The following is a 57,671-nucleotide window of genomic DNA, read 5'->3' on the forward strand; positions in this document are numbered from 1 at the left end:
TTCCTGCTTGAATTCAAGTAATAAGTGCAATGATTGGATAGATAACAATTAATTTAGCAAAATATAAAACATTAATTTATTCACAACCCTATAAAGCAAGTTAAGAAATAGAAGTAACTAACTGAAAATATTTAATTTTAACAGTGAGTGTCATTGTTATTTTCTTTCAAGTAATAAGTGCAATGATTGGATAGATAACAATTAATTTAGCAAAATATAAAATATTAATTTATTCACAACCCTATAAAGCAAGTTAAGAAATAGAAGTAACTAGCTGAAAATATTTAATTTTAACAGTGAGTGTCATTGTTATTCGTCAAGTAATTTGTTAGGTTTTGAATTCACCGTTGTGTATTTTTCGGTCAATTATATTCCGAACCTTACTATTTAACATAGACGAATGAGATATTCTATTTTCAAAATTACCTTGTTGTTGCCACTGCCACTTGCAATCATCATTAATACAATGCACAAGTTGTCCTGAATAATCGTTAAGTTCTAGGCTAGATTTACAATCAGGGCAACGAGGATGAAGATCCCTGATTGAATATTTGTCATTATGATAATTAGGCTTTGACCAGTTCCACGACCAATCAATTCCTAAAATTTGATCTGATTTATAGTTAATAAAAGCAGGCTCACGATCAGGTATTCTTGAGTGAATAAAAGGAATAAGTAATACAAGAAAAGGTACGATTAGGCATAAAGCCCAGACAGGGATTACAACTTCGTATACGAACAAAGATAAAATATAAAACAATATGCTTTTTACTTCAGGCCAAAGAGCAGATATCCACGTAAAACAAGCTGCAAAAATAAATATTAACCCAGCTGAAATTACTTTACTCCATACTGGATCTTTCCATGCTTTCAGTAGAAGACTCTTCATATATCCTCGGTCATCGAAAAAAAACTAACGCCCCGCGCATGCGCGCGAACTTGTGAGCGTCGCAGGGGCCGCAGGCCCCGAATGACGCGGATTGTTAGGCAAACCGTACATCAAAACTGGAATACACTTAACCACTAAAGATCAAAAAAATCACGCATGTTCTGCATAGGCTTTTCACACATATCGTCCCAGAAAAATTTGTAATCAATGTTTTGAGGCTTACTTGCCCACCAACGCTGAGCGTCTTTTCTAATCTTTGCCGAGTGTTCTGGCGATATTTTTGAAGCTATTCTGAATTTTTCAAGAAGCGCCTCTCCATCTTCAGCGTAATTATTTTTCTTTGAAAGCTCTACGCAAATGTAAACCATACCAGAATAGTTTTGCTCTTGTGCTCTCTGAAACTCATGTGTCTCATAATTAGGTATATTATCAACAGCACTATTAGCTCTTGACTCATCGTTAAATAATAAAAAAATTAAGATAATAATGATTTTATGCATAGACATGCCTAACAGCTTATTATCATGAATTCTCGCTTTCCACATACGTGCTGAATAAAGAATCCATAAATAAAAATAATTAATTTCAAAAACTTAGCCTATTTAAATTTAAAGTCAATCATATTTTTTAGTGTAGAAACCAATAAATGTGTGAAACAGAGAATCAATCAGCCTATTATGCAAACCAGTAAATAATTTTAAATCAATAACTTAACATTATAAATGTAGAAAGCGAGCCATTAATATTCTGGAGAAAGCGAGACTGTACTGGCAAAAAATCAATCTTAAAATTAAACCTGTATATAACCATTTTTAGAATCTATCCAAGCTGAATTGCGAATTCGATATTACAGTTATCAAACAGAGAAAGCTTATTTGCATTGGATAAACTATTTCATTCGTTTTAATGGTTACAAGCGCCCGAAAACATGGGAAATTTTGAAATTGAACGATTCTTAACTCATTTAGCCGTTAATAAATAGGTTAGCGCAGCAACTTAAAATCAAGCTCTTTGCGCAATAATATTCGTCTATAAAAATATTCTGAATAAAGAAACCAACAATTTAAATTTTAGATTTACAAAAAAGCAAGCTTCTATGCCTGCTGTATTGTTTGATGCTGGTCTCAGGATTAATAAAGCACTAAGGTTACGTATTAAAGATATTGATTTTAATGGCTGAGATAATATTGTTTGAGAGTATTATTAGACAATTAACAAAATTAATCTATACATAATTGTATCCACCAGCGCCCTGCGTGCGAACAAAGTTAAGCTCAATCTCGTTATCTGGTCAATACACAGAGTTTGATATTAATAACATTATTCACACTCCCAATAGCCAATGGCTGCTTTTAATTGACCATTTACCCATAAATATGGGATATGCGGTCTAAGCCAAACTGGTACTGCTAACTCTTGTAAACATTGCTTAATCGTTTTTGTACAGTTTCGGTATTTTGGTCTGCAAGTTAATTTTACGCTTGGGTTAAATGTCAGTTTAATGGTATCGCCCGCTTTAATTTGAATACCTAATTGTTGCCAGTTAATTGTACAGTTTTGTCCGTTTGATAAATTAATCTGAGTTTGGTTATTTTGTATTAAATCTGCTGGGCTTAGCGTTATATCTTGGGCGATTGTCGCAAAGCCATTAACTTGCGCCTGAGTAAAATAAAACAGTTTATTTTTATATTGCCAAAGCTCACCAAGCTGCAAGCTAACTTTAGGCTGCTGCTCTACGTGAGTTCCAATATTTGTTAAAATTTGCTGAATAACGGCTTGTGATGGCATCGGCTCAGAAAAGCTCTGCAACCAGTATCGCAGCAAATTAGTTTGCCTGGCTATGCTCAACTTAGCTAAAACCGTTAAATCGAGCTGATTTAACGCTTTTAATTTATGAGCATGGTTTTCGGGATTGCTAGACTGGGCTAAGGCTAGATCCTGTATTGCGACTTCTTTTAAAATATCCTGCTCTTGCTGGCAAAGTTCAGCGCTTCTGGCAATACACTTTTGAAATTCAGGCCAACGAGTCTCAATTAAGGGTAATACTTGATTGCGTAAAAAGTTACGCTCAAAATCATCATTTAAATTACTTTCATCTTCAACCCAGCTTAAATGATGCTGTTTCGCGTAAGCCAAAATTGCGGCTTTATTTTGTTTTAACAAAGGCCGCCATAATAATTTGTTGGTATCGGTGTAAGTGTTAAGTTGAGCTTCATCCTTATCTAAAGTAGAGCCGAAAACCGGTAATTCACTTAACTTTCTTAACCTTGCCATTGCGCCTAAACCGGCAGGACCGCTACCTCGTTTTAACCGGAGTAACACCGTTTCAGCCTGATCATTTAAATGCTGTGCGGTAATTAATACGCTGTCATCTAAAGTTAACTGTTCAAATGCTTGATACCGCTCTGCTCTTGCTAGCGCTTCAAGGCTCTGCCGGTTTTGTTTATTTAAATTGACCTTTTTAAACTGAAAAGCAATGTTGCGTTGTTGGCAAAAATCACGGCAAAATGCCAGCCAGTGATCTGCATTTTTACTTAATCCATGATGAATATGAATCGCGGACAAATTAATTTGCAGCGCAAGCTGTTGAGCATTTTTAATTAAACAATCCAGCAATACAATTGAGTCTACTCCGCCGCTTAACCCAACCACTAAAGGTCGCTGCTCGCTGGCAAATTGTTTCAACTGATCCAACTCTGTTTTATTTAATAACATATTCATTTTCATTTACCGTTTAGCTCTAAAACAACAAAACCCGCACAGGCGGGTTTTGTTAGCTGATATTGCCATTAATTTTTTAATTTAAAAATAATTAGCAATAACCAAACGACATTAATTTTTGATAACGGTTAGCTAATAATGCTTCGTCATCTTGCCCTTGTAGCTCGGTTAATTGTGCTTTAATAGTTTGTTTCATATTATGTGCCATTAAAGCAAAATCACGGTGAGCGCCACCTAATGGCTCGTTGATAATATTATCAACTAAACCTAATTCTTTTAAGCGTGGAGCTGTAATACCCATAGCCTCGGCTGCTAATTCAGCTTTGTCTGCGCTTTTCCATAAAATAGAAGCACAGCCTTCCGGTGAAATAACAGAATAAGTGCTATATTGCAGCATATTCACTTTATCACCTACCCCAATCGCTAGTGCGCCACCAGAACCACCTTCACCAATCACAGTACAAATAACGGGTACTGTTAAACGCGCCATAACCTGTAAATTTTTTGCAATGGCTTCACTTTGGCCACGCTCTTCAGCACCAACACCCGGATAGGCACCCGGAGTATCAATAAAAGTAATAATTGGCATTTTAAAACGTTCAGCCATTTGCATTAAACGTAATGCTTTACGATAACCTTCTGGGCGTGGCATACCAAAGTTACGTTTAATTTTTTCTGCGGTATCACGGCCTTTTTGATGGCCAATCACAACAACCGGAATATCATCTAAACGAGCTGTCCCACAAACAATGGCTGGGTCATCAGCAAATGCGCGATCCCCTGCTTGTTCATCAAACTCAGTAAATACACGGTCAATATAATCCTGAGTATAAGGGCGTTGAGGATGACGGGCTAACTGGGCAATTTGCCATGCACCTAAATTTGAGAAGATTTTTTCAGACAGATCTTTGCTCTTTTGTTTGAGTTTATTGATCTCTTCTTCAATATCAATATTTAATTCGCCACCATTTTTGGTAACGTTTTTTAATTCTTCTATTTTTGCTTCTAAGTCAGCAATCGGCTGTTCAAATTCAAGAAAACTTAAGCTCATGGATGTATTTCTACCCTTTTAAAGTCCAATTTATCCCTAACAGCGTTTATTTTAGGGACTGAACGCTAATCAATAATCTGTCGTTTATGAGTCAAATTAAGCCTAATAAACGAGTGAAACCTGTTCTTCTCCAACAATTTGCCGTAGATCATACAGCAAACTATCACTTGGTGTCACATACCATTGCACACCAACTTTAATTTGTGCCTGCGCATTGTCTCTAGTGTAGTTAAAAACTAAAGGGGTCACACCTTCTTTATACGCATAATTATTTTCAGCATCTTTTTTGCTTAATATTGTATTTAGCTGATTAATTGTACTGTCTGTTAAATTTTGTTGATTCAAATTAACAGCCACTGATTTTACGTGTTTTTCCCGCAATTGCACAATATCTTGTAAGCGTTTAGCTGTCATTCCGAGTCCGCCGGAAAAATCATCAAACTCTACTGGACCAGCAACAACCACCACTTTATCTTTAACTAATAAAGCTTCGTATTCATCAAACATATCCGGGAAAATTCTAACATCAATTCGTGCACTTTTATCATCCAAGGTTAAAATTGCCCAGCGTCTGCCTTTTTTGTTAACCATGACTTTAACGCCAATAATTAAACCTGCGGTAGCAACTTCTTCGTCACGACGGGTCGGTGCAAGCTCGTTAATTCGTGCGCTAACATAATTTTTTAGCTCTTTGCGATAACGATTAATCGGGTGACCCGTTAAATATAAACCTAGGGTTTCTCTTTCCCCTTCCAGCCAAACTTCTTCCGGCCATTTAGCAACATTGGCAAATGCTTGTTCAACTTCTTCCGGCTCTGTGGTTAATAAACCAAATAAATCGCCTTGGCCAGACATTTGATCTTTAGCGTGTTGATCGGCAGCGCGCATGGCATCTTCAAGCGTTGCCATTAATGCAGCTCGGTGTGGGCCTTTTACATCTTTTGGTCCAAGCGCATCCATAGCGCCAGCTTGAATTAATTTTTCAAGTACACGGCGATTAACTCGCTTTAAGTCAACTCTGGCACAAAAGTCGAATAAATCTTTAAAAGTACCGCCCTGATTACGCGCTTCAATAATCGCTTCAATCGGGCCTTCACCAACCCCTTTTACCGCGCCAATACCATAAACGACATCCCCTTGTTCGTTTACGGTAAATTTATATTGCCCCTGATTCACATCCGGCGGAATAATTTTAAGTTTCATCCGCTCAATTTCATCAACCAAGGTCACCACTTTATCGGTATTATCCATATCGGCCGATAAAACAGCGGCCATAAATTCAGATGGATAGTGGGTTTTCATCCATAAAGTTTGGTATGAAACTAATGCGTAAGCAGCGGAGTGAGATTTATTAAAACCATAACCTGCAAATTTTTCTACCAAGTCGAAAATTTTCATTGCAAGTTCGGGATCTATCCCATTATTTTTAGCGCCGTCTTCAAAGGTGCTACGCTGCTTAGCCATTTCTTCGGGTTTTTTCTTACCCATAGCACGGCGTAATAAGTCAGCTCCACCCAGTGAATAGCCCGCCATCACCTGTGCAATCTGCATAACCTGTTCTTGATACAGAATAATCCCGTAGGTAGGATCAAGAATTTCTTTTAAACATTCATGCTGATATTGAGCATCTGGATACGAAATTTCTTCACGGCCACGTTTACGGTCGATAAAGTTATCTACCATGCCTGATTGCAACGGCCCGGGACGAAACAGCGCCACTAGAGCTATCATATCTTCAAAACAATCCGGTTGCAGACGTTTTATCAGGTCTTTCATCCCGCGCGATTCAAGCTGAAACACGGCGGTTGTTTCATAACGCTTTAAGGTTTCAAAACTTTTTTTATCATCGGTTGCAATAGCGGCAATATCAATTTCAGGTTTACCCTCTTTTTGCAAACGAACATTAGCCATATCAATTGCCCACTGCATGATGGTTAATGTGCGTAAACCTAAAAAGTCGAACTTAACTAAACCTGCGGTTTCAACATCATTTTTATCAAATTGAGTAACCGGCTGCTTGCCTTCTGAATCACAATATAAAGGCGCAAAATCAGTAATTGTCGTTGGCGAAATAACAACACCACCGGCATGTTTACCGGCATTACGGGTTGTACCTTCTAAAATTCGCGCCATATCGATCAGTGAGCGAACTTCTTCATCGGCATCGTATAATTCGGGTAACCTTGGCTCAACATCAAATGCTTTGGCTAGCGTCATCCCCGGATCGCCCGGTATTAATTTTGAAATCCGGTCAACAAATCCAAAGGGATGGCCTAATACCCGACCTACATCACGTACCACGGCTTTTGCAGCCATAGTACCAAAGGTAATAATCTGAGATACGGCATCCCGACCATACATTTGTGCAACGTGATCAATGACCTCATCTCGTCTGTCCATACAAAAATCGACGTCAAAATCTGGCATTGAAACCCGCTCAGGGTTTAAGAAACGTTCAAATAGTAGGTCAAATTCTAGCGGGTCTAAGTCGGTAATTTTAAGCGCATAAGCGACTAAAGAACCAGCACCCGAACCCCGTCCTGGTCCAACCGGAATGTTATTATCTTTACTCCACTGAATAAATTCCATTACGATTAAAAAGTAGCCAGGGAAACCCATTTGGTTAATACAATCCAGCTCTATTTTTAAACGTTCATCATATTCAGCGCGCTTTTCGGCACGTTCACTCGGATCAGGAAATAAAAAGACTAAACGCTCTTCTAAACCTTCTTGTGACACTTTCACCAAATAATCTTCGGTCGACATGCCGCCGGTTGGAAAGTTTGGTAAAAAATATTCGCCTAAACGTATAGTGACATTACAACGTTTGGCAATTTCCACTGAGTTGGTTAATGCTTCAGGAACATCTTTAAAAAGCTCGCACATTTCATCTTCTGTGCGTAAATACTGTTGATTGGAATAACGTTTAGGTCTGCGTTTATCTTCGAGTGTATACCCGTCGTGAATCGCAACCCTGATTTCATGCGCCGCAAAATCATCAGCTTTTAAAAAGCAAACCTCATTGGTCGCAACCACAGGTAAATCATGTTCAGCCGCCCAATCTATCGCCATGTGAAGATATTCTTCTTCGTTTTCACGGCCGGTACGTAATAGCTCAAGGTAAAAATGGTCAGCGAAATGAGTTTGATAGAACTCAGTAATGGAGCGAGCCATCCGCTGGTTGCCTTTAATTAGGGCTAAACCTAAGTCCCCTTCGCGGCCACCGGATAATAAAATTAATCCGGCTTTATGCTCAACTAACCAGTTTTTATCAATAACCGGTTTATCCTGTACTGAACCTCGTAAATAAGCTTTTGAAATCAATAATGTCAGGTTTTTATAACCTTCATTATTTTTTGCCAGTATAACCAAACGAAACAGCTCATCGCCAAGTTCATCACTTTTAACCCAAAAATCAGCACCCACAATCGGTTTAATGCCGGTGCCATTAGCAGCGCCATAAAATCGCACTAGGCCACATAAGTTCCCCTGATCGGTAATCGCAACCGCCGGCATTTGTAATTCTTCAATTTTGCCAACAATAGGTTTAATTTTGGCTAAACCATCCACCATTGAAAAATCGGAATGAACTCTTAAATGAATAAACTTAGGATCGGTCATTAGTCCTGACTCTCTAATAATTTTTTCACAGGTTTAAAGCTTTTACGGTATGCAGAAATTACACCATGCTCGGCTAATAATGCAAGATGCGCCGCCGTAGGATAACCCTTGTGTTTTTCAAATCCGTATTGCGGAAATTGCTCGGCTAATGCAAACATTTCACGGTCACGATATTCTTTAGCCAAAATAGAAGCTGCACTGATAGCCGGAATTAAATCATCGCCTTTAATAATGGCCTGACACGGAATACTAACTTGTGGCACTTTATTACCATCAATTAACGCAAGTTGTGGCGTTATTTTAAGCCCTTCAATTGCCCGTTTCATCGCTAAAAAGCTTGCTTGCAAAATATTAATTTGATCAATCTCAAGCGGCGTTGCCGTACCAATTGCCCAAGCTAAAGCTTTTTGTTTAATTTCAATTTCAAACGCGGCACGTTTTTTTTCACTTAACTTTTTTGAGTCGCGTAAACCAATAATCGGATTATTTGGATCTAAAATGACCGCTGCTGCAACTACACAACCAACTAAAGGTCCGCGACCTACTTCATCTACACCCGCAATAATGCGGGTTTTCTGCTCGGCTTCAAAGTCAAAATCAATTTGCATTTAAGAGTTCTTCTATTGCTTGTGCAGCCTGTTCACCTGCATTTTGTTTTAATGTTTGATGAATTTCAGTGAATGACTGCTGCATTTGTTCGCTGTGCTTAAGCACGCTTTCGATTGCGGCTAATAAACTTTGAGGTGTAAGTTGATCCTGTAATAATTCTGGGATCACAGCTTGATCGGCTACCAAGTTAGGTAAAGAAAAGAATTTAACTTTCACCATGCGTTTAAAAATAAAATAAGACAAAGCTTTAAATTTATAACAAGCAACCATTGGCCGTTTTATTAAAGCAGCCTCTAATGTTGCAGTGCCGGATGCAATCATAATTGCTTTGCTGGCCGCCATCACATCACGCGACTGATTATCCACATAAATCAGTTCAACATCTGGCGCAAACTCGGCCATTGCGGCTTGTAATTCTGCTTTTCGCTTGTCATTGACACAAGCAGTAATAAATTTAAAGTGAGGATATTTTTGGTTAAGCAAAGCACAGGTTTGAGCAAATACAGGAGATAACAGCTCAACTTCGCTGCGCCTGCTGCCCGGTAATACCGCGATATATTCTTGTTCTGGATTTAAGCCAAGTGCTTGTTTAGCTGCCAGTTCATCATTTTGCAGTGGAATTTGATCTGCTAGAGTATGACCAACAAATCGGCACGGTACATCAAACTTATCATAAAAAGCTTTTTCAAATGGCAATAAGGCTAATACTAAATCTGCCGCCGCTTTTACTTTAAAAACACGTTTTTGTCGCCATGCCCAAATGGACGGACTAACATAATGAACAGTTTTAATACCGGCTTGTTTTAAATGCTTTTCAAGGGTTAGGTTAAAATCTGGTGCATCTACACCAATCATTAAATCTGGCGGATTTTGAATCCAGTGGTTTTTAAGTTGTTTACGAATAGATAATAAACGAGGTAAGCGGCCTAAAACTTCAACTAAGCCCATCACTGCCAGCTCTTCCATATCAAACAATGTTTGACAGCCTTGAGCTTGCATTAACGGCCCAGCAACACCTTCAAAAGCAACAGAGATCCCAGCTTGATTCAGTCTTGCAGTCAGCGTTTGTATCAAATTAGCCGCTAAAATGTCACCGGATTTTTCACCGGCAACAATGGCAATTTTCAACTGTTTTTGAGTCATGATTAACGAATAATGCCGCGTTCTGAGGCTTCGATAAATTCAACTAATAATTGGATGGCCGGTTCTTTATCTGCAACGGTTTTAAGTTCAGCAGTTGCATCTGCTAACGTTAAGCCATTACGGTAAATGGTTTTATAGGCACGGCGTAGCTCTAAAATCGCCTCTTTGCTGAACCCACGGCGTTTTAACCCTTCAAAGTTCATCCCGTGTGGTACCGCATTTTGGCCAGCTACCATTAAATAAGGCAGTACATCTTTAACAACCACTGACCCTACCCCACAAAACGAATAGCTACCGATTTTACAAAACTGATGCACACCTGTAAAACCGCCTAAAATAGCATAATCACCCACGTGGACATGCCCAGCCAGTGTTGCGTTGTTGGCTAAAATATTATCATTACCAACTATACAGTCGTGAGCAACATGCACATAAGCCATCAACAAATTATTATTGCCAATTTGAGTTAAGCTATTATCTTGAATTGTGCCGCGATGAATAGTAACAGATTCACGAATAACGTTATTGTCACCAATCACTAAACGAGTTGGCTCACCAGCATATTTTTTATCCTGACATTCTTCACCAATAGAAGCAAATTGGAAAATACGGTTGTTTTTTCCAATTTGAGTCGGGCCTTTAATAACCGCATGCGAGCCAATAACAGTTCCATCTCCAATCTCAACATCGGCACCAATCCATGTCCATGGACCAACTTGTACATTGTTACCTAATTTGGCACTCGGGTCGATTATCGCGCTTGGATGGATCATCTGTGTCACCTTTACATTACTCGTCTTGCACAGGTAATTTCAGCAGAACAAACAATTTTGTTATCAACTTCGGCATGGCAATCAAATTTCCAAATGCCTTTACGCTCTTTTAAAAATTTAGCGTGTAAATGCAACTGGTCACCCGGTGTAACAGGCGTTTTAAAACGAACATTGTCGATACCAGCTAATAAATATAACTCTTCTTTGTCTGAAGATTGAGTTTCAGCAGCCTGCATTGATTTAAACCCTAAAACACCGGTAGCTTGTGCCATCGCTTCAACAATTAACACACCTGGAAAAATAGGTTTACCAGGAAAATGACCGGTAAAAATAGGCTCATTTACTGTGATATTTTTATAACCATGTAAATAATCAAGCGGCTTATAATCAATCACTCTATCAATTAACAAAAATGGATATCTGTGAGGTAATAAAGTGAAAATTTCCTGAATATCGATCGGATTGATTTCGTTGCTCAAAGTGATGCTTCCTGTTTAATCATTGTTCTTTTACGCGCATTATACATAGCTATGCACCATGATGCGACGTTTAAAATTAATCTTGTTGTAATGCTTTTAATTCAGCTTCAAGCTGCTTTACTTTATCGTACAAGGTATCTATTCGGCGAAGTTTAGCTGTGTTTTTTCGCCATTCTTTATTTTCAACCGCCGGAATACCCGAAGAATAAACCCCAGCTTGTTTAAAAGAAGATGTGACCATACTGGTACCAGTAAAGTGAACATCATTACCAATTTCGATATGACCATTAACAGAGACATTGCCAGCAAATGTACAACGTTGACCCACTTTTGTACTGCCCGCTATTTTTGTGCCTGCCGCTAAAGCTGTGTTTTCACCTAATTCAACATTGTGTGCAATGTGAACCAAGTTATCAATTTTAACGCCGGATTTAATCACGGTATTGTGTATTGCGCCTCTGTCGATGGTAACATTCGCACCAATTTCAACATCATCGCCTAAAATAACTGTGCCTACTTGTGGTATTTTAATCCATTGTCCTTGATCAGGTGCAAAACCAAAACCGTCAGAACCAATTACAGCACCGGCATGAATAATACACTGTTTACCTAGCACAACATTGTGATACAAAACGGTATTAGGATAAAGCTTACAGCCGTCGCCTAAAACAACATTTTCCCCGATAAAACAATTTGCGCCAATTTGGCAATTTTCGCCAATTACAGCACCTTGAGAAACCACTGCAAAAGCGGCAATTTTTGCTGAACTTGCCACTTTTGCACTAGTGTCAATATGCGCTTTTTCGCTCAGTTTATCGGCTGTAGCTGGGGTTGGATCTAACAATTGTGCAATTCGTGCATAAGTTAAATACGGATTTTTTGACAAAATATGATTGCCGCTAAACCCTTGTGCATCTTCTGCACGTAAAATAACTGCACCAGCTTTAGTTTGCTCTAAAGCATCGCGATAACGACTATTAGTTAAAAAGGTAATTTGCTGTTCGGTAGCATCATCAATACTACCAACAGCTTTAATTATCTGGTCGCCATCTCCAACAAAGTCAGCCTCAACCTGCTGAGCTAACTCAGAGAGTTTAAACGCAGCCATTGTTATTTCATCTTACTAACTGTTTCAATGACTTTTTGTGAAAGGTTGTCAGCTTCGTTATTTAAATAAACCACAGCTGTACTTTGCAAAATAATGTCATATTTTTCAGCTTTACCAATTTTATCAACTGAGTCTTTGATCATACCTAATAAACGGTTTTGCTCTTCTGCTTTACGGCGACGCAATTCAGTTTCTAATGGCTTAGCTTTTTCTTGATACTCAGCACTTAATGCACGTAACTTGCCTTCAAGTTCTTTTTTCTCTTTGTCACCCATAGTGGTGCTTTCGCGCTGCTGTTTATCAATATAGTATTTAATATCTGTTTGTAAGCGTTGTACTTCTTCTATTCTGTCTTTAAATTCAGCATTAATACTACTTTCAATTGCTGCAGCTTGAGGTAATTGCTGAAATACAGCCTGTACATCAATTACCCCAATTTTTTCTGCTTGTGCTTGTAGTGAAAATGCCCCGGTTGCCAGTGCTAATAATAGTGCAGCGGCCTTTTTATAAGTTCTCATTTATTACTCCTAAAATATTAAAAGGTTTGGCCTATGTTAAAACTGAAGAATTTTGTATCGTCGTCGTCAAACCGTTTTAATGGTCTTGAAAAACTAAATACAATCGGCCCCATAGGTGATATCCATTGTACAGACATACCGGCAGAAGCGCGATAGCGAGTTGGATCTGAATAATCATCCAGCTTATTTAACTCTGTTAGAGAAAGATTGCCGTATCTTTCATAATCAAACTCTGTATCCCACACGTTACCAATATCCATAAAGACACTAGGTCGGATTGAAGTTGATTCTTCTTCGGTGAACGGGATTGGGAAAATCAATTCAAGGGTTGCCAGTGCTTGTGCATTACCACCGTTTGAAATCGCAGCACTGCCACCACGGGTGTATTTGGTGATGGTATCGAACTCTGGCCCTAACAAGACTTCACCGGTTTCACCAGATGCATCCGGTACACCAATTCCTGTTGTTGATTGGCGATAAAATAGTTTTGGACCAACGACGTTGTTTTCAAAACCACGCATAGTTGACGAACCACCAGCACGGAATAATTCCCAGATTGGTAAAATATAATCATTACCGTCAAACGAGCCATAACCGTTTGCATAACCAAACGATGCTTTGGTCATAAATACCCAGCGGTGGTCACGAGATAACGGGAAATAATGTCTGTCTTCTGCAGTGAATTTATAAAATTGTGCATCAGAGCCAGGAATGGCTACTTTCATACCAACATTTTGGCTAGAGCCCGCGGTTGGAAATAAACCACGGTTTAAAGTTGAACGCATCCAGTTAACGCTCAGCTCATAGTTATCAAAAATTAACTGATTTTGTTTATCTTCCGGATCAGAGTAGACAGTATAAAAGTCGCGCATTTGCTCAGAAGGCTGAGAAAAGTTTGACATTTCGTTATGTAAATAACCCACGCCATAACTAATTCGGCTAGTTTCATTAAGCGGGTAACCTAAAGTTAAACGGGTTGAGATTCGGCTTAACTCATAATCTTCTGAGTTAGAGTAGCTGTTACCATAGTTAATTTCGCTATAGCCAATTGAGCCACCTAAACTTACGCCATCTACAGTAAAATACGGATCAGTAAAACTTAAACTAACTTGTTTTGAATAACTATAAGTATTAACACTAATACCCACGCTATTACCTGTCCCTAAAAAGTTTTCCTGTTGAACACCAAGCTGTAAACTTAAACCAGTTAAGTCACCATAACCGACACCGGCGGTAAATGAACCGGATGGTCTTTCTGTGACATTAAAGACAACATCAACCTGATCCGGCTCATTTGCAAGCTGGATAGTTTCAAATTCGACTTTTTCGACATAAGGTAAACGGGCGATACGTGCTTTTGACGCTTCTAACATCCGGTTAGATAACCAACTCCCTTCAAACTGACGAAGCTCACGGCGTAATACTTCATCGTCAGTCACCGAGTTACCAACAAAGTTAATTCTGCGCACATTAATGCGTTTACCTGGCGTAACCGACATAGTTAATGAAACTTCTTTAGTTTCATCATTAATATCCGGAATCGTTTTTACCTCAGGGTAAGCATAACCAAACGCACCTAAATAATTGGTGATGGTTTCTTCACTGTAAGTAACGGCTGCCGCACTATAAAAATCACCACTTTTAAGCGGAACAATGGCTTCAATGGCTTTATCTAAACCAACTAAATCACCAATAAAGCTCACATCTTTAAGTTTATATTTTTCACCTTCTTTTACATTCAGCGTGACATAAACCTGTTCTTTATTTGGTGTTAGAGCAACCTGACTCGAATCGACACTAAAGCGAATATAACCTTGGTCTTTATAAAAACTTTCTAACTTTTCAATATCACCAGAAAAGGTTTGTTTTTGGTATCTGTCGTTAGATAAAAACTGCCACCAAGGTAAATCGTATTTAGATTCAAACAAACTTAATAATTTTTCATCGGTGTAAAGTTCATTACCAACAATATTAATTTGTTTAACTTTAGCGGCTTTACCTTCAACAAATTCAAAAGTTAATTTAATTCGGTTACGCGGTAAATGACTAATTTTTGCAGTAACTGACGCGTTATATTTACCAATACTCTGGTAAAAATCTTCCAAGCCTTTTTCTAACTGAGTTAATGTCGTTTTATCTAATGGCTCACCAACCCGAATATTTTGATCATCCAAGTTAGTTTGTAATTGTTCTTCTTTTACGTCTTTGTTGCCATCAAACTCAATTTCAGCAATGGTTGGGCGCTCAGATACTTTGATAATTAAAGCATTACCATCACGATAAGCTTCAATATTGTCAAAATGGCCTGAAGAATACAGCGACTTAATGGTTTGGGTTAAACGAAAGTCATTTAAATTATCTCCCACCTGTACCGGGATATAAGTTAATGATGCCCCCAAAGCAACACGTTGTAAGCCATTAACCTGAATGTCTTCAATGATAAAATCTTCAATTGCAGATGCTTGACCTGAAAACCCTAAGGCAATTGCCGATGCTAATACTGATCTTTTTATTGTCATTCGAAACTCAAACTTCTTTATCTTACCAACGAGATAAATCGTTAACTATGGCAATGCTCATCAAACTAAAAATGATGATTACCCCAATTCTAAATCCAACTTCTTGTACCTTTTCCGGTACAGCTCGGCCTGTTACAAACTCTATAAGGTAATAAACTAAATGCCCGCCATCAAGTACCGGGAGTGGTAAAAGGTTAATAATTCCCAAATTAACACTAATTAGCGCCAAAAAGCTTAAAAAGTATGCAATTCCAAGTCCGGCTGATTGCCCGGCACCCTGCGCAATCGAAATTGGACCACTCAGTGATTTGTACGAAACATCACCTGTAATTAGTTTTCCTACCATGGAAAAGCTTAATTCGATCAAACGCCAGGTTTGAATACTCGCCTGAGTTAATCCTTCAACTAACCCATACCTTAACTCAAATCTGTGTGACTGAGGCCAGCTTTCCAATTTAGGCGCAACACCTAAATAACCATAGGTTTGCGAGCCTTGTTCTCTGACGCCTAACTTAACTGAAAGTTCCAGTTGCTGATTATCTCTTTCAATCAACAAAGCTAACTCTTGATTCGCATGCTGGCGAATCCACTGCGACATGGTAATCCAGTCATAATCTTGTCCGGCAAACTGCAAAATAATATCACCTTGTTGCAGATTTGCTAAACTTGCCGGTGAATTTTCTTCAACTTTTGCTATTTCAGCTAAAATTTTGGGGCGATATATCATAATCCCCAAAGCTTCAATTAAATCCCCCTCACTTGGATCAACTTGCCAGCTTGCTAAATTAACTTGTTTTTCAAGCTGATAGCTTTGTGATTTAGGTTGAATAGTTAAAGTGAGATGATCATCACCTAAAGCATCCATTAATTCAATATTAACAGCTTGCCAAGTTTGAGTTCGCTGCTGATTAACAGCGATAATCTCATCACCTGCCTCAATATTTGCTGTTGCGACTGGTGAATCTGTAATAACAGAGCCAACCACAGGTTTAACCTCTGGCGTGCCAATTAATAACATTGCCCATAAAGCGAATACAGCAAACAATAAATTAAATAAAGGTCCGGCGGCAACCACTGCGATTCGCTGGCTAACAGGCTTGTGATCAAAAGCAACGGATTTATCTGACTCTGAAACCTCATCCATGCGGCTGTCTAACATCCGAACATAACCGCCTAAAGGAATCGCGGCAATGCTGAACTCGGTATTATGTTTATTGCGCCAGCTATATAAACTTTTACCAAAACCAATTGAAAATTTAAGCACTTTCACTTTACACCAGCGCGCAACAATATAATGACCATATTCATGTATTGTCACTAAAATGCCAATGGCAACAATAAAAGCGATTAAATTCCAGATTGCACTCATCGAGCAACTCCGGCGGTTGCAACGGCGCGAGCTTCTTGATCAATGGCAAAAATACTGGCTAAATCAGTTGCTTTGTTCGGCTGGAGCTTTTCCATCACAGTCTGGTTCAGCTCTGCAATTTGAGTAAATTTAATTTGGTTATTTAAAAATGCTTCAACATGAATCTCATTAGCTGCATTTAATACTGTAGTCATTTCTTGCCCTGCTTTAAACGCAATTTGAGCTAATTTTAAATTGGGGAAACGATTAAAGTCCGGCGCTTGAAATTCAAACTGCCCTGCTTTAACAAAATCAAAATGTTCACTGCCAGAATAAATACGCTCAGGGAAACCTAAACAATGTGCAATTGGCGTTTTCATATCCGGCGCGCCAAGCTGTGCCATAATTGAGCCGTCGATATAACGTACCATTGAATGAATAACGGATTGTGGGTGAATTAATACCTCAATAAAATCAGGCTCAACACCAAATAACCAGCAAGCCTCAATTAATTCCAAGCCTTTATTCATCATGGTTGCAGAATCAACCGATATTTTCTGTCCCATTGACCAGTTTGGATGCTTACATGCTTGCGCAGGTGTTTTGGTTGCTAACTCGGTCAGTGGAGTATTTAAAAACGGGCCGCCAGAGCCAGTTAAAATAATGGAGTGAACCCCAAAATCGGTGATTTGCTGCTGAAGATAATCGGTTTGATAATCAAGCGGTAAACTTTGAAAAATAGCGTTGTGTTCACTGTCTACCGGTAATAACTTGGCATTATTTTGTTTAACCTGATCAATAAATATCTGGCCAGACATAACCAAAGCTTCTTTATTGGCTAATAAAATAGTTTTACCGGCACGCGCTGCTGCCAAAGTAGACGATAGTCCTGCGCCTCCCACAATAGCTGCCACAACGACATCAATCTCAGCCACAGCAACCAGTTGATCTAATTCACTTGCGCCAACTAAAACCTGAGTCACTGAATTTGCCAAAGTTAACATTTGAGTCAGTTCGCTCGCGGCTTGAGGCTCGATTAATACAACATAAGTTGGTTTAAATTCTAAACATTGCTGAAAAATAATCTCAACTTTAGAGTAAGCTGCTAGCGCAAAAACAGAAAAGTTGTCAGGGTTTTGTCTGACAACTTCTAATGTACTTTGACCAATTGAACCGGTTGAACCTAAAACTGCTAATTTTTTCATTTAAACCAAATAAAAATAAAGGCAAGCAAATACAGGTAATGCTGCGGTTAAACTATCAATACGATCTAAAACACCACCATGTCCCGGTAAAATCGTACCACTATCCTTAATCCCTGCCTGACGTTTTAGCATGCTTTCTAATAAATCACCTAACACAGAGCTAAATACAACAGCCAAAGAAATTAAAACCACTTCTAACCCGTTATGACCAACAAACAAGGGGGTTTGTAATGCTAAAAAAATCAAAGTGGTACTGGCAACTACTCCGCCAGCAAAACCTTCGAGCGTTTTACCCGGGCTGACATTTGGCATAAGTTTACGTTTCCCAAATGCTTTACCAGCAAAATAAGCCCCAATATCAGCCGCCCATACTAAAGCAAATACATACAATAATAACCAAGCGCCGTTTTGCACATCCAGTTCATATTGATTGGCTCGAATGATATTAATGGCAAGCCAAGCCGGTAATAAGGTAAATAAGCCGAATAAACCTTTAATCCAACGCAATCCACGCCAGTAACGAGACGATTTTGGATAGGTAACCACTAACAATAATGCCAGCGCCCACCATGCCAGTGAAATCCACAAAGCGGTTTCCACCTGCGGCTGGTATAAATTAATCTGGCCATAATCAATCAACCCAGACAATTTGGCAAAACCAAACATAGAGCCAACTAAAGCCCCCATTAATACAACTCGGCGGCGCTTATTGCAAAAGCCAATAAAAGGCCCCCATTCCCAAGCACCAATGCTCATCACAATCGCAGTAAAAATAGCAAAAGGAATTAATGGCAACTCAAAAATCGCAATTAACGCCAGAGGTAATAAAATCAAAGCGGTTAATATGCGTTTTTTTAACGTGCTTGATTTTGATATTTGATTAGTTTTTAGCGTTTTCAACCTGATCCCCTGTCAGTCCAAATCGACGCTGCCGATTTACAAAACACAAAAGTGCTTTGGCAAAATTTTCTTCTCTGAAGTTAGGCCATAAATCATCAGTAAAATAAAACTCAGCGTAAGCTGCTTGCCACAGTAAAAAGTTACTGATCCGCTGCTCACCGCCAGTTCGGATGATTAAGTCCAATGATGCAAACTCAGACAAAGATAAATGTTCTTCAATCTGAGCTTCTGTGATTTGATTATTTTGATGGTTCGCCAACGATTGATTAACCGCCTGCACTATATCCCATTTGCCGCCATAATTGGCTGCTACCGCTAAAACTAAACCATCGTTTTGTTCAGTTAATAACTCTGCATCCTGTATTTTTTTTTGTAATCTGGCACTAAACCGGCTTAAATCCCCAATCACTTTTAAACGGACATTATTTTTATTTAAGCGTTTAACTTCTTTACTTAATACCAGCATAAAAAGTTCCATTAAAACAGAGACTTCCTGCTCTGGTCTTTTCCAGTTTTCACTGCTAAATGCAAATAAAGTTAACACTTGCAGACCATGCTGCTGAGCAAATCGAACGGCTGCACGTACCGATTCAACTCCGGCTTTATGACCAAATGTGCGGGGTTTATTTTGTTGTTTTGCCCAACGACCATTACCGTCCATGATAATACCAACATGGCGCGGAAACGTTTCCGGGCTAATTTTTTGTAGTTGTTCTAAAGCTGTTGTCATGAAGATGAGTATTAAGCGCCTGCTTTCACAGGCGCTTTATTTATTATATTTCTAATAATTCTTTTTCTTTATCAGCTAATACTGCATCTACTTGCTTGATAAATTCGTTGGTAATTTTTTGGATTTCGTCTTCTGATTTTTTAGCTTCATCTTCAGAAATTTCTTTATCTTTTAATAAAGACTTCACATCAGAGTTTGCATCACGACGAATATTACGAATAGCAACCCGGCCACCTTCGGCTTCAGCACGTACCACTTTAATTAAGTCTTTACGGCGCTCTTCTGTCAATGGTGGTAATGGAATACGGATCATAGTACCTGCAGAAGAAGGGTTTAAACCTAAATCAGAAGTTAAAATCGCTTTTTCAACCGCCTGAATTAAACTCTTATCAAATACACTCACAGCTAATGTACGTGAGTCATCAACCGTTACGTTACCAACCTGATTTAATGGTGTATCCACACCATAATAAGGAACCATAATCGTATCTAATAAACTAGGGTGTGCACGACCGGTGCGAATTTTAGCCAGTTGATTTTTTAATGCATCAACGCTTTTACCCATGCGCTCTTTGGCGTCTTTTTGAATGTCATTTAACATGGCAATGCTTCCTAATAATAATTAATTAATGGCTTCTAAATTTTCTGAGTGATCAATTAATGTGCCTTCAGTTTCACCCATAATAACACGACGAAGCGCGCCAGGCTTATTCATGTTAAATACACGAATAGGCAAGCTATGGTCTCTAGCTAAAGTAAATGCAGCTAAATCCATTACTTTTAATTCTTTTTCTAACACTTCCTGATAGCTTAACTGATTATATAAAGTTGCTTCTGGATTTTTTTCAGGATCGTCAGAATACACACCATCTACTTTAGTGGCTTTTAATACTGCATCGGCTTCGATTTCGATGCCACGTAAACATGCAGCCGAATCAGTTGTGAAAAACGGATTACCTGTACCTGCTGCAAAAATAACGACTTTACCTGCTTTTAATAAACTAATCGCTTCTGCCCAGTTATATGTATCACAGACACCGGTTAATTCAATTGCAGACATAAGACGAGCATTCACATAGGCACGATGCAAAGCATCTCTCATTGCTAAACCATTCATTGTGGTTGCTAACATACCCATGTGATCGCCGACTACTCTGTTCATTCCGGCTTTAGCAAGACCAGCACCACGGAATAAATTACCACCACCAATTACGATCCCAACTTGAACGCCATATTCGACAAGCTCTTTAATTTCCTGAGCCATGCGATCTAAAATTTTAGGGTCTATTCCAAAGCCCTCGTCACCCATTAAGGCTTCACCACTTAACTTTAATAATACTCGACGATATTCAGTTTTAGGATTCATATTCATTTCCATTAGTTGGCAAAAATTGGTTGGCAAAAAGAAGCCGCGACCAGCGCGGCTTATCAGGTAAAACTTATTGGCCTCTAGCAGCAGCCATTTGAGCTTCTACTTCAGCAGCAAAGTCTTCTGCTTTTTTCTCAATACCTTCGCCTACTTCTAAGCGAACAAAAGAAGAAACGCTTGCGCCTTTCTCTTTAAGCATTTGACCTACAGTTTGCTTAGGCTCCATGATGAAAGCTTGACCCGTTAAAGAAACTTCACCAGTGAATTTCTTCATACGACCAGCTACCATTTTTTCAGCGATTTCTTGAGGTTTACCTTCATTCATCGCGATTTCAATTTGGATTGCCTGTTCTTTTTCTACTACTTCAGCAGGTACATCTTCAGGGTTTACGAACTCTGGCTTACTTGCAGCAACGTGCATTGCAACGTGTTTTAAAGTCTCAGCTTCGCCAGAACCTGAAACAACAACACCAATACGCTCACCGTGTGTATAGCTAGCTAAAGCAGAACCTTCAACGTATGCTACACGACGGATATTGATGTTTTCACCAATTTTTGCAATTAAAGCAACACGTGTTTCGTCAAATTTAGCTTGTAACGCTTCAACACTTAATTGCTCAGCAATCGCAGCATCTGCAACTTGGTTAGCAAATGCTAAGAAGTTACCATCTTTTGCTACGAAGTCAGTTTGACAGTTTACTTCAACTAATGCAGCAACACCGTCTTTTTGTTTGATAATAATTGTACCTTCAGCCGCGATGTTACCTGCTTTTTTAGCAGCTTTCGCTTGGCCGTTTTTACGCATGTTTTCGATTGCTAATTCAATATCGCCATCAGTTTCAACTAATGCTTTTTTACAATCCATCATGCCAGCGCCAGTGCGCTCTCTAAGTTCTTTTACTAGAGCAGCAGTAATTGCCATTTTGATTAATCCTCGTTAAATATTCGCCGTTTACTTATCTGGTTACGTATCTTAATAAACAGGGGCTAAAGCCCCTGTTTTAAATATGACATTCCAGTGTTACAACAGAATTATTCAGTTTCTACGAAACCGTCTTTTTCTGCTTGAGCTTCCAAGTTGTTCTCTTTACCTTCGTTAACTGCGTCTGCAGCTGCGTTTAAGTAAAGTTGGATAGCACGGATAGCGTCATCGTTACCTGGAATTACAAAATCAACACCGTCTGGGTTAGAGTTTGTATCAACTACAGAAATCACTGGGATACCTAAGTTGTTAGCTTCTTTAATTGCAATGTGCTCGTGATCAGCATCAATAACAAAAATAGCGTCTGGTAAGCCGCCCATGTTTTTGATACCGCCAAGGCTTAACTCTAATTTTTCCATTTCACGAGTTAACATTAAAGCTTCTTTTTTAGTTAACTTGTCAAATGTACCGTCTTGGCTTTGAGTTTCAAGATCTTTAAGACGCTTGATTGATTGACGAACTGTTTTCCAGTTAGTCAACATACCACCTAACCAACGATGGTTAACGTAATACTGGTCACATTTTAAAGCAGCTTCTTTAACTGACTCACCAGCAGCACGTTTAGTACCAACGAATAAGATTTTACCTTTACGTGAAGCAACTTTAGATAACTCAGTTAAAGCTTGGTTAAATAAAGGTACTGTTTTTTCAAGGTTGATGATATGAATTTTGTTTCGCGCACCAAAAATGTAAGGTTTCATTTTTGGTTCCCAGTAACGGGTTTGGTGACCAAAGTGAACACCGGCTTTAAGCATGTCGCGCATTGAAACGTTTGGCATAATATTCCTCATTTAAATTGGGGTTGAGCCTCCACATACCCGCTGTATCCGACCGGCTAAAAAGCAGGCACCCCGGACAACGTTGCAGCATGTGTGTGTGGTTAATTAAAAATTGTTTTGACAATTCATTTGCGTATTGTCGGCGCGCTTTATACCATAAGCAGCCTAAAACAACAATTTTTAAATAGACTGTTGTCGTAAAAAAACGATTGAGGCGCAAAATTGACTGCAATTATTAAAACCCCAGAAGAAATTGAAAAAATGCGTGTAGCCGGCAAAATGGCTGCCGAAGTGCTTGAAATGATTGGTCCTTTTGTAAAAAAAGGGGTAACTACTGAAACTTTAGATCGCATTTGTCACGAATATATTACTGAAAAACTAAAAGCGTACCCTGCTCCGCTGAATTATCACGGTTTTCCTAAATCGATTTGTACGTCAGTTAACCATGTTGTTTGTCATGGGATTCCTGCTGAAAAAACATTAAAAGATGGCGACATTATTAATATTGATGTGACCGTTCGCTACGATGAAAATTCACCAGATGATAAACATATAAATGGTTATCACGGCGATACCAGCAAAATGTTTTTAGTTGGGCCTTCAAGCTTAAAAACCCGTTTAGCTGAGCGTTTAATGCAAAATACTCAGGAATGCCTGTATTTAGCCATTGATATGGTAAAACCCGGTGTTTATTTAGGGGATATTGGTCATGCTATTCAAAAACATGCCGAAGCCGAAGGCTTTTCGATTGTACGTGAATACTGCGGACATGGCATAGGGCAAGATTTTCATGAAGATCCACAAGTACTGCATTATGGAAAACCCGGAACAGGTCCTGTGTTGGAAGCAGGTATGTGTTTAACCATTGAACCTATGGTTAATGCCGGTAAGCGCCAGACAAAATTGTTAAAAGATGACTGGACTGTGATTACAAAAGATCGTAGCCTGAGTGCCCAATGGGAACATACTCTGCTTGTGACTGAAACAGGGTGTGAAATTTTGACCCTCAGAGAAGAAGAAACCATTCCACGGATTAGATAATTCTAACAACAGCAAAGTGAGCATAGTGAGCAGTCATCAATTTTATATAGAAAAAATTAAAAACATTGATTCGTTAGATAATATTAGCGCATTAAGGGAACTGGTAGACGAATACCATGAATGGTTAATCAGCAGCTTTACCCAACAACCGATTTCTAAACTGGTACTTGGCAGAGCATTTTATGTTGACAAACTGATTCAGCGAATGTGGCAAATATTAAAATTGGATCAAGCTTGTCAGCTATGCTTATGTGCTGTTGGCGGTTATGGCCGTGGTCATTTAAATCTGCATTCAGATATAGATTTATTAATTTTATCCGCTAACCCGATTGATACCGAGTGCCAGCAACAAGTTAGTCAATTTGTCACCGCATTGTGGGATCTAGGGTTAGATATAGGACAAAGTGTTAGAACCGTCAAAGAGACTATTCAACTGGCTCAGGAAGACATCACGATTGCCACTAACTTGCTCGAATCGCGTTTATTAATTGGCGATAAAGAGGTTTTTAACCAGTTAAACGAAAAAATCAGCAGCAAACGTTTCTGGCCCAGTGTTAAATTTTACAAAGCTAAAGTAGAAGAACAGCAAGCCCGTCATAAAAAATTCCACGATACCAGCTACAACTTAGAACCCAACTTAAAAGAAAACCCCGGCTGTTTACGTGATATTCAAAACATTGGCTGGATAGCCAAAAAACACTACAAAGTATTTGATGGCGATCAGTTAGTTAAAAAAGATTTTATGACTGCAGAGGAACTACGCGAATTACAAGACTGCCGCGAGTTTTTATGGCACATGCGATTTGCCCTACACATGGCCGCTGGACGTAGTGAAAACCGCTTGTTATTTGAATACCAGCCAGAAGTTGCCAATTTATTAGGTTATGGCGATAACAAAGCCGCCGTTGAAACCATGATGAAACGTTTTTTTGTGATGGTTCGCCGAGTCGCTGAGCTTAATCAGGTATTATTACAATATTTTGCGGATGAATTTGTGATTCGTTTTCGCCCGTGGAAACGAAAAAAACTATCCGAAGATTTTGAAATTACCAATGGCTTATTATTAGCCCGTCATGAAGAAGTTTTTGAAATGCCTGCCGGTGTGTTAAATATGTTTTTAACCATAGCTAACGCCAAAGGTATTACAGGGATTCACTCAAGTACATTACGTTTGCTCAGAAATGCCAGACGTAAATACGAAACGCTTGAACTTTGCCAGCTTGAAAGCTGCCGTAAAATATTTATGGAGCTATTAAAGCACCCTAACTTTTTTGGATTAAGCTGGCAGCTTATGCACAAACATGGCGTTATGGCCGTTTATTCACACGACTGGGCGCATATTGTTGGTTTAATGCAGTTTGATTTATTTCACAGCTATACGGTAGATGAACATACTTATCGGGTTGTCCGCAATGTATTTAGGTATACCCAAGCTGAATACAAAGACGATTTCCCACGCTGCACCTCAATCTGTAATAACTTTCCTAAGCTGGAACTGTTATATATTGCCGCTATTTATCATGATATTTGTAAAGGTAAAGGCGGCGACCATTCAGAGCTTGGCAGCGAGGCTGTGCGCGATTTTTGTAGACTGCACGAAGTATCTGAAAGTAATACAGATTTAGTCGCTTGGCTGGTTGAAAACCATCTGTTAATGTCGGTTGTTGCTCAGCGTAAAGATATAAACGATCCAGAAGTTATTGCTGATTTTTGTGACCGAATTTACGATGAAACCCATTTGAATTTATTATACGCCCTAACCTTAGCAGATATTCGAGCAACTAACTCAACACTGTTAAACGAATGGAAAGCATCTTTATTAAAACAGCTCTATATCGGCACATTAAATGCGCTACGCAGTGGTTTAGAAAAACCGGAAAGTAACGAAGTTCAAGAGCAAGAAAGACGTCAAGATGCATTTGAGCTGTTAACTAACTCTAAATTTACTTCAGCAGAAATCAATCAGCTTTGGCAGACATTTCCGCCGGAATATTTTCTGCGTTATAACTCAGAACAAATTGCATGGCATACCCAGTCCATTTTAAAAACAGCTACAGATAAGTTAGTCGTTGGGATCAGTAACGAGATCCATCCGGGCGGCACTGCGGTATTTGTATTTCATAAAGACCAAGATTATTTATTTGCCAGTATCTGTTCATCCCTTGACCGTAAAAATTTCAATATTCACGATGCAATCATCATGAATACCAAAGACGGTTATGCAATGGATACTTTTATTGTATTAGAAGATGACGGTAATCAAGCAGCCAAAAAACGCTTTAAAGATATTCAGGATGCGGTTAAAGAAGCAACCAAGTCACAGTCCGAGCCAAGTGTACCAAATCGTATCCCTCGTTTGATCAAACCGTTCCAAATACCCACAACAATTACTTGGGTTGAACATAAAAACGACAAACGGAGCCGAATGGAGCTAGAAGCACTTGATACCCCAGGTTTACTGGTTAAAATTGGCAGAGTGTTTTTTAATAACAATATTACGATCCATGCTGCTAAAGTTGCAACGATTGGCGAAAGAGCTGAAGACTTTTTCGTATTAACCAATAAAAGCGGTGAGCCATTAACTGATGATGAAAAGTCAACAGTTGCTGATGAACTCAGAGCAGCATTACAAATTAATCCTTCAAACAAGAGATAAGTTATGTCTGATATTAAAACTATCATTGAAAGCGCATTTGAAAACCGCGCTGAAATTACCCCAGCAACAGTTACAGCAGAAGTTAAAAGTGCTGTAGAAGAAGCAGTTGCATTATTAGATAGCGGTAAAGCCCGCGTTGCAGAAAAAATTTCGGGTGAATGGGTTGTTCATCAATGGCTTAAAAAAGCAGTTTTATTGTCTTTCCGTATTCGTGACAATGCACCAATTGCTGGCGGCGAAACTCAATACTACGACAAAGTAGATATGAAATACGCAAGCTACACAGCTGAGCAATTTAAAGCTGACGGCGTACGGGTTGTACCACCTGCGGCAGTTCGTAAAGGTTCATTTATTGCTAAAAACACAGTATTAATGCCATCTTACGTAAACATTGGCGCGTATGTTGACGAAGGCTCAATGGTTGATACCTGGGCAACTGTGGGTTCATGTGCACAAATCGGTAAAAACGTTCACTTATCTGGTGGTGTTGGTATTGGTGGTGTTTTAGAGCCATTACAAGCAAACCCAACTATTATCGAAGATAACTGTTTTATCGGTGCTCGCTCTGAAATCGTAGAAGGTGTTGTGGTTGAAGAAGGCTCAGTCATCTCAATGGGTGTTTACATTGGCCAAAGCACTAAAATCTTTGACCGTGAAACAGGTGAAGTAACTTATGGCCGCGTACCAGCTGGCTCTGTTGTTGTATCTGGTTCATTACCATCAAAATGTGGTACTTACAGCTTATATGCAGCGGTAATCGTTAAAAAAGTTGACGAAAAAACACGCTCTAAAGTAGGTATTAACGAATTATTACGTAGCATCGATTAATTATTTACTCGAGAAATGAAATCTAAAAAGCCCGCCACAAAAATGGCGGGCTTTTTGTTTTCACCTACATACGGCGGGGTAAAGTATTAATTTAATAGTTGTAATCAGCATCATTAAAACAACCTGAGGTTCACACTTTGCTAAGTAACTCCCCTGTTATTCACAGTCGATATTACTCTATTTCATTCAGCGGCCAGACAACAATATAGTCTTCAAAAAAATCTAAATCGACTTCGTTATCTTTAATTACTTTTCCGCGAATAGACATGCCTGCTTGATGCATTTTAGCTTTTTTACCTTTATTAAGCAGTGGGTGCCAGCTTGGTAACCCTTTGCCTTCTTCTAATCTACGGTAGCTGCAACTGGGTGGCATGTAAAAAATGTCGTCTAAATTTTTAGGGGTAAGTTCTACACAATCTGGTACTAATTTACGACGCTTGTCGTAAACCGTGCAGCCGCAGGTTTTATCATTTACGTACTGGCATACTATGTTAGTGTATTCGAGCGTTTCGCCGTCGTGGATCTGGTGGGTGGTTTCTAAATCTTCTACTTGATCATCAGCAATAAATTTATGCAGGCAACACTTGCCGCAACCGTCACAAATTTGTTCCCATTCGCTGCGAGTCATTTGTTCCAGTGTTTTGGTTTGCCAAAATGGTGCTTGCTGTGTCATAAGTAGGTCTTAAAATAAAAATGGTCTGTTAAAACGCTATTTTAACAGACCATTTATGCTCAAGCTACTTAGCTGAGGTTTAATTAGGCGTTATTTAATGGCTGGGTAACCAATGCGATCGGCTAATACACCAACTGACGATACAAAATAATAAGAACGGTTCCAGTGCATTAAGACTTTGTAGTTATCGTAAGCTAAATAAATGCGTCCTTTTGGTCCGTCTGGCTGTACCATTGCTGCTTCAATATCAACAACAGGTAAATCGCTGCCATCCATTCGGCGCACACCACGTTTTTGCCATTCACTTAAACTCGCTTGGGTTTCTTGCCAGCTTTTTAACCATGCGCTACGACCGTTTGTTTTGGTTGGAATAGCATAATCAAAATTAAAGTTTTCCGGCACTTTTACTTGGCGTCCCCAAGTGAGGTCATTATTCCAGCCTTCTGAGCTTAAATAATTAGCTGCACTGGCAAATACATCGGCTTTGTTTTTCCAAACGTCTTTAATGCCGTCACCATCAAAATCGACCGCATAGGCTTTAAATGAGCTTGGGATAAATTGTACCTGGCCAATCGCGCCTGCCCATGAGCCTTTTAGTTGTTCAAGGCTGGCATCGCCATTTTTAACTATGTCTAATGCATCCCATAATTGCGCTTTAAAAAAAGCGCTGCGGCGTTTGTCGTAACTTAATGTTACTAATGATGAAATCACTGGCATGGTACCCTGATATTTACCAAAGCCACTTTCAAGTGCCCACAAAGCAACAATAAAGCGTGGTTGCACGCCGTATTTTTCACCAATTTTGTCTAATAAATCTTTATGATTTTTATATTCTTCGCGCGCTTTTTTAACTGTCCAGTCGGTCACTCGTTTAGCTAGATAAGTTTCTAATGTTTCTACAAATTCTGGCTGGCCTCGGTCGGCTGCAATCACTTTTGGTTTAAATTTAATATCTGCGAAAGCTTGCTCAACCATATTTGTGTCGTAGCCTTTTTCAATGGCTTCTGCTTTTAAGTCAGCAACAAACTGGTTAAAGTGGGCTTCATCGGCAGTAAAGTCAGTTTGGGCATACGCCGGACCAAAACTTAACCCTGCGGCAACTAAAGCGGCTTTAATGAGTTTATTCATTCACTTGTTTTCCTTGTTTTTTTAAGATGGCTTTGTGCTCGTCTAACAGGTTTTCTTTTGGCGGCGGCATTTGCAAAAAGAAACCTTTTGCCAGCAGTTCAGCTTTTACCTTATCAATGTCTGCAATAGCGAGCGAGGTGCGTTTGGCTAAGTTGAGAACTAATACAAATTCCGGCGCACCAAATTTTTCTAATAAAGGCTCCGGCACATCACCAAATTTATCCCGCTCACGAACATATAAATAGCTATCTTCTAATCGTCTACTTTTATAAACAGCACAAAGCACAGTTTTCACCTTCTAAAATTTGATCTTAAATTTGCTTTTTATCAGCAAGTTTTTATAACCGCTCATCTTGCCTTAAAATAACCTATCTATAAAGAGATAAATACTTGCGTTCGCATAAAGCGCGCTATAACATGCCGTTATTACACTTATACCAAATTGTTTTATCCGCAAAAAATAAATCAATTTGAGTTGCAAAGCTGATTATTAAAAATTCTTATAAAAATTTATGTCTGAATCAAAAATTGAATTAAAAGGCAGCAGTTTTACTTTATCTGTACTGCATATTCAAAATGGCGACGTCGCCGAAATTATCCAAGCCCTTTCTGCTAAAATACAGCAAGCTCCTTCGTTTTTTAAAATGGCACCTATTGTAATTAATATTGCTCAATTAGGTGATGATCTTGAGCTTGATTTTAGCGCTTTAAAACAACAAATTGAGGCGTTGGAATTAGTTGCAGTGGGTGTGTCTGGTGCAACTGAGCAACAAAAAATAGCCGCTAAAGCAGCCGGTTTAGCTTGTTTAACTGAGTCTAAATCATCTGCTCCGCAAACTAAAACCAGTGCCGATGGCAAAACTCAAGTAAGATACGAAAGAGTTGAAGTACCGGTTGAAGTAAAAGTGCCATCTTATATGCCAGCTAAAATTGTGCGTCAAAATTTGCGCTCTGGTCAGCAAATTTATGCTCGCGATACAGATTTAGTGATTATAGGTGCGGTTAGCCATGGCGCAGAAGTTATTGCAGATGGTAACATACACGTTTATGGATCGCTCAGAGGCCGCGCGATTGCAGGTGCACAAGGCGACTCATCGGCACGAATTTTTGCCAATAAATTAGAAGCAGAATTAGTGAGTATTAATGGTCATTATTGGACCAGCGAACAGCTTCAGCAACAAAGCTGTGATGGCGCTGGTTTTGTATTTTTAGACGGCGAGCAATTGGCCGTTTCCGATTTAGAAATTTAGTTAGGGAGTGAGCAATGGCTCGAATTATTGTTGTTACCTCAGGTAAAGGCGGCGTAGGTAAAACTACATCGAGTGCGGCAATTGGTACAGGACTGGCATTAAAAGGCCACAAAACTGTGATTATCGACTTTGATATTGGTTTACGTAACCTTGACTTAATTATGGGCGTAGAGCGCCGCGTAGTATACGATTTTGTTAATGTGATTAATGGCGAATCAAACCTCAACCAAACACTAATAAAAGACAAACGTGTTGATGGTTTATATATTTTACCGGCCTCACAAACTCGTGATAAAGATGCTTTAACCCGCGAAGGCGTTGAAAAAGTATTAAATGAATTATCAAAAACATTTGATTATATTATTTGTGACTCACCCGCAGGGATTGAAGCCGGTGCATTAATGGCACTTTATTTTGCTGATGAAGCCATTGTGGTGACCAACCCAGAAGTTTCGTCTGTACGTGACTCTGACCGAATTTTAGGTATTTTAGCCTCTAAATCGCGCCGCGCAGAAGACGGTAAAGATCCGGTAAAAGAGCATTTATTATTAACCCGTTATAACCCAGGTCGGGTTGAACGAGGTGATATGTTAAGTGTGGAAGATGTAAAAGAGATTTTAGCGATTAAACTCATTGGGGTAATTCCTGAATCTCAAGCTGTATTACGTGCTTCTAACTTGGGCGAACCCGTTATTTTGGACGAACAAAGTGATGCCGGACAAGCTTACCTTGATACGATAGAACGTTTATTAGGAAATAAAATTGATTTCCGTTTTATTGAGGAAGAGAAAAAGGGTATTTTCAAACGTTTATTCGGAGGTTAAAGGATTATGTCGCTACTGAGTTATTTTAAACCAAAGAAACAAACCGCAGCCTCGCAAGCCAAAGAGCGCCTGCAAATAATTGTTGCCCAGCGCCGCCGGGCAGACAGTTCAAGCAATATGCTAAGCGAAATGGAAAAAGATATTTTGGAAGTTATTCGTAAGTATTACGACAATATCGATCCTGACGCGATTTCTGTTCAGCTTGAACAAAATGAAGATGATTTATCTGTGTTGGAACTTAACGTTACCCTACCGGATGATAAAAAATAATCGCCTACCCTGTTTAAGCTAAATTAAGCTAAACAGGGTATTTTCCTGCCTGCTTTTATTCTGCTGCTTGATAAGCTTTCAACTCATTTATGAATTTTTTTAGATCCAATCTGCCCGACTTGTTGTATATTACGTAATTGAATATTTTTATAAGTAACCTGAATTTTTAAGCCCTATTCAGGCTAAATAACCTGTAAAAGCAAGTTAGCATTACCTAAGATTGAACGGAGTACATTATGCTAAGTAATGAGGCTAAACTCGTACAAAAAGCATTAATTGAACACAAATTAGAAACCCCAAGTGTTGAGCCTAAACTAAGCAGCACTCAAAAGATTGAAACCATTGAGCAGCTAATGACTCAGGTTTTGCAAACGCTTGAGCTGGATTTAACAGACGATAGTTTAGCCGATACACCAAAACGTATTGCCAAAATGTACGTTGAAGAAATTTTTAGTGGTTTGGATTACACACAGTTTCCAAAAATCACCACCATTGAAAATAAAATGCAAGTGGATGAAATGATTAAGGTGGACGAAATCGCCGTTAACAGCACCTGTGAACACCATTTTATTACCATAGATGGACTTGCTAAAGTAGCTTATATTCCCGCAGGAAAAGTCATTGGATTGTCGAAAATAAACCGGATTGTTAAGTTTTTTGCCCGCCGTCCACAAGTTCAAGAAAGATTAACTCAACAAATTTTAGTTGCGCTACAAACCTTGCTTGAAACCGATAATGTAGCCGTCAGTATTAAAGCAACTCATTATTGTGTTAAAGCACGCGGTATTATGGATATGAGTTCAAAAACCCAAACGACAGCTTTAGGTGGCTTGTTTAAAACCAACCCAAGTACACGTAGCGAGTTTTTAGCAAAATAACAACAGTTAAATTTGCTATTCTGGCAGCTAAACCGGCCTACCGTTATACCCAATAATTGTAGGCCGCGCCGCGTAAAGTGTTAGCTTCCCAAATTAAATTTAAAGCACACCATGTTCGGTTAACAGTGCGGTTAAATCATCTTCGGTTAATATCTCAATCCCTAAATCCTGAGCTTTGGTTAACTTTGAACCTGCGCTTTCACCTGCCACTAAATAATCTGTTTTAGCCGATACACTGCCGGTTACTTTTGCCCCTAAACCTTGCAAATAAGCTTTAGCATCGTTACGTCCCATCGTGCTTAAGGTACCAGTTAAAACAAAGATTTTGTCTTTTAATGGTTGTTCGTCGGCTGAAACCACTTCGATTTGTGGCCAGTTAATACCAGCAGCTAATAAATCTTCAATCACAGTTTGGTTATGCGCTTCAGCAAAAAACGAAACTATATGCTCAGCAACCACTTGGCCGACATCGTTTACTTCAATTAATTGCTCAAAATTTGCAGTTTGCACCGCATCCAAGGTCTTAAAATGTAATGCTAAATTATTAGCTGTTGCTTCGCCTACTTCACGAATACCGAGTGAATATAAAAATTTAGCCAGTGTCGTTTGTTTCGCTTTTTCTAAAGCATTGACTAAATTTTCTGCCGATTTTTGTCCCATTCGCTCCATTTGAGCAATTTGTTCTGCGGTGAGCTTAAATAAATCGGCTGGCGTTTTTATCATCTCTAAATCAACAAAAGCTTCCACCAATTTATTGCCTAAGCCATCAACATCCAGCGCTTTGCGCGAAGCAAAATGTTTAATCGATTCTTTTAGTTGAGCACCACAAATTAAACCACCGCTACAACGAGTAACCGCTTCATTTTCAATTCGCTCAACATGCGAGCCACAAACCGGACACTCTGTTGGAAAAACAATATCCGTTAACTCTGCATCGTCCCGTTTTTCTTCTACAACCGAAACAATTTGAGGAATTACATCACCAGCTCGGCGAATAATGACAGTATCACCAATTTTAATTTGTAAGCGTTCAATTTCATCCGCGTTATGTAAAGTCGCATTTGAAACGGTTACGCCACCAACGGATACAGGCTGTAAACGTGCAACCGGCGTAATTGCCCCGGTGCGGCCAACCTGAAATTCAACATCTAATAATTGGGTGATTTCTTCCTGCGCCGGAAATTTATGAGCAGTTGCCCAGCGCGGCGCTCTGGCGACAAAACCTAATGTTTGTTGTAGTTCAATTGAGTCAACTTTATAAACAACACCATCAATTTCATAAGCGAGTGAGTTTCTTTGTTCGCCAATCCATTGATAATATTCAGCAAGTTGCTGGCAGCCTGTTACTTTTTTGATTACAGGACAAACCGGTAAACCCCAGTCTTTTAGCTGCATCATGCGCGCAAAATGTGAACTGGCAATATTATCTTCTGGCTCAAAATACCCTACAGAATAAGCATAAAAAGCCAAAGGTCTGGCTGCGGTTATTTTTGAGTCGAGCTGACGTAAACTACCTGCGGCAGCGTTTCTTGGGTTGGCAAAAACTTTACCGCCGTTTTCTTTTTGTTGTTGATTGAGTTTTTCAAAGCCCGCTTTAGGCATAAATACTTCACCACGGACTTCAAGCTCTGCCGGAAAATTATCGCCGCGTAATTTAAGCGGAATTGAACGAATCGTTTTAATATTATCCGTGACATTTTCGCCTACTCGCCCATCGCCGCGCGTGGCAGCCTGCACCAATTTACCGTTGCGGTACAAAATAGAAATGGCTAAACCATCTAATTTGGGTTCGCAGCTAAATTCAAGTGCTTGATTATTTTTGAGCCGGTCAAAAATACGCTGTTCAAACGCTTTTAATTCATCATCACTAAATACATTATCAAGCGATAACATAGGTACTCTGTGCTCAACTTGCTCAAATACACTCAGCGCCTGTCCGCCTACTTTTTGTGAAGGTGAATCCGGGCTTTGAAACTCAGGGTGCGCCTGCTCAAGGGCAATTAATTCGCGCATGACTCTGTCGTATTCAGCATCTGGTACACTTGGATTATCCTGCACATAATACTGATAGTTATAATCTTCTAATAAACGTCTGAGTTCGGCTATTTGTTGTTTGGTTTGATTTAAGCTGTCGTTCACTTAGGTTTCCTACGAGTTATTTTGCACGGGCGATAATAAATTGCCATTGTGGTTGCGTGACTGGCTGAACCGATAAACGGCCTTGTTTACAAAGCACCATATCTTCAAGTTCTGGCTGCTGTTTAATCCAGCTTAGCGGAATAATCCGGTTAAATTTTTGCTTAAATTTAAGCTGAAAACTATACCATTTGGGTTTTTCTTGGGTGGCTTTAGGATCAAATTTAGCGTGTTCGGGATTAAATTGAGCTTGCTCAATTTCACCATCACTGATGATTTCAACAATGCCTGCAATTCCGACTTGTTTACAAGAGCTATGATAAATAAAAGCAAAATCGCCGGTTTTGATTTGATCACGAATTAAATTGCGCGCCTGATAGTTGCGGATTTCGTCCCAGCAAAATGAGTCAACTTTAGCAAGATCATCAATTGAATATTCGTCCGGTTCGGTTTTTAAAAGCCAGTATGCCATAGCTGATTTGGTTCTTGGTGGAATTTGGCAAAGATTTTACCTTAAAAAAAAAGCTTGTTCAGCAGACATTTTAAGCAACTGAGCAAGCTTTCTACAATCCTACCAAAATAAAGGAATTAATCGTCTCTTAATTCTCTGCGTAGGATTTTACCCACGTTGGTTTTTGGCAATTCGTCTCTAAATTCTACTGCTTTAGGACGTTTATAAGCGGTTAGATTTTCTTTGCAATGGGCGATTAGCTCTGCTTCGGTTAAACTTTGATCTTTTTTAACCACAAAAATTTTAACGACTTCGCCGGATGCTTCATCTTTTTTGCCAACCGCAGCAACTTCCAGCACTTTTTCGTGCATCGCTACCACTTCTTCAATTTCATTCGGGTAAACATTAAAACCAGATACTAAAATCATATCTTTTTTACGATCAACAATACGGAAAAACCCTTTTTCGTCATATTCCGCCATATCACCGGTGCAAAACCAGCCATCTTTAATTGCTTCTGCGGTGGCTTCTGGTCGGTTAAAATAACCTTTCATCACCTGCGGCCCCTGCACTTGTAATTCACCTGGCTGATTAGGTCCAAGCTCATTGCCTTCATCATCCACAACCCGACAAACAGTTGACGGGATAGGCAAACCAATTGAGCCGTTATATTCTTTAATATTCAATGGGTTAATGGTCACAGCAGGAGAACATTCGGTTAAACCATAAGCCTCTAATAATCTTGTACCTGTTACTTTTTGCCAGCGCTCTGCCACTGGACGCTGCACTGCCATACCACCACCGAGTGCCAATTTAAAGTGCGAAAAATCCACCTCGGCAAACCCTTTCGCATTGAGTAAGCCATTAAATAAGGTATTAACCCCAGTTAATGCGGTAAATGGATGTTTATTCAGCTCTTTTACAAAAGCAGGCATATCCCGCGGGTTAGTAATTAACACATTGGTTGCGCCGTATTTCATAAAATTAAGGCAGTTAGCAAGCAAGGCGAAAATATGATAAAGCGGTAATGCGGTAATCACGGTTTCTTTGCCGTATTCAAGTGTGCTATCCAGCCAAGCGGCGGCCTGTAATAAGTTAGACAACATATTGCGATGCGTTAACATAGCGCCTTTAGCGACACCGGTTGTCCCACCTGTGTATTGTAAAAAAGCAATATCGTCAGATTCAATTGCAACCGGTTTAAACTGCCCTGCTTTACCTTGTTCAATCACTTGATTAAATGCAATAGCATTTGGCAGACTAAACGCTGGCACCATTTTTTTAATGTGTTTAACAACTTTATTAACGATAAAACCTTTTACACAGCCAAGTTGGTCACCGAGTTCCGTTAAAATTACATTTTTAACTTGAGTATCAGCAATCACTTTTTCAAGGGTATTGGCAAAGTTGGCAACAATCACAATGGTGGTGACACCGGCATCGGTTAACTGATGCTTTAGCTCTCTGGCGGTATATAACGGATTGACGTTGGCAATGGTGCAACCTGCTTTTAATGCACCAAATAATGCAATTGGATATTGCAATAAATTAGGCATCATTAAAGCTACTACATCGCCTTTACCTAAATTAAGTTGGTTTTGTAAATAACTGGCAAAAGCATCTGATGCCTGATCAAGCTGCTGATAACTGAGCGACTTGCCCATGTTTATAAAAGCGGTTCTATCTGCAAAACGTTTGCAGGCTTCATCCATAACGTCAATCAGATTGGTATATTGATCCGGATTTATCTCTGCCGGCACACCTTCGGTGTATTGCTCTAACCAAATTTTTTCCATTGGATGGCTCCACAATTTAATAATCTAACAGGCAGCGACAGTGAAAAAATTGTATTCGCCTAATCGCTAACAAAGTGTAATTAAGATGTTATTTATTGCTAAAGTATTACAGCATAACACTGAATAATCAAACACTTATTATTGTAATTTTTGCTGTTTAATAACTCGGTAAGCCCAGTTGATTTGCTGTAGATCGGCCACTTTTCCACCTTTATCCGGATGGTGTAAATGACATAATCTTTTATAAGCTGATTTGATGGTTTGTTGATCATTTTGCGGTGAGGTTTGCAAAATATGATGGGCCTGATTTACTTCGGTTGGAGTGAACTGAGGTTGGGTAACTTGCGCCCAAAAATCATCCAGCATTTGATTCACCGTTTCAGTTTCGGTATTAATCAAATGATTTAAATCAAGATAATATGTTTGTAATTCATCTTGGCGGGTAACTTGACTCAGACTTTGTTGCTCTGCACGCGGTACAATTTTTATTTTTGCTAAACCGATTTCTAAATCAATTCCATGCACTGCACAGTTTTGTTTTAACTGGTACAAACTATGATACAAAATAAAATGTACCTGAAATAAAGCCAAAGTATCGTCTAATTTATAGCAAGGTAATAATTGATAAGGCGGATTTTGCAGTTGGCGAATCAGCTCGATTTCACTGAAGGAATGTTGCGCAGGTGCGAGATTATTCACAAATAGAATATCACCTAAAGCAAGCTGAATTTTGGCAGATAAGTTTTTAATTTGCTGAATAGATAACTGCATAACACGTTAAATTAGCCATTAAAAAAGGCCCGCAATTGCGAGCCTTTTTCAGCCAATTATTTCTTAGCAAGCTTCTCTTTAATACGAGCTGCTTTACCAGTTAAGCCACGTAAGTAGTATAATTTCGCTTGACGAACATCACCACGACGCTTAACTTCAACTTTCTCAACTAATGGGCTGTAAGATTGGAACACACGCTCCACACCTTCGCCACTAGACATTTTACGAACTGTGAAAGAAGAGTTTAAGCCACGATTTCTTTTAGCAATTACAACACCTTCATAAGCCTGTAAACGCTCGCGGTCACCTTCTTTTACTTTAACACTTACTACAACTGTATCACCAGGAGCGAAAGCTGGAAGCTCCTTAGTCATTTGCTCTTGTTCGAGCTGTTGAATGATTTTACTCATAATAAACCTCTTTACCTAGAATGCACTGCCGTTCTTGCCGTTTTGAGTTTGAAAAGCTTTCAATAACTCAAGCTGCTCATCAGTCAGAGCTAGGGTTTCAATTAAGTCTGGGCGTCTTAACCAAGTCCGGCCTAATGCTTGTTGCAATCGCCACTCATCAATCTTTTTATGATTTCCACTGAGCAATACTTCAGGTACTGCTTTACCGTCTAGTGTCTCCGGTCTGGTGTAATGTGGGCAGTCCAATAATCCATTTTGAAATGAATCTTGCTCTGCTGACAACTCGTGTCCCAATACACCCGGTACTAAACGGGTCACTGCATCAATTAATGTCATGGCAGGCAATTCGCCGCCACTTAATACATAATCCCCAACCGACCATTCTTCATCAACTTCAGCTTCAATCAGCCTTTCGTCAACGCCTTCATAGCGACCAGCAATTAACAGCAATTTAGGTTGTTTAGCCAACTCAGCAACTGCATTTTGATCCAGCTTTTTGCCTTGTGGCGAAAGGTAAATCGTTTTGACACCCTCGCCCGCTTTAGCTTTAGCGGCTCTAATTGCATCTTGCAGTGGCTGTACCATCATGAGCATCCCCGGTCCGCCACCATAAGGTCTGTCATCAACAGTCTTATGTTTATCGTAGGCAAAATCTCTTGGATTCCAACGATGAAACTCAAACAAGCCTTTTTTTACAGCCCGACCTGTTACCCCGTATTCGGTAATTGCGTCAAACATTTGTGGAAAAAGGCTTATCACCCCAATCCAATTTAATGCTGGCATCAATTAAAAATCCGCGTCCCAGTCAACTGTAATTTGCTTTGCATCTAAATCAATTGATTTGATGACTTGGTCTTCAACCAATGGAATTAAACGCTCATTAATTGAAAACGCATCATTCGCATTAGCTTTAACCACCAACACGTCATTTGAGCCAGTTTCTAATAAAGACTGTACAGTCCCCATATTGTAACCTGTTGTATTAACAACAGATAAACCAACTAAATCACGCCAGTAGAATTCATCTTCCGATAATTCTGGAAATTGCTCAGGGGATACACAAATATCCATACCTGTTAGCAATTGGGCTTTTTCTCGAACATCAACGTCTTCTAATTTGACGATGAGTCCTTTGTTATGTCGACGCCACTCGACAATATTTACTGTTTGCCACAACTTACCTTTTCCGATAGTCCAAGGGTTGTAGCTAAAAATGTTTTCGGGTTCATCGGTAAAAGATGACACTTTTAACCAGCCTTTAATGCCGTATACCGCACCAAGACGACCTACAACAATTTTATCTTCTGGTTGGGCCATATCTTACTCAAATCACCAAATTAAGCCGCTTTACGAGCGTCTTTAATTAAACTTTTTACACGATCAGTGGTTTGCGCACCTTGCGAGATCCAATGATCAACGCGTTCCAAGTCAAGACGTAAAGTTTCTTCTTGACCACGAGCAATCGGGTTAAAAAATCCAATACGCTCAATGAAACGACCATCGCGAGGGCTACGGCTGTCCGCTACTACTACTTGGTAGAAAGGACGCTTTTTAGAACCACCACGAGATAAACGAATAGTTACCATATCGTACCCATAGTTGATTAGTTAAAAAATAAATAATAATTGGCTGCTTTTCGACCTTGGAATGACCCTAGTTCGAAAAGCCCGTGAATTTTACACATATTCGGGGGTAATGCAACTTAAAAGCCATGTAATGACTGAGGTTTTGCCCAAAAAATACGCTTTTTGTGCAATCTAATAAACAGGATAAAAACTTTGTGAGGATAATAAACAAAATGCAGCGTTTAAGCTGCATTTTAAATAAAACTAAAATCTAGCAATTAACGGCCACCAAACATGCCACCCATTCCACCCGGTGGCATCATGCCTTTCATACCGCGCATCATTTTCATCATGCCACCTTTACCCGACATTTTTTTCATCATTTTCTGCATTTGGGTAAATTGCTTTAATAAACGGTTTACGTCTTGAATTTGTGTACCTGAACCGGCAGCAATACGCTTTTTACGCGAGCCTTTAATTAAATCAGGGTGACTTCTCTCTTTTGGCGTCATTGAGTTAATAATCGCTTCCATTTGCACAAATTGTTTGTCGTTCACTTTATCTTTAACATTATCCGGCAAATTACTCATGCCAGGTAATTTGTTCATCATCGACATCATCCCGCCCATATCACGCATTTGGGCAAGTTGGTCGCGAAAATCTTCTAAGTCAAAGCCCTTTCCTTTTTGAACTTTGCTCGCCAGTTTCATGGCTTTGTCTTTATCTACTGTACGCTCAACTTCTTCAATCAGCGACAGCATGTCACCCATGCCTAAAATGCGTGACGCAATTCGGTCTGGATGGAAAGGCTCAAGCGCATCAGTTTTTTCACCAGTACCAATAAACTTAATCGGTTTGCCTGTAATATGACGAATAGATAAAGCTGCACCACCACGCGCATCACCATCGGCTTTGGTTAAAATCACCCCACTTAATGGTAAAGCTTCGTGGAATGCTTTGGCAGTATTAGCCGCATCCTGACCTGTCATTGCGTCAACAACAAACAAGGTTTCAATTGGATTAACCGCTTGATTAAGTGCTTTAATTTCATCCATCATGTCGCTGTCTACGTGCAAGCGACCTGCGGTATCTAAAATAACAACATCAAAAAACTGAAGTTTGGCGTGTTTGATTGCGCCATTGGCAATATCAACCGGTTTTTGTTCAACTGAACTTGGGAAAAAATCAACGCCGATATCAGAAGCAAGTGTTTCTAACTGTTTTATCGCTGCTGGACGGTAAACGTCGGCACTGACAACTAATACTTTTTTCTTTTCACGTTCTTTTAAAAACTTAGCCAGTTTACCAACAGAGGTCGTTTTACCTGCACCTTGCAAACCCGCCATCATAATCACGGCTGGTTTTTGAGTTGCTAAATTAAGTGCCTCGTTAGCTTCACCCATAGCGGCGACTAATTCAGCATTTACAATTTTTAAAAATGCCTGACCCGGATTTAAGCTTTTATTAACTTCTAAGCCTAATGCTTTGGTTTTTACGTTTTCAATAAATTGTTTAATAACGGGTAAAGCAACGTCGGCTTCTAATAAAGCCATACGAACTTCACGCAGGGTTTCTTTTATATTTTCTTCGGTGAGGCGACCTTTACCTGTGATATTTTTTAGTGTTTGACTGAGGCGGTCTGATAAATTTTCAAACATATTAATTGATTTCCTACCGGCCGATTTTCACTATTTGTGTCGGCCTATTTTTGACAAATTGGAATTAACTCTAAAAAATTGTTGGCATTATATACTTAAACAAAGCCCAGATGCGAGTTAAACAACGATTTAGCACTTGTACAAGTTCAATCAAAACCGTTAAAGTACGCTTTTAAATACCCATACTTAGATTAGATGAATATCAGGCAATTTTTGGTTAAAATAAGCCAGTTTTAATTTTGCCAATAATAAAGTAATAAATAACAAAGGATTCAAGATGAGTTTTGCGCCTGTGGCGATTGGCTGCTATTTAGTCAGTTCAATTGGTCTGCTCTTAGCATTATTTAATAAAAGAACCATCAATCTGTTAAGTTTAACAACCATTGGCGTTTTCGGTTTGTTTTTTCACAGCATTTTTGTTGGTCAGCATTATCAGTTAAATGATGAGCACGCGTATTCTATTATTTTGGCAACCAATGTAGTCAGTGCGACTGTCACATTAATTGCATGTATGTTTGCTATTTATAGTCGTAACTACTTTGCTTTACCGGTTTGTTTATTATTTACCGCTGCTATTTTATTGCTCAGTTTATTTATTCCAATTGAACAAACCAGTGTAACCACTTGGACGGTTGAAATGCTGGCTCATATTAGTATGGCGATTATTAGTTATGGCATTTTATTAATAGCAACCTTATTAGCTATGCAATACAGCATTATTTCAGGGCGTTTAAAGCACCATGATTTATCGGTCCTCTCACTCCCGATGCCATCGCTAGATGCAATTGAAAAACAAATTTTTACTTTGCTTAAATTTGGCTTAATTACTTTAACCATATCAATTGCAACAGGTTTTGTATTTTTAGAGCACTTTATTGGCTCAGGACAAGCACATAAAGTGGTACTAACTTTACTTGCTTGGTTATGTTTTATGTGCATTTTAATCGGCCACTTAAAACTAGGTTGGCGTGGTAAACGCATACTGGTTTTAAGTGTAACTGGCAGCGCGTTATTAACTTTAGGTTATTTTGGTTCTCGTTTAATTAAAGAAATAATTTTACGATAACGCTTGACTCTAAGCTGTAGAGTTCATATTTATATGGCTGAATTTATTTCAAACTAACAAAATAGGATTAACTGTTGGACGATATATCCACGAGTACCTTATTTATAATACTAGCGGTACTCATTATTATTTCTGCATTTTTCTCAAGCTCTGAAACCGGCATGATGTCTTTAAATAAATATAAATTAAGACATCTTACACAAAGTGGTGATAAATCAGCTAAACGTGTACAAAGCCTGTTAGAAAAACCGGATCGCCTGATCGGTCTTATCTTAATCGGTAATAACTTAGTTAATATTTTTGCCGCCTCAATTGCCACCTTTATTGGTATTCGATTATTAGGCCAATATGGTGAAGCGTTAGCAACCACAATTTCGGGTATTGTATTAACGGTTGTCATTTTAATTTTTGCGGAAGTAACGCCAAAAACACTGGCGGCTTATTTTCCAGAAAAAGTAGCTTACCCTGCCTCTATTATTTTAGGGGCTTTACTGATCCCGTTTTATCCTTTTGTTTGGGGTTTAAATCAAATCACTAATGGGGTTTTAAGACTATTCAGAATTAATCTGGATAATCGTCAGGATTCATTAACCCATGAAGAATTACGCAGTGTAGTAAACGAATCCGGCGCATTAATTCCTCGCCGTCACCGCGATATGTTATTAAGTGTATTAGATTTAGAGAATGTCACGGTTGAAGACATTATGGTGCCGCGTAACGAAATTGCTGGCATTGATATAAACGATGACTGGAAAGATATTGTAAAACAACTCACTCACGGCACGCATACCCGCATTTTATTATACCGGGATACGATAGACGATGCAGTTGGTTTTGTGCATTCGCGCGATGTTTTACGTTTATTAAGTAAAACCAAATTTTCTAAAGAAACTTTATTACGTGCGGTCAGAGAAATTTATTTTGTACCGGAAGGCACGCCACTAAACGTTCAGTTACTTAAATTTCAGCGCAATAAAATCAGAATTGGTTTAGTCGTTGATGAATATGGTGATATTCAAGGTTTAATCACACTAGAAGATATTTTAGAAGAAATTGTGGGCGACTTTACAACCACAATGGATCTGCCAACTACGAATAATGTTAAACAGTCCGATGGCAGTTATTTAATTGAAGGCAGCAGCAATATCCGTGATTTAAACAAACAGTTTAAGTGGAAACTACCTGAAGATGGCCCAAGAACGCTTAATGGCCTGATTTTAGAGCACTTAGAAGAGATCCCAACTGAAGCCTTATGTTTACGCCTGTATGGTTATCCGGTAGAAGTATTAGAAATTAAAGATAACATGGTTAAGCAAGTTAAAGTGATGCCTCATTTATATAAGCGCAGACGTAGTTAAGCTATACCTGCTAGCTCAAATAACACCCACAAAAAAACCGGCGATTGCCGGTTTTTTATGCTGAAAAGAATTTTAATTAATAATCTGAATTGCCAGATGATTGATTCTTCTCTGCTTGTATTCTCATATAAATTTCTTCACGGTGAACCGAGATCTCTTTAGGTGCATTTACACCAATTCGAACTTGATTACCTTTAACACCTAACACAGTTACAGTGACTTCGTCACCAATCATCAGTGTTTCACCAACACGTCTGGTTAAAATTAGCATATTGTGCAGCTCCTATTCCTATTCCTAAACCGTCAACAGCGGTTGCACCTAGTGCTAAAGTTAGCTCAAATTATCTGAAAAACCAGTGTTTTTTTGAAAATCCCACAAATAAATCAGACAAAAAAGGTACAACCAAAGATTAGCTATATTACTGGTTTACAGTTTTGTTGCAAGCCAAGATTCAACACTAGCTAATGCTTTTTCTAAATTTTCTGGCTGACTACCACCAGCTTGCGCCATATCCGGGCGACCACCGCCTTTACCACCAACCTGCTGTGCCAGATTTGCAATTAGCTCTCCGGCTTTAACCTGTTTAGTTAAGTCGTTTGTCACACCTGCAATTAAGTTGACTTTATCTGCATTTTTTAAGCCCAGTACAATCACACCAGAACCAATTTTTTGTTTTAATTGGTCTAACGTGCCACGTAAAGCTTTTGCATCTATACCTTCAACTTCTGCTGATAATAGCTTAACACCTTGCACTTCAACAGTATTATTTAATAAATCTGCACCGGCTTGGCTGGCTAATTTATCCTGTAACTGTTGTAACTGCTTCTCTAGCTGTTTATTTTTATCTAATGCCTGACGAACTTTATCCAGTACGCTACCCGCATCAGATTTTAATAAACCGGCGATATCAACTAATTTTTGTTGCGTTTGCGCCACAAATTCACATGCGCTGTCACCCGTCACGGCTTCAATACGGCGAATACCGGCAGCAATACCCGCTTCTGAGGTAATTTTAAATAAGCCAATATCACCCGTGCGCTCAACGTGCGTACCGCCACATAACTCAGTAGAAAACTCACCCATGCTAACTACTCGAACTTCGTCATCATATTTTTCACCAAACAATGCCATAGCGCCCGCTTGTTTAGCGGCTTCTAAATCCATTAATCGGGTGGTTAATTCATGGTTTTGACGAATTTGCTGGTTAACAATCGCTTCAACTTCTGCAATTTCAGCGGCTGTCATGGCTTCAAAATGAGCAAAGTCGAAACGCAATTTATCGGCCATCACTAATGAACCTTTTTGCGAAACATGCTCGCCTAAAACTTGACGCAATACAGCATGCAATAAATGCGTAGCTGAGTGATTTAATTTAATGTTTTGGCGGCGTTGATTATCAATCACTGCATCAATTGAATCACCAACAGCAAGCGAAGCTTTGGTAACCCCTTTATGGGCAAACGCTTTGCTTAATTTAACCGTATCCTGAACTTCAAATACTTCTTGTTCGGCGCTGACAAATGCGCCTGTATCACCAACCTGACCACCAGACTCAGCATAAAATGGCGTTTGATTTAAAATCACTAACGCTTTAGTGCCGGCATCAACTGATTGAACCGATTCATTCTCTACAAAAATCTCAACAACTTGGCTTGAGTCTTTAATTTGGGTATAACCGGTAAATTCAGTTTCGTTATCTGAGCTGACAGAGTCGTTATAATCTTTACCAAACTGATTAGCTTGTTGCGCACGTTGACGCTGCTGCGCCATTGCATTTTCAAAACCTGCTTCATCAATTTTAAAATTACGCTCACGCGCAACATCATTAGTTAAATCCATTGGGAAACCATAAGTATCATATAACTTAAATACAGTTTCACCCGGAATGGTATCGCCTTTTAACTCAGCTAAAGCTTCGTTTAAAATCGCTAAACCACGATCTAAAGTTTTTAAGAATTGCTCTTCTTCTAAACGCAAAACTTTTTCCACCACAGCCTGCTGAGTTTTAAGTTCTGGATAAGCTTCAGCCATTTGATTGACTAACGACTGATAAACTCGCCAGAAAAAGACTTCACTCGCGCCTAGCTGATTGCCATGACGAATTGCACGACGAATAATACGGCGCAGAACATAACCACGGCCTTCGTTAGACGGCATAACACCATCAGCAATTAAAAAACCACATGAACGGATATGATCAGCAATTACCCGCAAAGATTTATTGGTTAAATCCGTTACGTTCAACAGCTTAGCAACGTCTTTAATCAAATTATCAAAAATATCGATTTCATAGTTGCTATGTACGTTTTGCATAATCGCAGCAATACGCTCAAGACCCATACCTGTATCAACCGACGGTTTAGGCAGAGGATCCATCCGGCCATCGGCATGACGGTTAAACTGCATAAATACGATATTCCAGATCTCGATAAAACGGTCACCGTCTTCTTCTGGTGATCCCGGAGGCCCACCCCAAATATGTGCACCGTGATCATAAAAAATTTCGGTACAAGGACCACAAGGGCCAGTATCACCCATAGACCAGAAGTTATCTGATTCGAATTTTTTCTCAGGCGATTTATCACCAATTCGGATAATACGTTCAGCCGGAACGCCTATTTGATCTTTCCAGATAGCATAAGCTTCATCGTCTGATTCATACACAGTTACCGTGAGTTTATCTTTTGGTAATTTAAGCGATTCAGTTAAAAAGCCCCATGCAAAGTTAATTGCATCCTGTTTAAAATAATCACCAAAACTAAAGTTACCTAACATTTCAAAAAAAGTATGATGGCGAGCGGTATAACCTACGTTTTCTAAATCGTTATGTTTACCACCGGCACGAACACAGCGTTGTGATGAAGTTGCACGAGTATAGCTGCGTTTATCGTTACCTAAAAAGCAGTCTTTAAATTGGTTCATCCCGGCGTTTGTGAATAACAAAGTAGGATCATCTGCTGGAACCAAAGAGCTGCTTGCGACTACTTGGTGTTGATTATTTGCGAAAAAATCTAAAAAAGCCTGCCTGATTTCAGCAGTTGTCATCGTCATTTGTCTATCCTGTAAACGTCAATCAAACTGATCATAAAATGGAATGGATGGCCGGTTTTGAGAGTAATTCTCAATTAATCTAAACAGCCAAAATTTTGCCCCGAAATGTACCATAAGCAAGTGATTTAGTTAATAGTTAAGCAAAGAATAGTTAGCTAAAACTTGAAAATACCTGCTGGATAAAATCAGAATCAAAACCACGAGAATACAAAAACCGATAGCGCTTTTGTTTATCTTTAAAATCTTTAATCGGCTTTTGCCGGAATTTTCGCTCGTAGCAGTCATTAACAACTTGCTGCCAGTCAATTTCAGCTTCTTCGGTTAAGCTGTTTAGATCGGCCTTAATTTTGTGCTGATAAAAGAGCTGTTGAATCACTTTTGGCCCATAACCACTGCCTGCTTTAGCTTTGAGTAAACTGAGTGCAAATCTGTGATCACTTTGCCAGTTATTATCTGCAAATTCGGCTAACAAGCTTTGGCTAATTTGCGCCGGACATAATCTGTTATCCAGCTTGTTTTGCAGTTCATGCTGAGAATATTCACGCCTTGATAATAAATAAAACAAATATTGTTTGGCTTGCGAATAATCTGTGATCGGTGGTATGTCTTTATTCATATTTAATTAAATTAACATAAGGCAGATTAATAGTCACTGCGCTAACCAAATGACTAGCCATTAACTCAAGATATGTAACGATTGTGTCTTAACGTACACACAAAAAATATTGCACAATATAATTTAATTTCTTTCAGTTTAATAAATTTGAATGTCAAGCCTTACTTTTATTCAAATCCGGCATTTGCGATAAAGCGGTATCAATGCGAGATAAAACGATTACCCTTATATTTATATGTTAAATAATTTAATATTTTAAATGGTCTAAAAAGGGTAAAAAATCGCTTTAAAATACAAAAAAACAACAATTTTTTATAGTTTTTCTATTTTTCTCTATTAAAATAATGAATTATTCTGCATAATGAAAGGTGTAACGTTTTACCCACTTTATGTTTTGCAGATAAGTCCACCCTTTGGATTTATAAATCAGAGTATCAAAATAATATGAATTACATTGAAATAAGCTTATTTATAATAGCCGTTGCCGGTGTTATCGGTATGGGTATCTGGAAGAGCAAACAAGGCGTAGATGATTTAGAGCATCAGTCTAGTAGTTCTTACTTTTTAGCGGGCCGAGGCTTGTCTTGGTATTTAGTTGGTTTTTCATTAATTGCAGCCAATATATCAACTGAACAATTTGTTGGTATGTCGGGTAAAGCCGCCGACTGGTTAGGCATGGCTATCGCCTCTTACGAGTGGATGGCTGCAATTACTTTAGTGGTGGTTGCATTTGTATTTTTACCCCGCTTTTTAAAAGCCGGTATTTATACCGTTCCTGAGTTTTTGGAATATAGATACGGCTCATTTTCTCGCACAGTCATGGCGGTTGCTACCCTATTAATTTTAGTGGGTGTACCAACAGCATCGGTTATTTATTCGGGCGCAAAAGTGATTTCCGGTTATTACCCTGACGTATTTATTTTAGGCAACCTAACTGCTGCATGTTGGCTTATTGCTTTACTGGCTGCTGGTTATGTCTTTGTTGGTGGTTTAAAAGCTTGTGTGTGGACAGATTTAGTCTGGGGCTCTGCACTGATTATTGGTGGCGGTATTGTTGCTTATTTAGCATTTCAGGCTTTAGGCAGTGCAGATCCTGCATCTTTAGTGCAAACTGCAACCCTTAAAGATGTCACCACTGAGCAATTACAAAATGCCGGAAGTTGGGAGCGATTTCAGTTATTAAATGCAGGTACAGCCGAAGAAGGTGGCAAACTGCACATGATCCGCCCAATTGATGATGCTGAAATTCCGTGGACAGCTTTAATTATCGGTTTATGGATCCCTAACTTTTTTTATTGGGGCTTAAACCAATACATTATCCAGCGTACTTTAGGCTCTAAATCGTTAGCGGAAGGCCAAAAAGGGATTGTATTTGCTGCTTTTTTAAAACTATTAATTCCTTTTGTTGTCGTGATTCCGGGGATTTTAGCTTTTAACCTTTATTACGAGCAACTTGCCTTACAAAATGGTGGCTTTGATTATGATGCCGCATTCCCGACTTTATTACGTAATTTAATTAAACCTTATCCTTGGGTTTCATGGTTTATTCTTGCCGCTATTTTTGGAGCGATAGTTAGCTCACTGGCTTCAATGCTTAACTCAGCATCGACCATTGCTACTATGGATTTATACAAAAAAGTAAAACCGGATACCCATGACGATAAACTACCGCAAATCGGACGTTTATTTGTAGTGATTTTTGTGATGATCTCAGCCTTAATTGCACCCACATTAAGTCATCCGGGGTTTGGTGGTATCTTTACTTTTATTCAGGAATTCCAAGGCTTTATCAGCTCAGGTATTATCGCTATTTTCTTATTCGGGATGTTAGTGCCAAGAGCGCCGCGCTTTTTAGGCTGGAGCGGCATTTTATTAAATGTTGTGCTGTATGGCTCTATTAAGTGGATTTTTGGCGATATGATAGTGGACGCTGGTTTATGGTTTTCAAATGAAATTGCATTTTTAGATCGTATGGCAATCTGCTTTATTTTAGTCATGCTTTATTGCGCAATTGCTACTTTAGTTAAGCCTTTAGATAAACCAGTTGAATTACCGGTGAATAGCGAGATTGAACTGGCGTCATCCAAGAGTGCAAAAATTGCAGGCGTGTTAGTGGTGTTAATGACAATCGGCCTGTATATCCAGTTCTGGTAATAAATAACCTCAATTCGGTTTAATGAATATGTAGAATTATAAGGTTAAATAATTCAATTAGTTAGAATACACCTTAACCCGAGTTGAGGTTAATTAATTGACCGAATTTGCGAGCCTAGTTTGGTCAGTCAACGATTAGTCGTGTGGTCCAGGGAAGGACATTTCTACATATCAAAGCGTGAAACTCTGGATAAAAAAGCTTTGAGTTTAATTTCGTTTTATACTTGGTTATTTAGCTGCTATTTTTTGCAAATAACGGTTTAAAATTTTATCCAGTTCATTAGCAAAATTTCGGCGGTCTGTTTGGCTTAAACTCGCAGGTCCTCCGGTTTGAATGCCGCTCGAACGTAAAGTTTCATAAAAATCCCGCATGCCCAATTTTGCTTTAATAGTTGCAACAGAATATAACTCACCTCTTGGGTTAAGCGCCATGCCCCCTTTATTAAGCACTTCGTAAGCCAGCGGAATATCTGCGGTTATGACTAAATCATCTTGATTACAGCGCTCTACAATTTCGTTGTCTGCCTGATCAAAACCAGCAGAAACCCGATACATTTTAATATAAGGTGACGATGGTACTTTTACATTCTGGTTGGCAATTAGAGTGGTTTCTATTTTTGTGCGCTGCGCGGCTCTAAAAATAATCTCTTTAATTACCGCAGGGCAGGCATCAGCATCAACCCAAATTTTCATTACATCATTCATTAAAATAACTCAATCTCGCCAACTTCTAACATACTGTTACCAAAGCCATCACCATGTATTTTGGCAACGGTATCAAAACTAATAATGCAGTTTTTACCCGATTCTTTAGCATGGTTTAAAGAACGAGTTGCCCGATCAATTAATTCACTAGTTAATATTCCAGGCAAGGTCATGGTATATCCAATACTGACTGTAATAGTTTCAATTCTAGGGAAATTTGATTCAGAAACTCGTAATCGAAAACGCTCTAAAATATCTTCGGCGCTGCGTTTACTCACATACCGGATTAACACCGCAAATTGTTCTCCATTAAAACGACATATTAAATCACTTTCTCTGAACGAAATTTCCATCAGACGCGCGAGTTTAATTAATACTTCATCACCAATTGAGTGACCAAATCTTTCATTAACGCGTTTAAAATCATCAATATCAATTAATACCACTGCATGTGAACTAGGCAAATGTAAATCATCACGTCTATCCTGTTCCACTTTAATAATGCTGTCATCTTCAAGCGACTGATCAGAATAGAATGTATTGCCGTTAACCGCATCTGAAAAAATGCTTGGCGTAAATAAACCAGTCAAATTATCCCTTTGGTAAAAATATAAAACCGACAATTGATTGGTCCAAATCGTAATAAGTGTATTAAAAATATTGATTCGAGAGATATCAGCATTTTCTAGTCCAACTTTAAAAGCAAATAAAGCAAAGCAAGACCCCTCATTTAATACACAAAAATATTGCACGCCCTGCTCTTCAAAATGACTTGGGATACTTTTTCGCCCTAATGCCATTTCTTTTACTATTCTTGACTCGTTATCTGAAATATCACTTTTTCCGTTAATAAATGCTAAATCTAATTCATCTCCATTATGCATAAGCTGGTTGATATAAATGCGATATTCATACATTGATATAATTTGTCGGCAAAATTTTAACCCCAGAGTATTTAACTGTGTGATTGAGGTTTGTTTGGTCATTTTATCAAATGCCTGATGTAGTTTTTCCCACTTCATATTAAGTTCTCTGTTGGGTTAACTCATAATAAATAAAACTTGTGCTGTTTTAGCAGTCAATAAACGTTAGAATACGCTTTTAAATTTAGTTTATACAACAGTATACATGCAAACCTGCTTAAAAATGTCCGTTGCGCACAAAACTGAAGATTTAATTGATATTTTTTATCAATCACTTGGCAAACAATATAATACCCGAGTGATAAAAGGTAGTGATGAACCTATTTATTTACCGGCCAATCAATCCACCCCATATCATCAAATTGTATTTGCACACGGTTTTTATACCAGCGCCCTGCACGAAATAGCGCACTGGTGTTTGGCTGGTGAAAAACGCCGCCAGTTAGAAGATTATGGTTACTGGTATTGCCCAGACGGACGCGATCAAACTCAGCAGACCGAGTTTGAGCAGGTTGAAATAAAACCACAGGCAATTGAATGGTGTTTATCAGTTGCTGCTGGGCTTTCATTTAACGTAAGCTGCGATAATTTAAATGGCAGTTATACCCCAAATCGGCACGCATTCAGAGCAAAAATATTTAATCAGGTAAAACTGTATTTGGCTCAAGGGCTTCCTCCCAGAGTACACCAATTATGTCAGGCATTAGCAGAGTTTTATCAGGTAGAATTTCCCTTAAAAATATCACAATTTAATGAGTTTGAGCGGTGAAAATATTTAAATTAGGATTAATCATTAACCCCATTGCCGGCATTGGCGGCAGCGTAGCGTTAAAAGGCAGCGATGGTGAGCAAACCCAGCAACAGGCTTTTGCCTTAGGGGCAAATAAACTAGCAAATCAAAAAACCCAAATAGCGCTTGAATATTTAACCGGATTTAAAAATAAAATTGAAGTTTACACCGCAAATGATGAAATGGGCGCGGCTTTAGCTCAGGGGTTAGGGTTTACCACACATATAGTGCATACAAGCCCTGCTCAAACCAGTGCAGAAGATACTAAAATATGTGTGCAAAATTTAATAAATGCAGAGGTTGATTTAATTTTATTTGCCGGTGGCGATGGCACTGCGCGCAATATTTGTGAAGTTGCACCAGAGCATATTCCAGTTTTAGGTATTCCGGCAGGTTGTAAAATTCATTCTGGGGTTTATACCATCACCCCAAAAGCCGCCGGCGAACTTTGTCAAAAGTTAATCAGCGGCGAAATGCTCACTCTGGCCGAAGCCGATGTGATGGATATAGACGAAAATCAATTCAGACAAGGCATTGTTAAAGCTAAACGTTATGGCGATTTATTAATCCCGATGGATTTACGCTATGTACAAGCTGTTAAACAAGGTGGCAAAGAAACCGAAGAACTAGTTTTACAGGATATAGCTGCAGATATTATCGAGCTTATGGAAGAAGATGAAAACTGCCTGTATTTAATTGGCTCAGGTTCAACCACCCAAGCGATCATGCAAGCCTTATATTTAGACAATACTTTACTTGGGGTTGATGCAGTTTATCAGCAAAATTTAGTTGGCCGTGACTTAACTGAAAATCAAATTTGGCAATTAATGCAGCAATATCCAAAAACCAAATTAATTATTAGTTTAATTGGTGGTCAGGGTCATATTTTAGGGCGTGGTAATCAACAAATCAGCCCACGGATTATTGCTCAAATCGGCAAATATAACATTCATTTAGTGGCAACCAAAAGCAAATTACAAAAGTTAGATGGCAAACCCTTAATTGTAGATACATTAGATAACTCAATTAATGAATCTTTAGCCGGATTAATCAAAGTCACCACTGGCTTTCATGACTCTGTGCTTTATCCGGTCGGTTAATTAAACAACCAAAACTCAAATAAAAAGATATAAAAGGTAACAAAATGTCGCAACAAGAACATCAAGCAGCAGAAGCATTTATTGAAAAAATTGAAGCGCAATTAGACCAAATGGTTGAAGATGCAGACGCAGATACATTATTTATTTCCGGCTATTTACGCGGTCATATTATGCTAACAGCCGGTTATTTAGAAATGGAAAATCAACTCAATATTCAAGATTTAATCACCAAAACCAACGACTCACTAGAACAAGCAATCGCAGGCGGTGAATTGGATGAAAACGATCAGCTTTTAGTTAAAAATATGTGGCAACAACTACAAACCCTATAAATGGTAATCAGTTATAAGCTTAGTTTTAATTAACTCACAATAACGTTTAGCTTGGTTTCCGTCATAAAACGATTGGAACAACTCAAGCACGAATAAAGCGTTTAAAAGCATTGCTACGTAAAATTGTTTATAAGTTTTACCATTTTTTTGAATGACGCTCGATAATTTTTTTGAGAACGAGGTTTTTCTACAGTCTCGTTAGGTGACCTAAATATGAGGGGGAAATTTTGAATATATATAGCTCTCCTAAAAGTGAATTACAGACACAAGAGATGCTTAACAACAAGCGCGTAATGCTAGGGAGAGTATTTTGTTTCCTCAGTTTACTGATGCTCTGCTCTATTATTGGTTTATACCAAACATTGAGCGCACTGATTGGCATTATTCAAGATGTTTCTTCATCTAATGCAGCAGACCCAAAAGTAGTAGCAGGGAGAATAAGTCAAGCATTTGTGTATATGGTTCAGTGGTTATTTTTGGCCGTCTTTGGTTGGCTATGTACTTTAGTCGCCATATTTTTCTCTAGTTACCGCTCAAGACGTTATTTTGCTGTTTGGCTACTTTCTTCGGTCATCCTGATAGTGTCAATTCCATTTGGTTCCTTGTTTGGTCTTATTTTAGCGTTAGTCCTCTTTTTTAAACGAAAAGAGTTCAAAAAGCTCAGCTAATAACTTATTGCAGCGATTTAGCATTCGCCCAGAAGCCGGATGTTAATTCGCTAATCACGCTAGATTCAGCATTTAATAATATCGCAAACCCTAAATCTAAATCTGGTGAATAACCAATTGCCGCGCGATATCCCCTCACCCAGCCAGAGTGAAAATAAACAGGATAATCATCAAACTGATAAATTCGCCAGCCATAGCCATAATAAGCATCGGTTAAATATTCACGCCAATAACGTTTATTTAGCTCGCGAGTGGTTTTTATTCTCGGTTCAGTTAATTCTGCAAGCAAATTTTTAGATAAAATATCCGGCTGATAACCTAAATTAGCGATTAACCAATTTGCTAAATCTGAAATACTGGCATTAACGCCTGCGGCCGGTTCGACTTTGTAAAAGTCGGCATCAATGGCCACTTGAGTCCAAATATATTTGCCCTGTTTTTTATCAATTAACACATGCGGTTTCGCATAATTGTCACCACTGATAAAAGGTTTTAAACCAACCGAAGCATCGGCCATTTTTAACGGCGCAAAAATACGCTCATTTAATAGCTCAGCAAAAGGCTCTGGCTGAATGGTTTCAATTGCTGGCTGTACCAAAGAGTAAGCAATATTCTGATAGCCATAACATTGATCTGGCTGGCACAAAGGGGTAATTTTATTAAACCATGACAAAATGCGCTGCATATCCCAGTTTTCATGCAATAAATTGTCATAAGCATTTGGGATTAAACCGCTGGAATGGCTTAATAAATGATGGATCTGAATTTTATCTGCCGCGGTTTTATCTGCCAGAGTAAACTCAGGCACATATTTGGTAATCGGATCATTTAAACTGAGTTTATTTTCCAGCGCCAGCATAGTCGTCACGGTTGCCGAAAAGGTTTTAGACACCGAGGCTAACCGAAAAACCGTATGGCTATTTACTTTTTGCGACTGGCTTTGATCTGTATATCCAAAAGTTTCAAGCGCAGCTATCTGATTATTTTTAACAATCACATAAGCGCCACCGGGAATACTCATTTGCGCGAGTTTTAACGCAACTTGCTGTGAAAACCTTTGATTAAAATCAGTGATAGATTCAGCTTTTACAGTAAAGCTGAATAAAAATAGAACAGGAAAAAGCAGATAAAAAGTTAAGCGAACAGCCATATAAAAAGCACTAAATTAAATATCTCGAACAGATTAAAAAGTGCATTATTCTAACGTTAATCGCTTAACTTAAACAAATATATTTTAACAGCTCACTCTTTTATAAATGATTGTTCGAATATCATCTACACTATATCAACAGAAAACAGACATAAAAAACCAGCTTTTTGAGCTGGTTTCTTGTCAGTCGATAAACTTAAATATTATTCAACTAATGCTTTAACTGTATTGATTTCAAAGCGGTTTGTTTCACCTTTTGGTGAACCTGGTGCGCTTTTAGCAACAACCACTAAGCTGTTTTCAGTTAAGGTTTTATTTTCAACTAATGGGCTTAATGCTTTATTTAATACTTTAGCGCGTTCTTCAACACTAATTAAATAAGCATCAACACCATAGCTTAAAGATAATAGTCTAAGTGGCTCTGGCTCGTAACAAGCAGCATAAATTGGCGCAGCAGGACGATGCGAAGCAATTTGACGAGCAGTTGTACCCTGACGAGTTGGCACTACAATCGCATCTACATCTAAATCGCGTGCCGCTTTAGCAACCGATTTTGCAATATAAGCCTGTAAATTATCACGGGTATCTTCGATATCAAAGTTGATACCTTTAGCTGTTTGTTGCTCAACATGGCGAACAATTCGCGCCATAGTTTCAACTGCTTCAAACGGATAATCACCGTAAGCAGATTCACCAGATAACATTACTGCGTCAGTACCATCTAAAACTGCATTAGCAACATCAGAGATTTCTGCACGTGTAGGACGTGGGTTTTGGATCATGCTTTCAAGCATTTGAGTTGCAGTAATGACCGGGACTTTAGCGCGGATACATTTTTGAATCATAGCTTTTTGCACTAATGGTACTTCTTCACCCGGAATTTCAATCCCTAAGTCACCACGTGCAACCATAACGCCATACACAACTTCTAAAATTTCATCTAAATTATCAACCCCTTCGCGGTTTTCAATTTTAGCGATAATTTTAATTGGCGAATTTTTTTCATCCAAGATTTTTTGAACATCTAATACGTCTTGTTTATTACGTACAAATGAGTGAGCAATAAAATCAACACCCGCGTCAATTGCCATTTCAATAAAGCTGCGGTCACGCTCAGTAACAGATGGTAAACGAATCGCAACACCCGGTACGTTTACGCTTTTCTTTTTCTTAATTTTGCCGTTGTTTAAAGCCGTTGTGTATAAAGCTTCATCATCTTTGCTGTCTACAACTAACTCTAATAAACCATCATCAATTAAAATATGAGCACCAACTGGTACGTCTTTAACAAAACCTAAATAGTTAACCTGAACCGCTTCACGTGTAGTTGCTACATCTAAACCATCGGCACGGAAAGTGACTTTTTCACCCGTTTTAATGGTTAAATCTTCTTCGATTTTTAAATTAGTACGCATTTCAGGGCCTTTGGTATCAACCAAAACCGCTAATTTTTCACTCACTTTACGTACGTTTTCAATAACAACACGGGTATCTTCCGGTGTTTGGTGAGCTGTATTTAAACGAATTACGTTAACGCCACGCTTATATAATTCGCCGATAAATTCCACGTCGCCTTTCAAGTCTGAAACGGTTGCGACTATTTTAGTCTTTTTACTCATTTATATTATTCGCCATTAATTGTTTAATTATAAAAATTGTGCTGCATATTATACGCAGTTTTGTTTGTCAATTCCGATAAAAAAATGAAATATCATAATTAATTCATCATTATACTCGACATAAAATGACAAAATATACTTTTACATGATTTTATTTCCTGCAATTAAAAGTTAAAATGTAAACAATCTAGATCCAACCTCTTAGCGTGTTTGTTTAATAGCACCTATAGTTACATTTTAACTCCACTTCGCTGATTCAATTTATTTTATCAAAAGGATAAAAGGATATATGTTACGTAATATAAACCTAAAAACTCGGCTGTTATCTGCGTTTGGTTTGGTTATTTTACTACTGATTATTTCAAGTTTGTTCTCCCTTTCATCAATGAAAAAAATAAGAGAACATGCAGATATTATTGAGACTAATCTATTACCTGCCATCAGCAGCTTAGGTCATCTAAATTCAAGTGTATTAGAGATTAGAATTTTAACGTTTAGGGTATTAACTGCAAAAAATAATGCTTCGCTCAGAACAGACCTTGAAGAAATAACTAAAGTAAAAAAACAAGCTGCAATTTATTTATCTGATTATGAAAAAACTATTTATCTAGAAGCTGAAGCCCAAGCATTTAAAGAATTTCAGCAAGCTAAAAATAACTATCTGAATAATCAAAATCAAATTCTGGAATTGATTCAGCAAGGACAAACTAACCAAACAGAAAAATATATTCCCCAAATGAATAAAGCAGCGGATACAATGAATTCAGTGCTTAAAGAAATAATAAAAATTAATCAAGAAGCGGTTAATGAAGCTAGAGCGCTTTCTATTTCTGCTTACGAAAATAGTTTTTGGGCTGTTATATTAATCGCAAGCTTAGCAATTATTCTAGCTTGGATTATTGCCTTATTAATTTCATCTAGTATTAATAAACCTTTACTACTTGCGCTAACTTCAGCCGAACATATTGCGAAAGGGGATTTAACTCAACAGATAACAGTAGATGGAGATGATGAAATCACGCGTTTATTAAATGCACTCAAAGCTATGCGAGGTCACTT

The 57,671-nt window shown here is 38.7% G+C and carries 55 protein-coding genes (1 of these 55 running past the window's edge); 16 read left to right on the forward strand and 39 right to left on the reverse strand.

Features of this window, described 5'->3' with window-relative positions; translation table 11 throughout:
• Positions 1-328: 328 nt before the first annotated feature.
• A complete protein-coding gene (locus tag N7931_RS08775; protein ID WP_262793444.1) occupies positions 329-889 on the reverse strand; it encodes a hypothetical protein in 561 nt (186 codons plus the stop codon).
• A gap of 134 nt (positions 890-1,023) precedes the next feature.
• Positions 1,024-1,389, reverse strand: a complete 366-nt coding sequence (locus N7931_RS08780) for a hypothetical protein (protein WP_262793446.1) — start codon at positions 1,387-1,389, stop codon at positions 1,024-1,026.
• Between the two features lie 333 nt (positions 1,390-1,722).
• Between N7931_RS08780 and N7931_RS08785 the strand changes: the two genes are divergently transcribed.
• Entirely contained in the window at positions 1,723-1,848 is a 126-nt protein-coding gene (locus tag N7931_RS08785; protein WP_262793447.1) for a phage integrase N-terminal SAM-like domain-containing protein, read from the forward strand.
• Between the two features lie 361 nt (positions 1,849-2,209).
• Here N7931_RS08785 and tilS read toward each other — a convergent pair whose 3' ends face one another.
• From tilS to rpsB, 18 genes are all read right to left on the reverse strand, one after another.
• Entirely contained in the window at positions 2,210-3,610 is a 1,401-nt protein-coding gene (gene tilS / locus N7931_RS08790; RefSeq protein WP_262793449.1) for a tRNA lysidine(34) synthetase TilS, read from the reverse strand.
• A gap of 91 nt (positions 3,611-3,701) precedes the next feature.
• On the reverse strand, positions 3,702-4,661 hold the full coding sequence (gene accA, locus N7931_RS08795) for an acetyl-CoA carboxylase carboxyl transferase subunit alpha (protein WP_262793451.1): 960 nt from the start codon (positions 4,659-4,661) through the stop codon (positions 3,702-3,704).
• Between the two features lie 102 nt (positions 4,662-4,763).
• On the reverse strand, positions 4,764-8,282 hold the full coding sequence (gene dnaE, locus N7931_RS08800; protein ID WP_262793452.1) for a DNA polymerase III subunit alpha: 3,519 nt from the start codon (positions 8,280-8,282) through the stop codon (positions 4,764-4,766).
• Positions 8,282-8,890, reverse strand: a complete 609-nt coding sequence (rnhB, locus tag N7931_RS08805; protein WP_262793454.1) for a ribonuclease HII — start codon at positions 8,888-8,890, stop codon at positions 8,282-8,284. The genes dnaE and rnhB overlap by 1 nt, the downstream gene beginning before the upstream one ends.
• Complete coding sequence (lpxB, locus tag N7931_RS08810) at positions 8,880-10,034, reverse strand: lipid-A-disaccharide synthase (protein WP_262793456.1); 1,155 nt, start codon at positions 10,032-10,034, stop codon at positions 8,880-8,882. The genes rnhB and lpxB overlap by 11 nt, the downstream gene beginning before the upstream one ends.
• Before the next feature lie 2 nt (positions 10,035-10,036).
• Positions 10,037-10,807, reverse strand: coding sequence for an acyl-ACP--UDP-N-acetylglucosamine O-acyltransferase (lpxA, locus tag N7931_RS08815; RefSeq protein WP_262793457.1), 771 nt, complete (start codon positions 10,805-10,807; stop codon positions 10,037-10,039).
• An 11-nt stretch (positions 10,808-10,818) separates the two neighbouring features.
• Positions 10,819-11,286, reverse strand: coding sequence for a 3-hydroxyacyl-ACP dehydratase FabZ (gene fabZ, locus N7931_RS08820; RefSeq protein ID WP_262793458.1), 468 nt, complete (start codon positions 11,284-11,286; stop codon positions 10,819-10,821).
• Positions 11,287-11,362: 76 nt separating this feature from the next.
• On the reverse strand, positions 11,363-12,394 hold the full coding sequence (gene lpxD, locus N7931_RS08825; RefSeq protein ID WP_262793459.1) for a UDP-3-O-(3-hydroxymyristoyl)glucosamine N-acyltransferase: 1,032 nt from the start codon (positions 12,392-12,394) through the stop codon (positions 11,363-11,365).
• Between the two features lie 2 nt (positions 12,395-12,396).
• On the reverse strand, positions 12,397-12,912 hold the full coding sequence (locus N7931_RS08830; RefSeq protein ID WP_262793460.1) for an OmpH family outer membrane protein: 516 nt from the start codon (positions 12,910-12,912) through the stop codon (positions 12,397-12,399).
• A gap of 17 nt (positions 12,913-12,929) precedes the next feature.
• A complete protein-coding gene (gene bamA / locus N7931_RS08835) occupies positions 12,930-15,431 on the reverse strand; it encodes an outer membrane protein assembly factor BamA (protein WP_262793461.1) in 2,502 nt (833 codons plus the stop codon).
• Between the two features lie 22 nt (positions 15,432-15,453).
• Positions 15,454-16,800, reverse strand: coding sequence for a sigma E protease regulator RseP (gene rseP, locus N7931_RS08840; RefSeq protein ID WP_262793462.1), 1,347 nt, complete (start codon positions 16,798-16,800; stop codon positions 15,454-15,456).
• Positions 16,797-17,984 carry a 1-deoxy-D-xylulose-5-phosphate reductoisomerase gene (gene ispC / locus N7931_RS08845; RefSeq protein WP_262793464.1) on the reverse strand — a complete coding sequence of 396 codons (1,188 nt, stop codon included), beginning with the start codon at positions 17,982-17,984 and terminating at the stop codon, positions 16,797-16,799. The genes rseP and ispC overlap by 4 nt, the downstream gene beginning before the upstream one ends.
• On the reverse strand, positions 17,985-18,884 hold the full coding sequence (locus N7931_RS08850; RefSeq protein WP_262793465.1) for a phosphatidate cytidylyltransferase: 900 nt from the start codon (positions 18,882-18,884) through the stop codon (positions 17,985-17,987). It lies immediately after the preceding gene.
• Positions 18,865-19,614 (reverse strand): polyprenyl diphosphate synthase, encoded by a 750-nt coding sequence (gene uppS / locus N7931_RS08855; protein WP_262793466.1) that lies wholly within the window; start codon positions 19,612-19,614, stop codon positions 18,865-18,867. The genes N7931_RS08850 and uppS overlap by 20 nt, the downstream gene beginning before the upstream one ends.
• Before the next feature lie 43 nt (positions 19,615-19,657).
• On the reverse strand, positions 19,658-20,215 hold the full coding sequence (gene frr / locus N7931_RS08860) for a ribosome recycling factor (RefSeq protein WP_262793468.1): 558 nt from the start codon (positions 20,213-20,215) through the stop codon (positions 19,658-19,660).
• A 21-nt stretch (positions 20,216-20,236) separates the two neighbouring features.
• Positions 20,237-20,986 (reverse strand): UMP kinase, encoded by a 750-nt coding sequence (gene pyrH / locus N7931_RS08865; protein ID WP_262793559.1) that lies wholly within the window; start codon positions 20,984-20,986, stop codon positions 20,237-20,239.
• A 67-nt stretch (positions 20,987-21,053) separates the two neighbouring features.
• Positions 21,054-21,905, reverse strand: a complete 852-nt coding sequence (gene tsf / locus N7931_RS08870) for a translation elongation factor Ts (RefSeq protein WP_262793469.1) — start codon at positions 21,903-21,905, stop codon at positions 21,054-21,056.
• Between the two features lie 110 nt (positions 21,906-22,015).
• Positions 22,016-22,744: a 30S ribosomal protein S2 gene (rpsB, locus tag N7931_RS08875; RefSeq protein ID WP_262793471.1), complete on the reverse strand. Its 729-nt coding sequence runs from the start codon at positions 22,742-22,744 to the stop codon at positions 22,016-22,018.
• A gap of 222 nt (positions 22,745-22,966) precedes the next feature.
• Between rpsB and map the strand changes: the two genes are divergently transcribed.
• From map to dapD, 3 genes are read left to right on the forward strand one after another with little or no spacing between them, the layout of a single operon-like run.
• A complete protein-coding gene (gene map, locus N7931_RS08880; RefSeq protein ID WP_262793472.1) occupies positions 22,967-23,785 on the forward strand; it encodes a type I methionyl aminopeptidase in 819 nt (272 codons plus the stop codon).
• A gap of 25 nt (positions 23,786-23,810) precedes the next feature.
• Positions 23,811-26,441: a [protein-PII] uridylyltransferase gene (gene glnD, locus N7931_RS08885; protein ID WP_262793473.1), complete on the forward strand. Its 2,631-nt coding sequence runs from the start codon at positions 23,811-23,813 to the stop codon at positions 26,439-26,441.
• Between the two features lie 3 nt (positions 26,442-26,444).
• Positions 26,445-27,269 carry a 2,3,4,5-tetrahydropyridine-2,6-dicarboxylate N-succinyltransferase gene (gene dapD / locus N7931_RS08890; RefSeq protein WP_262793475.1) on the forward strand — a complete coding sequence of 275 codons (825 nt, stop codon included), beginning with the start codon at positions 26,445-26,447 and terminating at the stop codon, positions 27,267-27,269.
• A gap of 172 nt (positions 27,270-27,441) precedes the next feature.
• On the opposite strand, the gene N7931_RS08895 is transcribed toward dapD, so the two are convergent.
• From N7931_RS08895 to N7931_RS08905, 3 genes are all read right to left on the reverse strand, one after another.
• A complete protein-coding gene (locus tag N7931_RS08895) occupies positions 27,442-27,942 on the reverse strand; it encodes a YcgN family cysteine cluster protein (RefSeq protein ID WP_262793477.1) in 501 nt (166 codons plus the stop codon).
• A 90-nt stretch (positions 27,943-28,032) separates the two neighbouring features.
• Positions 28,033-29,070: a lytic transglycosylase domain-containing protein gene (locus N7931_RS08900; protein WP_262793478.1), complete on the reverse strand. Its 1,038-nt coding sequence runs from the start codon at positions 29,068-29,070 to the stop codon at positions 28,033-28,035.
• Entirely contained in the window at positions 29,063-29,356 is a 294-nt protein-coding gene (locus N7931_RS08905) for a YcgL domain-containing protein (RefSeq protein WP_262793479.1), read from the reverse strand. The genes N7931_RS08900 and N7931_RS08905 overlap by 8 nt, the downstream gene beginning before the upstream one ends.
• Positions 29,357-29,582: 226 nt before the next feature.
• Here N7931_RS08905 and minC point away from each other — a divergent pair, with 226 nt between their 5' ends.
• The 4 genes from minC to folE all read left to right on the forward strand — a co-directional run bounded on the left by minC (position 29,583) and on the right by folE (position 32,292).
• Positions 29,583-30,320 carry a septum site-determining protein MinC gene (minC, locus tag N7931_RS08910; RefSeq protein ID WP_262793480.1) on the forward strand — a complete coding sequence of 246 codons (738 nt, stop codon included), beginning with the start codon at positions 29,583-29,585 and terminating at the stop codon, positions 30,318-30,320.
• A gap of 14 nt (positions 30,321-30,334) precedes the next feature.
• On the forward strand, positions 30,335-31,144 hold the full coding sequence (gene minD / locus N7931_RS08915; RefSeq protein ID WP_262793482.1) for a septum site-determining protein MinD: 810 nt from the start codon (positions 30,335-30,337) through the stop codon (positions 31,142-31,144).
• A gap of 6 nt (positions 31,145-31,150) precedes the next feature.
• Positions 31,151-31,414 (forward strand): cell division topological specificity factor MinE, encoded by a 264-nt coding sequence (minE, locus tag N7931_RS08920; protein WP_262793483.1) that lies wholly within the window; start codon positions 31,151-31,153, stop codon positions 31,412-31,414.
• Between the two features lie 236 nt (positions 31,415-31,650).
• Positions 31,651-32,292, forward strand: coding sequence for a GTP cyclohydrolase I FolE (gene folE / locus N7931_RS08925; RefSeq protein WP_262793485.1), 642 nt, complete (start codon positions 31,651-31,653; stop codon positions 32,290-32,292).
• A 99-nt stretch (positions 32,293-32,391) separates the two neighbouring features.
• On the opposite strand, the gene ligA is transcribed toward folE, so the two are convergent.
• From ligA to ffh, 9 genes are all read right to left on the reverse strand, one after another.
• Positions 32,392-34,431 carry an NAD-dependent DNA ligase LigA gene (gene ligA, locus N7931_RS08930; protein ID WP_262793486.1) on the reverse strand — a complete coding sequence of 680 codons (2,040 nt, stop codon included), beginning with the start codon at positions 34,429-34,431 and terminating at the stop codon, positions 32,392-32,394.
• Positions 34,432-34,447: 16 nt separating this feature from the next.
• Positions 34,448-34,900 carry an EVE domain-containing protein gene (locus N7931_RS08935; protein WP_262793487.1) on the reverse strand — a complete coding sequence of 151 codons (453 nt, stop codon included), beginning with the start codon at positions 34,898-34,900 and terminating at the stop codon, positions 34,448-34,450.
• Positions 34,901-35,016: 116 nt separating this feature from the next.
• Positions 35,017-36,675: a long-chain-fatty-acid--CoA ligase FadD gene (gene fadD / locus N7931_RS08940; RefSeq protein ID WP_262793488.1), complete on the reverse strand. Its 1,659-nt coding sequence runs from the start codon at positions 36,673-36,675 to the stop codon at positions 35,017-35,019.
• A 138-nt stretch (positions 36,676-36,813) separates the two neighbouring features.
• Positions 36,814-37,446, reverse strand: coding sequence for a DNA-J related domain-containing protein (locus N7931_RS08945; RefSeq protein ID WP_262793489.1), 633 nt, complete (start codon positions 37,444-37,446; stop codon positions 36,814-36,816).
• Between the two features lie 56 nt (positions 37,447-37,502).
• Positions 37,503-37,859: a 50S ribosomal protein L19 gene (gene rplS / locus N7931_RS08950; RefSeq protein WP_316250573.1), complete on the reverse strand. Its 357-nt coding sequence runs from the start codon at positions 37,857-37,859 to the stop codon at positions 37,503-37,505.
• Positions 37,860-37,871: 12 nt separating this feature from the next.
• The gene (gene trmD, locus N7931_RS08955) at positions 37,872-38,639 is read right to left on the reverse strand and encodes a tRNA (guanosine(37)-N1)-methyltransferase TrmD (RefSeq protein ID WP_262793491.1); all 768 of its coding nucleotides are present in this window, start codon (positions 38,637-38,639) and stop codon (positions 37,872-37,874) included.
• 3 nt (positions 38,640-38,642) lie between these two features.
• Complete coding sequence (gene rimM, locus N7931_RS08960) at positions 38,643-39,173, reverse strand: ribosome maturation factor RimM (RefSeq protein WP_262793493.1); 531 nt, start codon at positions 39,171-39,173, stop codon at positions 38,643-38,645.
• A 20-nt stretch (positions 39,174-39,193) separates the two neighbouring features.
• Positions 39,194-39,442 (reverse strand): 30S ribosomal protein S16, encoded by a 249-nt coding sequence (rpsP, locus tag N7931_RS08965; protein ID WP_262793495.1) that lies wholly within the window; start codon positions 39,440-39,442, stop codon positions 39,194-39,196.
• Between the two features lie 257 nt (positions 39,443-39,699).
• Complete coding sequence (ffh, locus tag N7931_RS08970) at positions 39,700-41,079, reverse strand: signal recognition particle protein (protein ID WP_262793497.1); 1,380 nt, start codon at positions 41,077-41,079, stop codon at positions 39,700-39,702.
• 277 nt (positions 41,080-41,356) lie between these two features.
• Here ffh and N7931_RS08975 point away from each other — a divergent pair, with 277 nt between their 5' ends.
• Both N7931_RS08975 and N7931_RS08980 read left to right on the forward strand, forming a co-directional pair.
• Entirely contained in the window at positions 41,357-42,145 is a 789-nt protein-coding gene (locus N7931_RS08975; protein WP_262793498.1) for an inner membrane protein YpjD, read from the forward strand.
• Positions 42,146-42,219: 74 nt separating this feature from the next.
• A complete protein-coding gene (locus tag N7931_RS08980) occupies positions 42,220-43,503 on the forward strand; it encodes an HlyC/CorC family transporter (RefSeq protein ID WP_262793499.1) in 1,284 nt (427 codons plus the stop codon).
• Between the two features lie 76 nt (positions 43,504-43,579).
• On the opposite strand, the gene csrA is transcribed toward N7931_RS08980, so the two are convergent.
• The 3 genes from csrA to N7931_RS08995 form a co-directional block, all read right to left on the reverse strand.
• Entirely contained in the window at positions 43,580-43,774 is a 195-nt protein-coding gene (gene csrA / locus N7931_RS08985; RefSeq protein ID WP_262793501.1) for a carbon storage regulator CsrA, read from the reverse strand.
• Between the two features lie 156 nt (positions 43,775-43,930).
• Positions 43,931-46,555 carry an alanine--tRNA ligase gene (alaS, locus tag N7931_RS08990; RefSeq protein WP_262793503.1) on the reverse strand — a complete coding sequence of 875 codons (2,625 nt, stop codon included), beginning with the start codon at positions 46,553-46,555 and terminating at the stop codon, positions 43,931-43,933.
• Between the two features lie 151 nt (positions 46,556-46,706).
• On the reverse strand, positions 46,707-47,171 hold the full coding sequence (locus tag N7931_RS08995) for a regulatory protein RecX (RefSeq protein WP_262793505.1): 465 nt from the start codon (positions 47,169-47,171) through the stop codon (positions 46,707-46,709).
• A gap of 444 nt (positions 47,172-47,615) precedes the next feature.
• Between N7931_RS08995 and N7931_RS09000 the strand changes: the two genes are divergently transcribed.
• Positions 47,616-49,325: a sodium:solute symporter family transporter gene (locus N7931_RS09000; RefSeq protein ID WP_262793506.1), complete on the forward strand. Its 1,710-nt coding sequence runs from the start codon at positions 47,616-47,618 to the stop codon at positions 49,323-49,325.
• 228 nt (positions 49,326-49,553) lie between these two features.
• Here the strand turns inward: N7931_RS09000 and N7931_RS09005 are convergent, their stop codons facing one another.
• Positions 49,554-50,018: a YaiI/YqxD family protein gene (locus N7931_RS09005; RefSeq protein ID WP_262793508.1), complete on the reverse strand. Its 465-nt coding sequence runs from the start codon at positions 50,016-50,018 to the stop codon at positions 49,554-49,556.
• Positions 50,019-50,029: 11 nt separating this feature from the next.
• Complete coding sequence (locus N7931_RS09010) at positions 50,030-51,052, reverse strand: GGDEF domain-containing protein (RefSeq protein WP_262793509.1); 1,023 nt, start codon at positions 51,050-51,052, stop codon at positions 50,030-50,032.
• Positions 51,053-51,176: 124 nt separating this feature from the next.
• Here N7931_RS09010 and N7931_RS09015 point away from each other — a divergent pair, with 124 nt between their 5' ends.
• From N7931_RS09015 to N7931_RS09030, 4 genes are all read left to right on the forward strand, one after another.
• On the forward strand, positions 51,177-51,722 hold the full coding sequence (locus N7931_RS09015; RefSeq protein WP_262793510.1) for an elongation factor P hydroxylase: 546 nt from the start codon (positions 51,177-51,179) through the stop codon (positions 51,720-51,722).
• Complete coding sequence (locus tag N7931_RS09020; RefSeq protein ID WP_262793512.1) at positions 51,719-52,843, forward strand: ATP-NAD kinase family protein; 1,125 nt, start codon at positions 51,719-51,721, stop codon at positions 52,841-52,843. Before N7931_RS09015 ends, N7931_RS09020 begins: the two co-directional genes overlap by 4 nt.
• A 44-nt stretch (positions 52,844-52,887) precedes the next feature.
• Entirely contained in the window at positions 52,888-53,175 is a 288-nt protein-coding gene (locus tag N7931_RS09025) for a YfcL family protein (RefSeq protein WP_262793513.1), read from the forward strand.
• Between the two features lie 227 nt (positions 53,176-53,402).
• On the forward strand, positions 53,403-53,843 hold the full coding sequence (locus N7931_RS09030) for a hypothetical protein (protein WP_262793514.1): 441 nt from the start codon (positions 53,403-53,405) through the stop codon (positions 53,841-53,843).
• Positions 53,844-53,847: 4 nt separating this feature from the next.
• On the opposite strand, the gene N7931_RS09035 is transcribed toward N7931_RS09030, so the two are convergent.
• Entirely contained in the window at positions 53,848-54,993 is a 1,146-nt protein-coding gene (locus N7931_RS09035) for a serine hydrolase domain-containing protein (RefSeq protein ID WP_262793516.1), read from the reverse strand.
• Positions 54,994-55,196: 203 nt separating this feature from the next.
• Positions 55,197-56,612, reverse strand: a complete 1,416-nt coding sequence (gene pyk, locus N7931_RS09040) for a pyruvate kinase (RefSeq protein ID WP_262793517.1) — start codon at positions 56,610-56,612, stop codon at positions 55,197-55,199.
• Positions 56,613-56,901: 289 nt separating this feature from the next.
• Here pyk and N7931_RS09045 point away from each other — a divergent pair, with 289 nt between their 5' ends.
• Positions 56,902-57,671: the start of a methyl-accepting chemotaxis protein gene (locus N7931_RS09045; RefSeq protein WP_262793519.1), read on the forward strand. 850 nt of this gene lie beyond the right edge of the window; the window shows 770 of its 1,620 coding nt (coding positions 1-770); the start codon lies at positions 56,902-56,904; the stop codon falls past the right edge of the window.

The sequence above is a fragment of the Catenovulum sp. 2E275 genome, from assembly GCF_025515275.1.
Classification (GTDB): Bacteria; Pseudomonadota; Gammaproteobacteria; order Enterobacterales; family Alteromonadaceae; genus Catenovulum.

Coding starts and splice junctions, on each gene's coding strand:
- N7931_RS08775 (WP_262793444.1), bottom strand. CDS start 889: ATGAAGAGTCTTCTACTGAAAGCATGGAAAGATCCAGTATGGAGTAAA.
- N7931_RS08780 (WP_262793446.1), bottom strand. CDS start 1,389: ATGCATAAAATCATTATTATCTTAATTTTTTTATTATTTAACGATGAG.
- tilS (WP_262793449.1), bottom strand. CDS start 3,610: ATGAATATGTTATTAAATAAAACAGAGTTGGATCAGTTGAAACAATTT.
- accA (WP_262793451.1), bottom strand. CDS start 4,661: ATGAGCTTAAGTTTTCTTGAATTTGAACAGCCGATTGCTGACTTAGAA.
- dnaE (WP_262793452.1), bottom strand. CDS start 8,282: ATGACCGATCCTAAGTTTATTCATTTAAGAGTTCATTCCGATTTTTCA.
- rnhB (WP_262793454.1), bottom strand. CDS start 8,890: ATGCAAATTGATTTTGACTTTGAAGCCGAGCAGAAAACCCGCATTATT.
- lpxB (WP_262793456.1), bottom strand. CDS start 10,034: ATGACTCAAAAACAGTTGAAAATTGCCATTGTTGCCGGTGAAAAATCC.
- lpxA (WP_262793457.1), bottom strand. CDS start 10,807: ATGATCCATCCAAGCGCGATAATCGACCCGAGTGCCAAATTAGGTAAC.
- lpxD (WP_262793459.1), bottom strand. CDS start 12,394: ATGGCTGCGTTTAAACTCTCTGAGTTAGCTCAGCAGGTTGAGGCTGAC.
- N7931_RS08830 (WP_262793460.1), bottom strand. CDS start 12,912: ATGAGAACTTATAAAAAGGCCGCTGCACTATTATTAGCACTGGCAACC.
- bamA (WP_262793461.1), bottom strand. CDS start 15,431: ATGACAATAAAAAGATCAGTATTAGCATCGGCAATTGCCTTAGGGTTT.
- rseP (WP_262793462.1), bottom strand. CDS start 16,800: ATGAGTGCAATCTGGAATTTAATCGCTTTTATTGTTGCCATTGGCATT.
- ispC (WP_262793464.1), bottom strand. CDS start 17,984: ATGAAAAAATTAGCAGTTTTAGGTTCAACCGGTTCAATTGGTCAAAGT.
- uppS (WP_262793466.1), bottom strand. CDS start 19,614: ATGACAACAGCTTTAGAACAACTACAAAAAATTAGCCCGGAAACGTTT.
- frr (WP_262793468.1), bottom strand. CDS start 20,215: ATGTTAAATGACATTCAAAAAGACGCCAAAGAGCGCATGGGTAAAAGC.
- pyrH (WP_262793559.1), bottom strand. CDS start 20,986: ATGAATATGAATCCTAAAACTGAATATCGTCGAGTATTATTAAAGTTA.
- tsf (WP_262793469.1), bottom strand. CDS start 21,905: ATGGCAATTACTGCTGCTCTAGTAAAAGAACTTAGAGAGCGCACTGGC.
- rpsB (WP_262793471.1), bottom strand. CDS start 22,744: ATGCCAAACGTTTCAATGCGCGACATGCTTAAAGCCGGTGTTCACTTT.
- dapD (WP_262793475.1), top strand. CDS start 26,445: ATGTCTGATATTAAAACTATCATTGAAAGCGCATTTGAAAACCGCGCT.
- N7931_RS08895 (WP_262793477.1), bottom strand. CDS start 27,942: ATGACACAGCAAGCACCATTTTGGCAAACCAAAACACTGGAACAAATG.
- N7931_RS08900 (WP_262793478.1), bottom strand. CDS start 29,070: ATGAATAAACTCATTAAAGCCGCTTTAGTTGCCGCAGGGTTAAGTTTT.
- minC (WP_262793480.1), top strand. CDS start 29,583: ATGTCTGAATCAAAAATTGAATTAAAAGGCAGCAGTTTTACTTTATCT.
- minD (WP_262793482.1), top strand. CDS start 30,335: ATGGCTCGAATTATTGTTGTTACCTCAGGTAAAGGCGGCGTAGGTAAA.
- minE (WP_262793483.1), top strand. CDS start 31,151: ATGTCGCTACTGAGTTATTTTAAACCAAAGAAACAAACCGCAGCCTCG.
- folE (WP_262793485.1), top strand. CDS start 31,651: ATGCTAAGTAATGAGGCTAAACTCGTACAAAAAGCATTAATTGAACAC.
- N7931_RS08935 (WP_262793487.1), bottom strand. CDS start 34,900: ATGGCATACTGGCTTTTAAAAACCGAACCGGACGAATATTCAATTGAT.
- fadD (WP_262793488.1), bottom strand. CDS start 36,675: ATGGAAAAAATTTGGTTAGAGCAATACACCGAAGGTGTGCCGGCAGAG.
- N7931_RS08945 (WP_262793489.1), bottom strand. CDS start 37,446: ATGCAGTTATCTATTCAGCAAATTAAAAACTTATCTGCCAAAATTCAG.
- trmD (WP_262793491.1), bottom strand. CDS start 38,639: ATGCCAGCATTAAATTGGATTGGGGTGATAAGCCTTTTTCCACAAATG.
- rimM (WP_262793493.1), bottom strand. CDS start 39,173: ATGGCCCAACCAGAAGATAAAATTGTTGTAGGTCGTCTTGGTGCGGTA.
- rpsP (WP_262793495.1), bottom strand. CDS start 39,442: ATGGTAACTATTCGTTTATCTCGTGGTGGTTCTAAAAAGCGTCCTTTC.
- ffh (WP_262793497.1), bottom strand. CDS start 41,079: ATGTTTGAAAATTTATCAGACCGCCTCAGTCAAACACTAAAAAATATC.
- N7931_RS08975 (WP_262793498.1), top strand. CDS start 41,357: ATGAGTTTTGCGCCTGTGGCGATTGGCTGCTATTTAGTCAGTTCAATT.
- csrA (WP_262793501.1), bottom strand. CDS start 43,774: ATGCTAATTTTAACCAGACGTGTTGGTGAAACACTGATGATTGGTGAC.
- alaS (WP_262793503.1), bottom strand. CDS start 46,555: ATGACGATGACAACTGCTGAAATCAGGCAGGCTTTTTTAGATTTTTTC.
- N7931_RS08995 (WP_262793505.1), bottom strand. CDS start 47,171: ATGAATAAAGACATACCACCGATCACAGATTATTCGCAAGCCAAACAA.
- N7931_RS09000 (WP_262793506.1), top strand. CDS start 47,616: ATGAATTACATTGAAATAAGCTTATTTATAATAGCCGTTGCCGGTGTT.
- N7931_RS09005 (WP_262793508.1), bottom strand. CDS start 50,018: ATGAAAATTTGGGTTGATGCTGATGCCTGCCCTGCGGTAATTAAAGAG.
- N7931_RS09010 (WP_262793509.1), bottom strand. CDS start 51,052: ATGAAGTGGGAAAAACTACATCAGGCATTTGATAAAATGACCAAACAA.
- N7931_RS09015 (WP_262793510.1), top strand. CDS start 51,177: ATGTCCGTTGCGCACAAAACTGAAGATTTAATTGATATTTTTTATCAA.
- N7931_RS09025 (WP_262793513.1), top strand. CDS start 52,888: ATGTCGCAACAAGAACATCAAGCAGCAGAAGCATTTATTGAAAAAATT.
- N7931_RS09035 (WP_262793516.1), bottom strand. CDS start 54,993: ATGGCTGTTCGCTTAACTTTTTATCTGCTTTTTCCTGTTCTATTTTTA.
- pyk (WP_262793517.1), bottom strand. CDS start 56,612: ATGAGTAAAAAGACTAAAATAGTCGCAACCGTTTCAGACTTGAAAGGC.